The sequence below is a fragment of the Pseudorhodobacter sp. E13 genome, from assembly GCF_003991405.1.
Lineage (GTDB): Bacteria > Pseudomonadota > Alphaproteobacteria > Rhodobacterales > Rhodobacteraceae > Pseudorhodobacter.
In genome coordinates this window covers 1-56,610 of sequence record NZ_RPEN01000150.1, presented here as the reverse complement: position 1 = coordinate 56,610, position 56,610 = coordinate 1, and the positions used below count along the sequence as shown (strand labels likewise).

At 60.4% G+C, this 56,610-nt stretch carries 54 protein-coding genes (1 of these 54 only partly in view); 25 read left to right on the top strand and 29 right to left on the bottom strand.

What is annotated here, in order from left to right; all coding sequences use genetic code 11:
• The 3 genes in view from fahA to zapE are tightly spaced (at most 9 nt apart) and all read left to right on the top strand, a layout consistent with a single transcriptional unit that may run on beyond the window.
• Positions 1-140, top strand: partial view of a fumarylacetoacetase gene (fahA, locus tag EGN72_RS06190; protein WP_127045790.1) — the end only. Its footprint begins 1,123 nt before the window's first position; the window shows 140 of its 1,263 coding nt (coding positions 1,124-1,263); its start codon lies beyond the left edge, outside the window; it ends in the stop codon at positions 138-140.
• A complete protein-coding gene (locus EGN72_RS06185) occupies positions 137-412 on the top strand; it encodes a hypothetical protein (RefSeq protein ID WP_127045789.1) in 276 nt (91 codons plus the stop codon). Before fahA ends, EGN72_RS06185 begins: the two co-directional genes overlap by 4 nt.
• Before the next feature lie 9 nt (positions 413-421).
• Positions 422-1,498, top strand: a complete 1,077-nt coding sequence (zapE, locus tag EGN72_RS06180) for a cell division protein ZapE (protein WP_127045788.1) — start codon at positions 422-424, stop codon at positions 1,496-1,498.
• 33 nt (positions 1,499-1,531) lie between these two features.
• On the opposite strand, the gene serB is transcribed toward zapE, so the two are convergent.
• Positions 1,532-2,410 (bottom strand): phosphoserine phosphatase SerB, encoded by an 879-nt coding sequence (serB, locus tag EGN72_RS06175; RefSeq protein WP_127045787.1) that lies wholly within the window; start codon positions 2,408-2,410, stop codon positions 1,532-1,534.
• A 153-nt stretch (positions 2,411-2,563) separates the two neighbouring features.
• Here serB and EGN72_RS06170 point away from each other — a divergent pair, with 153 nt between their 5' ends.
• The 6 genes from EGN72_RS06170 to xylA all read left to right on the top strand — a co-directional run bounded on the left by EGN72_RS06170 (position 2,564) and on the right by xylA (position 9,758).
• Positions 2,564-3,706, top strand: a complete 1,143-nt coding sequence (locus EGN72_RS06170) for a phosphoserine transaminase (protein WP_127045786.1) — start codon at positions 2,564-2,566, stop codon at positions 3,704-3,706.
• 61 nt (positions 3,707-3,767) lie between these two features.
• Entirely contained in the window at positions 3,768-5,363 is a 1,596-nt protein-coding gene (gene serA / locus EGN72_RS06165; RefSeq protein ID WP_127045785.1) for a phosphoglycerate dehydrogenase, read from the top strand.
• 90 nt (positions 5,364-5,453) lie between these two features.
• Positions 5,454-6,209, top strand: a complete 756-nt coding sequence (locus EGN72_RS06160; protein WP_127045784.1) for a metallophosphoesterase — start codon at positions 5,454-5,456, stop codon at positions 6,207-6,209.
• A 66-nt stretch (positions 6,210-6,275) separates the two neighbouring features.
• On the top strand, positions 6,276-7,316 hold the full coding sequence (locus EGN72_RS06155) for a DUF475 domain-containing protein (RefSeq protein ID WP_127045783.1): 1,041 nt from the start codon (positions 6,276-6,278) through the stop codon (positions 7,314-7,316).
• A 127-nt stretch (positions 7,317-7,443) separates the two neighbouring features.
• On the top strand, positions 7,444-8,448 hold the full coding sequence (locus tag EGN72_RS06150) for a LacI family DNA-binding transcriptional regulator (RefSeq protein WP_158623148.1): 1,005 nt from the start codon (positions 7,444-7,446) through the stop codon (positions 8,446-8,448).
• The gene (gene xylA, locus EGN72_RS06145) at positions 8,448-9,758 is read left to right on the top strand and encodes a xylose isomerase (protein ID WP_127045781.1); all 1,311 of its coding nucleotides are present in this window, start codon (positions 8,448-8,450) and stop codon (positions 9,756-9,758) included. The genes EGN72_RS06150 and xylA overlap by 1 nt, the downstream gene beginning before the upstream one ends.
• A 53-nt stretch (positions 9,759-9,811) precedes the next feature.
• Here xylA and EGN72_RS06140 read toward each other — a convergent pair whose 3' ends face one another.
• The 13 genes from EGN72_RS06140 to EGN72_RS06080 form a co-directional block, all read right to left on the bottom strand.
• Positions 9,812-10,375, bottom strand: a complete 564-nt coding sequence (locus tag EGN72_RS06140; RefSeq protein WP_127045780.1) for a DUF4202 domain-containing protein — start codon at positions 10,373-10,375, stop codon at positions 9,812-9,814.
• A complete protein-coding gene (locus EGN72_RS06135; protein WP_127045779.1) occupies positions 10,372-11,073 on the bottom strand; it encodes a Crp/Fnr family transcriptional regulator in 702 nt (233 codons plus the stop codon). Before EGN72_RS06135 ends, EGN72_RS06140 begins: the two co-directional genes overlap by 4 nt.
• A 149-nt stretch (positions 11,074-11,222) precedes the next feature.
• Complete coding sequence (locus EGN72_RS06130; RefSeq protein WP_127045778.1) at positions 11,223-12,002, bottom strand: 3-keto-5-aminohexanoate cleavage protein; 780 nt, start codon at positions 12,000-12,002, stop codon at positions 11,223-11,225.
• Between the two features lie 277 nt (positions 12,003-12,279).
• Positions 12,280-13,716 carry a mannitol dehydrogenase family protein gene (locus EGN72_RS06125; protein WP_370323204.1) on the bottom strand — a complete coding sequence of 479 codons (1,437 nt, stop codon included), beginning with the start codon at positions 13,714-13,716 and terminating at the stop codon, positions 12,280-12,282.
• Positions 13,717-13,748: 32 nt separating this feature from the next.
• Positions 13,749-14,522: an L-iditol 2-dehydrogenase gene (locus tag EGN72_RS06120; protein ID WP_127045776.1), complete on the bottom strand. Its 774-nt coding sequence runs from the start codon at positions 14,520-14,522 to the stop codon at positions 13,749-13,751.
• Positions 14,519-15,517, bottom strand: coding sequence for an ABC transporter ATP-binding protein (locus tag EGN72_RS06115; protein WP_127045775.1), 999 nt, complete (start codon positions 15,515-15,517; stop codon positions 14,519-14,521). The genes EGN72_RS06120 and EGN72_RS06115 overlap by 4 nt, the downstream gene beginning before the upstream one ends.
• Positions 15,518-15,526: 9 nt before the next feature.
• A complete protein-coding gene (locus EGN72_RS06110; protein ID WP_127045774.1) occupies positions 15,527-16,357 on the bottom strand; it encodes a carbohydrate ABC transporter permease in 831 nt (276 codons plus the stop codon).
• 9 nt (positions 16,358-16,366) lie between these two features.
• On the bottom strand, positions 16,367-17,233 hold the full coding sequence (locus EGN72_RS06105; protein WP_127045773.1) for a carbohydrate ABC transporter permease: 867 nt from the start codon (positions 17,231-17,233) through the stop codon (positions 16,367-16,369).
• A gap of 117 nt (positions 17,234-17,350) precedes the next feature.
• On the bottom strand, positions 17,351-18,649 hold the full coding sequence (locus EGN72_RS06100) for a sugar ABC transporter substrate-binding protein (protein WP_199743708.1): 1,299 nt from the start codon (positions 18,647-18,649) through the stop codon (positions 17,351-17,353).
• Positions 18,650-18,756: 107 nt separating this feature from the next.
• Complete coding sequence (locus tag EGN72_RS06095; RefSeq protein ID WP_127045772.1) at positions 18,757-19,710, bottom strand: sugar-binding transcriptional regulator; 954 nt, start codon at positions 19,708-19,710, stop codon at positions 18,757-18,759.
• A gap of 3 nt (positions 19,711-19,713) precedes the next feature.
• Positions 19,714-20,394, bottom strand: coding sequence for an HAD family hydrolase (locus EGN72_RS06090; protein ID WP_127045771.1), 681 nt, complete (start codon positions 20,392-20,394; stop codon positions 19,714-19,716).
• Positions 20,395-20,433: 39 nt separating this feature from the next.
• Positions 20,434-21,435, bottom strand: coding sequence for an inositol 2-dehydrogenase (iolG, locus tag EGN72_RS06085; protein WP_127045770.1), 1,002 nt, complete (start codon positions 21,433-21,435; stop codon positions 20,434-20,436).
• Between the two features lie 196 nt (positions 21,436-21,631).
• A complete protein-coding gene (locus EGN72_RS06080; RefSeq protein ID WP_127045769.1) occupies positions 21,632-22,588 on the bottom strand; it encodes an L-malyl-CoA/beta-methylmalyl-CoA lyase in 957 nt (318 codons plus the stop codon).
• A gap of 252 nt (positions 22,589-22,840) precedes the next feature.
• On the opposite strand from EGN72_RS06080, the gene dgcN reads away from it, so the two are divergent.
• The 3 genes from dgcN (at position 22,841) to EGN72_RS06065 (ending at position 26,102) form a co-directional block, all read left to right on the top strand.
• A complete protein-coding gene (gene dgcN / locus EGN72_RS06075; protein ID WP_127045768.1) occupies positions 22,841-23,842 on the top strand; it encodes an N-acetyltransferase DgcN in 1,002 nt (333 codons plus the stop codon).
• 88 nt (positions 23,843-23,930) lie between these two features.
• Positions 23,931-24,893, top strand: coding sequence for an N-acetyl-D-Glu racemase DgcA (dgcA, locus tag EGN72_RS06070; RefSeq protein WP_127045767.1), 963 nt, complete (start codon positions 23,931-23,933; stop codon positions 24,891-24,893).
• Between the two features lie 345 nt (positions 24,894-25,238).
• Positions 25,239-26,102 (top strand): D-amino-acid transaminase, encoded by an 864-nt coding sequence (locus tag EGN72_RS06065; protein WP_127045766.1) that lies wholly within the window; start codon positions 25,239-25,241, stop codon positions 26,100-26,102.
• A gap of 107 nt (positions 26,103-26,209) precedes the next feature.
• On the opposite strand, the gene EGN72_RS06060 is transcribed toward EGN72_RS06065, so the two are convergent.
• From EGN72_RS06060 to EGN72_RS06045, 4 genes are all read right to left on the bottom strand, one after another.
• A complete protein-coding gene (locus tag EGN72_RS06060; protein WP_127045765.1) occupies positions 26,210-27,217 on the bottom strand; it encodes a calcium-binding protein in 1,008 nt (335 codons plus the stop codon).
• Positions 27,218-27,470: 253 nt separating this feature from the next.
• On the bottom strand, positions 27,471-29,042 hold the full coding sequence (locus EGN72_RS06055; RefSeq protein ID WP_158623147.1) for a calcium-binding protein: 1,572 nt from the start codon (positions 29,040-29,042) through the stop codon (positions 27,471-27,473).
• Between the two features lie 203 nt (positions 29,043-29,245).
• The gene (locus tag EGN72_RS06050) at positions 29,246-29,551 is read right to left on the bottom strand and encodes a DUF1244 domain-containing protein (protein WP_127045763.1); all 306 of its coding nucleotides are present in this window, start codon (positions 29,549-29,551) and stop codon (positions 29,246-29,248) included.
• 4 nt (positions 29,552-29,555) lie between these two features.
• Positions 29,556-30,314, bottom strand: a complete 759-nt coding sequence (locus EGN72_RS06045; protein ID WP_127045762.1) for an N-formylglutamate amidohydrolase — start codon at positions 30,312-30,314, stop codon at positions 29,556-29,558.
• 195 nt (positions 30,315-30,509) lie between these two features.
• Between EGN72_RS06045 and pyk the strand changes: the two genes are divergently transcribed.
• The 4 genes from pyk (at position 30,510) to rplT (ending at position 32,948) form a co-directional block, all read left to right on the top strand.
• On the top strand, positions 30,510-31,958 hold the full coding sequence (gene pyk, locus EGN72_RS06040) for a pyruvate kinase (RefSeq protein ID WP_127045761.1): 1,449 nt from the start codon (positions 30,510-30,512) through the stop codon (positions 31,956-31,958).
• 34 nt (positions 31,959-31,992) lie between these two features.
• On the top strand, positions 31,993-32,217 hold the full coding sequence (locus EGN72_RS06035; protein ID WP_127045760.1) for a hypothetical protein: 225 nt from the start codon (positions 31,993-31,995) through the stop codon (positions 32,215-32,217).
• A 122-nt stretch (positions 32,218-32,339) separates the two neighbouring features.
• On the top strand, positions 32,340-32,540 hold the full coding sequence (rpmI, locus tag EGN72_RS06030; protein WP_127045759.1) for a 50S ribosomal protein L35: 201 nt from the start codon (positions 32,340-32,342) through the stop codon (positions 32,538-32,540).
• A gap of 12 nt (positions 32,541-32,552) precedes the next feature.
• On the top strand, positions 32,553-32,948 hold the full coding sequence (rplT, locus tag EGN72_RS06025; protein ID WP_127045758.1) for a 50S ribosomal protein L20: 396 nt from the start codon (positions 32,553-32,555) through the stop codon (positions 32,946-32,948).
• A 61-nt stretch (positions 32,949-33,009) separates the two neighbouring features.
• Here rplT and EGN72_RS06020 read toward each other — a convergent pair whose 3' ends face one another.
• Entirely contained in the window at positions 33,010-33,777 is a 768-nt protein-coding gene (locus EGN72_RS06020; protein WP_127045757.1) for an SGNH/GDSL hydrolase family protein, read from the bottom strand.
• A gap of 188 nt (positions 33,778-33,965) precedes the next feature.
• Between EGN72_RS06020 and pheS the strand changes: the two genes are divergently transcribed.
• The 3 genes from pheS to EGN72_RS06005 are packed head-to-tail and all read left to right on the top strand — an operon-like array spanning position 33,966 to position 37,109.
• The gene (gene pheS / locus EGN72_RS06015; RefSeq protein WP_127045756.1) at positions 33,966-35,045 is read left to right on the top strand and encodes a phenylalanine--tRNA ligase subunit alpha; all 1,080 of its coding nucleotides are present in this window, start codon (positions 33,966-33,968) and stop codon (positions 35,043-35,045) included.
• An 18-nt stretch (positions 35,046-35,063) separates the two neighbouring features.
• Positions 35,064-36,164: a chorismate synthase gene (gene aroC, locus EGN72_RS06010; protein ID WP_127045755.1), complete on the top strand. Its 1,101-nt coding sequence runs from the start codon at positions 35,064-35,066 to the stop codon at positions 36,162-36,164.
• The gene (locus EGN72_RS06005) at positions 36,165-37,109 is read left to right on the top strand and encodes an AEC family transporter (RefSeq protein WP_127045754.1); all 945 of its coding nucleotides are present in this window, start codon (positions 36,165-36,167) and stop codon (positions 37,107-37,109) included.
• An 84-nt stretch (positions 37,110-37,193) separates the two neighbouring features.
• Here EGN72_RS06005 and EGN72_RS06000 read toward each other — a convergent pair whose 3' ends face one another.
• The 3 genes from EGN72_RS06000 to EGN72_RS05990 form a co-directional block, all read right to left on the bottom strand.
• A complete protein-coding gene (locus EGN72_RS06000) occupies positions 37,194-38,771 on the bottom strand; it encodes a gamma-glutamyltransferase family protein (RefSeq protein WP_127045753.1) in 1,578 nt (525 codons plus the stop codon).
• Between the two features lie 272 nt (positions 38,772-39,043).
• Positions 39,044-39,475 carry an ATP-binding protein gene (locus tag EGN72_RS05995; RefSeq protein WP_233587045.1) on the bottom strand — a complete coding sequence of 144 codons (432 nt, stop codon included), beginning with the start codon at positions 39,473-39,475 and terminating at the stop codon, positions 39,044-39,046.
• Between the two features lie 4 nt (positions 39,476-39,479).
• Positions 39,480-39,815: an STAS domain-containing protein gene (locus EGN72_RS05990; RefSeq protein WP_127045751.1), complete on the bottom strand. Its 336-nt coding sequence runs from the start codon at positions 39,813-39,815 to the stop codon at positions 39,480-39,482.
• A gap of 87 nt (positions 39,816-39,902) precedes the next feature.
• On the opposite strand from EGN72_RS05990, the gene EGN72_RS05985 reads away from it, so the two are divergent.
• Positions 39,903-41,075 (top strand): acetyl-CoA C-acyltransferase, encoded by a 1,173-nt coding sequence (locus EGN72_RS05985; protein WP_127045750.1) that lies wholly within the window; start codon positions 39,903-39,905, stop codon positions 41,073-41,075.
• Positions 41,076-41,158: 83 nt separating this feature from the next.
• Positions 41,159-41,614: a GAF domain-containing protein gene (locus EGN72_RS05980; RefSeq protein WP_127045749.1), complete on the top strand. Its 456-nt coding sequence runs from the start codon at positions 41,159-41,161 to the stop codon at positions 41,612-41,614.
• 39 nt (positions 41,615-41,653) lie between these two features.
• Here EGN72_RS05980 and EGN72_RS05975 read toward each other — a convergent pair whose 3' ends face one another.
• Positions 41,654-42,040, bottom strand: coding sequence for a GFA family protein (locus tag EGN72_RS05975; protein ID WP_199743707.1), 387 nt, complete (start codon positions 42,038-42,040; stop codon positions 41,654-41,656).
• A gap of 3 nt (positions 42,041-42,043) precedes the next feature.
• Positions 42,044-42,466 carry a VOC family protein gene (locus EGN72_RS05970; protein ID WP_127045747.1) on the bottom strand — a complete coding sequence of 141 codons (423 nt, stop codon included), beginning with the start codon at positions 42,464-42,466 and terminating at the stop codon, positions 42,044-42,046.
• A 120-nt stretch (positions 42,467-42,586) separates the two neighbouring features.
• Here EGN72_RS05970 and EGN72_RS05965 point away from each other — a divergent pair, with 120 nt between their 5' ends.
• Both EGN72_RS05965 and EGN72_RS05960 read left to right on the top strand, forming a co-directional pair.
• Positions 42,587-43,483: a homocysteine S-methyltransferase family protein gene (locus EGN72_RS05965; protein WP_127045746.1), complete on the top strand. Its 897-nt coding sequence runs from the start codon at positions 42,587-42,589 to the stop codon at positions 43,481-43,483.
• Positions 43,484-43,510: 27 nt separating this feature from the next.
• Positions 43,511-44,161 carry a pseudouridine synthase gene (locus EGN72_RS05960; RefSeq protein WP_127045745.1) on the top strand — a complete coding sequence of 217 codons (651 nt, stop codon included), beginning with the start codon at positions 43,511-43,513 and terminating at the stop codon, positions 44,159-44,161.
• Positions 44,162-44,167: 6 nt separating this feature from the next.
• On the opposite strand, the gene EGN72_RS05955 is transcribed toward EGN72_RS05960, so the two are convergent.
• Positions 44,168-44,938, bottom strand: coding sequence for a DeoR/GlpR family DNA-binding transcription regulator (locus tag EGN72_RS05955; RefSeq protein WP_127045744.1), 771 nt, complete (start codon positions 44,936-44,938; stop codon positions 44,168-44,170).
• 254 nt (positions 44,939-45,192) lie between these two features.
• On the opposite strand from EGN72_RS05955, the gene glpD reads away from it, so the two are divergent.
• Positions 45,193-46,782 carry a glycerol-3-phosphate dehydrogenase gene (glpD, locus tag EGN72_RS05950; RefSeq protein WP_127045743.1) on the top strand — a complete coding sequence of 530 codons (1,590 nt, stop codon included), beginning with the start codon at positions 45,193-45,195 and terminating at the stop codon, positions 46,780-46,782.
• Between the two features lie 45 nt (positions 46,783-46,827).
• Positions 46,828-48,315, top strand: coding sequence for a glycerol kinase GlpK (gene glpK / locus EGN72_RS05945; RefSeq protein ID WP_127045742.1), 1,488 nt, complete (start codon positions 46,828-46,830; stop codon positions 48,313-48,315).
• A 101-nt stretch (positions 48,316-48,416) separates the two neighbouring features.
• Here the strand turns inward: glpK and EGN72_RS05940 are convergent, their stop codons facing one another.
• From EGN72_RS05940 to EGN72_RS05925, 4 genes are read right to left on the bottom strand one after another with little or no spacing between them, the layout of a single operon-like run.
• On the bottom strand, positions 48,417-49,592 hold the full coding sequence (locus EGN72_RS05940; RefSeq protein WP_199743709.1) for an HlyD family efflux transporter periplasmic adaptor subunit: 1,176 nt from the start codon (positions 49,590-49,592) through the stop codon (positions 48,417-48,419).
• A complete protein-coding gene (locus tag EGN72_RS05935; protein WP_127045840.1) occupies positions 49,592-51,781 on the bottom strand; it encodes an ATP-binding cassette domain-containing protein in 2,190 nt (729 codons plus the stop codon). Before EGN72_RS05935 ends, EGN72_RS05940 begins: the two co-directional genes overlap by 1 nt.
• A 23-nt stretch (positions 51,782-51,804) precedes the next feature.
• Positions 51,805-53,181: a TolC family protein gene (locus EGN72_RS05930; RefSeq protein ID WP_127045740.1), complete on the bottom strand. Its 1,377-nt coding sequence runs from the start codon at positions 53,179-53,181 to the stop codon at positions 51,805-51,807.
• A 12-nt stretch (positions 53,182-53,193) separates the two neighbouring features.
• Positions 53,194-56,418, bottom strand: coding sequence for an Ig-like domain-containing protein (locus EGN72_RS05925; RefSeq protein WP_158623145.1), 3,225 nt, complete (start codon positions 56,416-56,418; stop codon positions 53,194-53,196).
• Between the last annotated feature and the right edge of the window lie 192 nt (positions 56,419-56,610).

Sequence of the window (56,610 nt, the reverse complement as noted above, 5' to 3'; positions counted from 1 at the left end):
GTGGTGAAACCCGCAGCTTCATCGAAGATGGCGACAGGCTGACCCTTCGCGGCCATGCGCAAGGCGATGGTTATCGTGTTGGCTTTGGCGACTGCACGGGGCGCATTCTGCCCGCGTTGAAAATGCCGGGTTGGGAATGACCGGGGGGCTTGCTGCCATTCTGGCGTTGCAGGCCGTGGTGTTTGTGGTCTGGGCGGTTCAGATGTTTCGCTGCCTGTTGCGTCTGCGCGCCCGCGCGGTTGCCCAAAGCGGCAAGCTGTGGCCGGGGCCGGTTGTCAGCCTGCGCAGCTTCAAGGCTTTTGTGACCGAAGCAGAGTATCAGCGCGACCGCCGCATCCTTGGAGGGTTGACCTTGCTGATGTTTGCGCTGATCGGTGCGGGCGCTCTGGCCTCGGGGCAAGGCCCGCGTTAAAAGCCCGTCATGCGCCAGACATTGACCCAGATCTACGAAGCCAAAACCGCGACAGGGGCCCTGCGGGCAGACCCGGCGCAGCATGCCGTTTTGCCGATACTGGAAGAGTTACGCGTTTGGGCGGAAACCATCGGGCCGCGCAAGACGGGCCTGCTGTCTGGCCTGTTCCGCAAGGAACCGCCTGCGCCCAAGGGGTTGTATCTGTGGGGCGGGGTAGGGCGTGGGAAATCCATGGTGATGGACCTGTTTATCGCCGCAACCGATACCCCCGCGAAACGCCGCGTGCATTTTCATGCCTTCATGCAAGAGATTCACAAAGGCATGCATGAGGCCCGGAAAAAAGGGGTGGATGACGCGCTGGAACCGGTGGCCGAAGCGATCATTCGCGATCTGCGGCTGCTGGCGTTCGATGAAATGCAGATTACCGATATCACCGATGCGATGGTGGTGGGGCGGTTGTTTGAAAAGCTGTTCGCGGCGGGGGTGGTGATTGTGACCACCTCAAACCGCGTGCCGTCAGACCTTTACAAAGACGGGCTGAACCGCGCGTTGTTCCTGCCCTTCATCGACTTGTTGACCGAGCGGATGCATGTGGTGGAACTGGAAAGCCCGAATGATTACCGCCAGCACCGTCTGGAAGGCGCGCAGGTCTATTTCCACCCGGCAGGCAAGTCCCGCGCCGCGATTGATGCGATCTGGGCGGATTTGTCCGGTGGCGGCAGCGAGTTGCTGCGCCTGCCCGTGAACGGGCGCGAGGTGGAACTGCCGCGCTTTGCCAATGGTGTTGGCCGTGCCACCTTTTGGGACCTTTGTGCAAAGCCCTTGGGCCCGGCGGATTATCTGGCCATCGCGCAAGCCGTGCGCGTGCTGATCCTCGAGGACATTCCGCAGCTTTCCGCCAGCAATTACAACGAGGCAAAGCGCTTTGTCACCTTGATCGACGCGCTCTATGAAGCGCGGGTGCGCCTGATCGCCTCGGCGGCGGATGAACCGGAACGGTTGTATATCGAAGGCTCTGGCAGTTTCGAATTTGAACGCACCGCCAGCCGCTTGCGGGAAATGCAAGCGCATGACTGGGGGCAATAGCGCAGCTTTGCGGGCCAGGGCGCAGGTAGGTATTTAGGCCAAGATGAAATCCGCAGCCGCAAAGCCCTGAATGTAGAGCAACGCGGTCAGATCGCCGTGGTTGATGCGGATGTCGCATTGCGCTGCAACGCTGGGCTTTGCGTGCAGCGCCACCCCTGCCCCGGCCAGCCCAAGCATCCCCAGATCATTTGCGCCATCACCCACCGCAATCACATCGGCCGGGGTGATGCCCATCTGCGCCGAAATGTCTTGCAACGCCTGCACTTTGGCCTCCCGGCCCAGAATAGGCTCTGCCACGGTCCCGGTCAGCAGGCCGTTTTCGATATGCAAAATGTTTGCGCGGTTTTCGTCAAAGCCCAATTGCGCGGCCACTCGGCGCGTGAATTCGGTGAATCCGCCTGACACCAAGGCCGCCCGCGCACCATGGGCCTTCATTGTCGCCAGCAGCACTGGCCCGCCCGGCATCAGTGTGATCCGGTTTGTGAAAACATGTTCGATAACGGCTTCTGGCAACCCTTTCAGCAGGCCGACCCGTTCGCGTAACGCCTCGTTGAAATCCAGCTCTCCGTTCATGGCGCGCGCGGTAATTCCGGCCACATGCGCGCCCACACCGGCCTCATCCGCCAATTCGTCGATGCATTCCTGCTGGATCATCGTGCTGTCCATATCGGCCAGCAGCAGCTTTTTGCGGCGGTTCGCCGTGGGTTGCACGATCAGGTCTACACCAAGGCTTTGCAGCCCTTCCCACGACTCCCAGCGGTTTTCGGGCATCGCGGGTATCTCGAACTCTGCCGCGATTGCCGGGTTCAGCCATCTCGCATCGCCCCCACCCCAGGCATTTCGCAAGCTTTCAACCGTGGTGCGGTCAAGCTTGGGCGTGTTCGGGTTGGTCAAAAGCGTGGCTGTGAACATGAAAGTTTCCGATAGTGGACAGGGGTGTCGTTTTTTTGGGCCGTTGCGGCGCTTTACGACAATTTTCCCGCTTGTGCCAGATATTCCGAGGGCGTAGATGCGGCGGTGGGACACCCTTCCCCAACGAAGGGCATTTATCTGTGAGGATACCACATGACTGGCACGACCCCGGCAACCCGGCCCGCGAATCCCCGATTCTCGTCTGGCCCCTGCGCCAAAATCCCCAATTTCTCCCTCGACATGCTGGCTGATGCGCCTTTGGGCCGCTCGCACCGTGCAGCCGTTGGGAAATCCAAGCTGGCTGAAGCGATTGATTTGACGGCCGAAATTCTGGGCCTGCCGGAAGGCTACCGCGTGGGGATCGTCCCCGGGTCTGACACCGGCGCTGTTGAGATGGCGATGTGGTCGCTGTTGGGGGCGCGCCCGGTGGAAATGCTGGCATGGGAAAGCTTTGGCGAAGGCTGGGTGACCGATGCCGTCAAGCAGTTGAAGCTGGACGCCGTGGTGCGCAAAGCGCCCTATGGCGAGATCGTTAATTTTGCCGAAGTCGATTTTGACAAGGACGTTGTGTTCACTTGGAATGGCACCACCTCGGGCGTGCGTCTGCCGAATGGCAACGCGATCCCGGCGGATCGTGCAGGGCTGACCATTTGCGACGCAACCTCTGCCGCCTTCGCGATGGACTTGCCTTGGGACAAGCTGGATGTGGTCACGTTCTCGTGGCAAAAGGTGCTGGGCGGCGAAGGCGCGCATGGCGTTATCGTTCTGTCCCCCCGCGCGGTGGCGCGGTTGGAAACCTATACGCCCACTTGGCCGATGCCCAAGATTTTCCGCATGACCAAGGGCGGCAAGCTGATTGATGGCATCTTCAAGGGGGAAACCATCAACACCCCGTCTATGCTGGCGGTGGAGGATTATCTTGTTTCGTTGAAATGGGCGAAATCCATCGGCGGGCTGAAGGCAATGATCGCACGGGCGGATGCAAATGCCGCTGTGGTGGCAAAGTTTGTGAACGATCATGCATGGATCGAAAACCTGGCGGTTGATCCCGCCACGGCATCCACCACCTCTGTCTGCCTGAAGTTCGTGGATGCGCGCATCACCGATGGCGCTGCCTTTGCCAAAGCCGTTGCAAAGCGGCTGGAAAAGGAAGGCGTGGCGCTGGATATCGGTGCCTATCGCGATGCCCCTGCGGGCCTGCGCATCTGGTGTGGTTCCACCGTGGAAACCGCCGATGTCGCGGCGCTGATGCCGTGGCTGGATTGGGCGTTCAACGCCGAAATCGCAGCCCTTTGAAATTCAAGCGGTGGGCCAGCGCCCACCCGTCCCCCCATTCTTTACATAGGAGCGCCTGATCATGGCCCCCAAAGTCCTCGTATCCGACGAACTGTCTGAAACCGCCGTCCAGATCTTCCGCGACCGCGGCATTGATGTGGATTTCATGCCCAAGCTGGGCAAAGACAAGGAAAAACTGGCCGAAATTATCGGCAACTATGACGGCCTTGCCATCCGTTCGGCCACCAAAGTGACTGCCAAGCTTCTGGAAAGCACCGACCGGCTGAAAGTCATCGCCCGCGCAGGCATCGGTGTCGACAACGTCGATATCCCTGCCGCGTCGAAAAAAGGCGTGATCGTGATGAACACACCTTTCGGCAACTCCATCACGACAGCCGAACATGCGATCGCGATGATGTTCGCCGTCGCGCGCCAATTGCCCGAGGCGAACGCCTCCACCCATGCCGGAAAGTGGGAAAAATCCCGTTTCATGGGGGTCGAACTGTTCAACAAGACCCTCGGCGTGATCGGCGCTGGGAACATCGGCGGAATCGTCTGCGACCGTGCGCTGGGCCTGCATATGAAGGTCGTCGCCTATGATCCCTTCCTGTCGGAAGAGCGCGCCAAGCAAATGGGCGTCACCAAGGTGGAACTGGACGAATTGCTTGCCCGCGCCGATTTCATCACCCTGCATGTGCCGCTGACAGACAAGACGCGCAACATTCTGGACGCGGCAAACCTTGCCAAAACCAAGCCCGGCGTGCGGATCATCAACTGCGCCCGTGGCGGTCTGGTTGATGAAGAGGCGCTGGCCGCCGCGCTGAAATCCGGCCATGTTGCCGGCGCGGCCTTTGACGTCTTCGCGGTAGAACCCGCCACCGATAGCCCGCTGTTCAACCTGCCGAACGTGGTCTGCACCCCGCATCTTGGTGCCTCCACCGCCGAAGCGCAGGAAAACGTGGCGCTGCAAGTGGCTGAACAAATGTCGGACTACCTGCTGACAGGGGCCGTGCAGAACGCGCTGAACATGCCGTCGGTTACGGCAGAAGAAGCTGCTGTCATGGGCCCGTGGGTGAAGCTGGCCGAACATCTCGGCGCTTTCGTCGGTCAGATGACGGATGAACCGATCAAGGCGATCAACGTGCTTTATGATGGCCATGTCGCCGATATGAACCTCGCCGCGCTGAACTGCGCCGCGATTGCAGGCATCATGAAAGCCACAAACCCCGATGTGAACATGGTTTCCGCCCCGGTCGTCGCCAAGGAACGCGGCATCCAGATCGCCACCACAAGCCAGGAAAAATCCGGCGTGTTTGATGCCTTCATCAAGCTGACCGTGGTGACAGACAAGCGCGAACGCTCCATCGCGGGCACTTGCTTCAGCGATGGCAAACCGCGCTTCATCCAGATCAAGGGCATCAACATCGACGCCGAAATCGGCCGCCACATGCTCTACACCACCAACGAAGACGTGCCGGGCATCATCGGCCTGCTGGGCATGACCATGGCCAAGAACGAGGTGAACATCGCAAACTTTACCCTTGGCCGCTCTGGCGCGGGTCAAGAAGCCATCGCGATTCTTTACCTCGATCAGGCGATTGACCCGAAAGTGGTTGAAACTCTCGAAGGAACCGGCATGTTCCAACAAGTGAAGCCTTTGGAATTCGACGTGGCCTAAGCCGCCGTTCTCAATTTCATCTGTTTCTAAATATCCCGGGGGGTCCGGGGGGCAGCGCCCCCCGGCCTTCTCACATAAAAGGGGCGAAAAATGCGAAGCTATGCCATCGGCGATATTCACGGCCACATAGACCTGCTGCGCGCGGCCCATGCGCGTATCGCTGCCGATAAGGCAGCCTGCGGCGATAGCGATGCGCCGATCGTGCACATCGGTGATCTTTGTGATCGTGGTCCCGACAGCCGCGGCGTCATCGACTATCTGGCCAAAGGCATCGCTGCTGGGGAAAACTGGGTCGTGCTGAAAGGCAACCATGACCGCATGTTCACCTTGTTTCTGGATGATCCACAGGCGCAGGACCCCGGCTTGCGGGATGAGTTTTCCTATCTGCACCCCCGCATTGGCGGCAGCACAACGCTGGCCTCTTACGGCGTTGCCAATGCCGGTGATCGCCCCTTGGTCCCTGTCCACGCCGAGGCGGTGGCCGCTGTCCCCGCCGCGCATCGTGATTTTCTGACCAGCCGCCCCTGCTACTTTGCCCGGGGGGAAGCGATGTTCGTGCATGCAGGCGTGCGCCCCGGTATCGCAATCGAAGATCAAAGCGAGGATGATCTGTGCTGGATACGCACAGATTTTCTGGACTACACCGGTGCCTTCCCTTGGTTGCTGGTGCATGGTCACACCGCGCTGGATGCTGCCACCAACTATGGCAACCGGGTCAATATCGACAGTTCTGCTGCCTATGGCGGGCCACTTACCGCTGTTGTGATCGAAGGCCGCAGCGTCAGCGTGTTGACAGATACTGGCAGAGCGCCCTTGTTGCCAACCCCGGACGCCCCTATCAGATAAGCTCCGCGCCGGGCTTGACCCTTGGTCGCGGATAGGTCATCCGGATTATCAATCGGAGGTGCCCCCATGGCTGCAACACTCACCTATTTTCGTTGGGCCTTTGGCTTTACCGCTGCGGGTTTGGTTTTGGCCTTTTGTCTGGGCTGGTCTTTCTCGGGCAGCCTTGGCGGCGCGATGGAGTTCTTGCTGATCGGGGCCGTGCTGGCGGTGCTGGAAATCTCGCTGTCCTTTGACAACGCCATCGTGAACGCCAACAAGTTGCAAACCATGGACCCGGTCTGGCAGCGCCGCTTTCTGACCTGGGGCATCATCATCGCCGTCTTTGGCATGCGGGTCGTGTTTCCGCTTTTGATCGTGGTGGTCGCGGCCAAGATCGGCCCTTGGCAGGCGATCCATCTGGCTGCGACACAGCCCGACGAATATGCCCGCATCATTGGCGCCGCCCATCTTGGTATCGCTGCGTTCGGCGGGGCGTTCCTGATGATGGTCGCGCTGACTTACTTTTTCGATGAAGGCAAGGAAATCCACTGGATCGCGGTGCTGGAACGGCACATGGCCCGCTTTGCCTCGGTGCGCGGGCTGGAGGTGGCGGTGGTTCTGGCCGTGATTCTGAGCTTTGCGCAGCTACTGCCAGCGGCGGTCTTGGGCACGTTCCTCTTTGCCGGAGTCTCTGGGCTGCTGACCTTTCTGGCGGTGGAGGTGATTGGCCATATCCTTGACGCCAGCGAGGAGGCCACCGACCTTGCCGCCAAAGGCGGTTTGGGCGCGTTTCTTTACCTTGAGGTGCTGGATGCCTCTTTCAGTTTCGATGGCGTCATCGGGGCCTTTGCGCTGACGCAAAACCTGTTCCTTATCGCTATCGGTCTGGGCATCGGGGCGATGTATGTGCGCTCTATGACGATCATGCTGGTGGAACGGCAGACGCTGGCCGAATTCCGCTATCTTGAACATGGGGCGTTCTGGTCCATCCTGATCCTTGCGATGATCATGTTCGCCCAGACATTGGTGCATATCCCCGAGGTTGTGACCGGCCTGCTTGGCGCTGGTGTCATCGGGTTGTCGCTGGTTTCTTCCTTGCGCCATCGGCGGTTGTCGGCCCTGCTGTAACCAAATCTGCAACGGTTTTGCGGCACTGGCGGCGCGCGCCGCCAGTGGAATGATGTTATCCATCATTAAAATGATTGACGTGCCTCAAAAAGCCTCTAGGGTGGCCGCACCTTGGAAAGGGGGCGCAATGGGCAACGCAACGGTGCATGATGTGGCGCGCATTGCGCAGGTCGGTCTGGCCACGGTTGACCGTGTTCTGAACAATCGCGGCAATGTCTCGGCCAAGACGGTGGCAAAGGTGCAGGCGGCGGTGGCCCAAACCGGCTATGTCCGCAATCTGGCAGCAGCCAATCTGGCCCGGCAGCGGGTCTATCGCCTTTGCTTCGTGATCCCTGCGGGGGAAACCGGGTTCATCGCCTCTTTGCTGCACGCGATAGAGGCGCAGCGCGCGGCCCTGATCGAAGATCAGGTTCTTGTGCATATCGTCCAGACCCGCGCTTTTGATGTGGCAGGCCAAGTCGCCGCCCTGCGCGGGCTGGACTGTGATGCCGTGGCGATCATGGTCAGTGAGGCACCCGATATTCAGGACGAGGTTGCGCGCCTGCGCTCGGCGGGTGTGCATGTGCTGACCTTTGTCGCCGATCTGCCGCGTTCAGATCGCGAAGCCTATGTCGGGATTGATAACGTGGCCGCAGGGCGCCTCGCCGGGGATTTCATGGGGCGCTTTTTGCATGGCGCAGGCCCGGTGCTGATGGTCGCAGGCTCGCTGGCCGCGCGCGATCACAATGAGCGGATGATGGGCTTTCGCCAAGTCATGCAGGAACGCTTTGCCAGCCTGCCACTGCTTCCCGCGATGGAAGGGGCGGATGACGCCGCAACGGTGGAACGGCTGGTGCTGGAGGCGGCGCAGGCGCAGGCCTTGGGCGGTATTTATGCCATTGGTGCGGGCAATCGCGGCCTTGTGGCGGCCCTGCGCAACATGGCGCAACGGCCCGTGACCATCGTGCATGAGCTGACGCCAACCTCTCGCAACGCCTTGCGCGACGGGCTATTTGATCTGGTTCTGGATCAGGACTGCACCGCCGCCACCGCCACCGCGATCAAGATCATGCGCGACCTGATCGAAGGCCGCGAGATACCGGCAGAGGCCGGGAAAATCCGATTGAACATTCACAGCCGAGAGAACATCTGATGTCTGATTACTTCGCCAATATCGCCCCCGTCACCTACGGCGGGCCAAATACCACCGATCCGATGCAGTTCCGCCATTACAACCCGGCCGAAAAGCTGGGCGACAAAACCATGGCCGAGCATTTGCGCTTTGCCGTCTGCTATTGGCACAACTTCGTCTGGGAAGGAAACGACCCTTTCGGCGGCCAAACCTTTGATCGGCCTTGGTTTCCCGCCGACACGATGGACCTTGCCCGCCAAAAGGCCGATGCGGCCTTTGACATGTTCCGCATTCTGGGCGTGCCCTATTTCTGCTTCCATGACCATGATGTCCGCCCCGAAGGTGGCACGCTGGCAGAAAGCCACAAACGCCTGAATGAAATGGCGGACTATTTCGCCGAGAAGATGGCGCAGGGCGGGCCGAAACTGCTTTGGGGCACGGCCAATATGTTTTCCAACCGGCGCTATATGTCGGGTGCCTCCACCAACCCCGACCCGGATGTTTTCGCCTATTGCGCCTCGACCGTGAAGGCCTGCATGGATGTGACGCACCGCCTTGGCGGCGAAAACTATGTGCTCTGGGGGGGCCGCGAAGGGTATGAAACCTTGCTCAACACCAATCTGGAACGCGAGTTGAACCAGATGGGCCGCTTTCTGAGCATGGTTGTCGATTACAAGCACAAGATCGGCTTCAAAGGGGCCATTCTGATCGAACCAAAGCCGCAAGAGCCGACCAAGCATCAATATGATTTCGATGTGGCCACGGTTTACGGCTTTCTCAAACGCTTCGGGCTGGAGCATGAGGTCAAGGTGAACGTCGAGCAAGGCCATGCCATTCTGGCGGGCCATTCGTTTGAGCATGAGCTGGCGATGGCGCGGACCCTTGGCATTTTCGGGTCCATCGACATGAACCGCAATGATTATCAATCGGGCTGGGATACCGACCAATTCCCCAACTCACCGGTGGAGGCGGCGATGGCCTATTACGAGGTGTTGATGGCAGGCGGCTTTACCACCGGGGGCACGAATTTCGATGCCAAGCTGCGGCGGCAATCACTGGATGCGAGTGATCTGATCGCAGCCCATGTCGGTGGCATGGATATCTGCGCGCGGGGGCTGAGAGCTGCCCATGCCATGATCGCCGATGAGGCGTTGGAAGGTCCGCGCCGTGCCCGCTATGCCGGGTGGGAGAGCGAGGCCGCTGCCGCCATGCTGGCCGAAGGGGCAACGCTGGATGGCATAGCGGCACAGGCCGAGGCGGCAAATCTGCGCCCGGTTCCGGTATCCGGCCAGCAGGAAAAGCTGGAAAACATCGTCAGCCGTTACATCTGACGCGAAAGCCGGTTCAAGGCGCAGGCCGTCCGGGTCTGCGCCCCAATCCGGCCCTAAAGGCGGAAGGCTGCCGCAAGCGGTTCGGGCAGATCAAACTCTCGCAACACCCGCGCGCGGCCGTCCTCAGACATCTTGCGCGCGGTTTTCTCGACAATGCCTTGAATCGCCTCTGCGCTGTGCTTTGTTGCAAATTCGGCGAAATACCAGCGGATGAACACAAAACAGATGATATCTTCCAGCGCCTGCACCTCGGCATCGCGCTTGATGCCTTCCTTACGCAGCAAGACGCCGACGCGGGCCTGATCTTCGGCACTATAGCCTGCTTCGGCCATGATACCGGCCACCCGCAACCCATGTCTGCGGCCCTGTTCGCGCCGCCAAGCGTGATACCCTTCCTTGCCCTCCGGGAATTCGCTGCGTTTCAGCAACCAACGTTCGACATGTTGGCCCCGCGCGGCAATGCGCAGAACGTCAGACGCATCGGGAAACAGCCGCGCACATTCGTCAGACATGCGTTGCCCATAGATCAGGGCTGCCGGGCCATCAGGCTCGACCGTCGGGTCGGCGGCATTCGCCGCGTCAATCAGTTTCAGGGCTGTTTCAAGCGGTGTCGTCACATTTTGCTCCAGGATTGGGCCGGGTCTTCGATGGCGAATTCGCGCAACTCTTCGATATCGGCGATTGAGGCGTGGTTTTGCCGGATCGTCACGCCAAACTCGCGCAGTTTTACAAAAGCGCGGCTTAGGCTTTCGGGTTTCATCCCCAGACGTCCGGCGATCAGCACCTTGTCATAGGGCAGAACAACCTCGCAGGCGCCATTGGGGCAGGGGGCGAGTTCCAGCAGGAATTCCGCCACACGTTGCGCACCGCTTTGCGCCTTTAGGGCTTCGACCTGACCGACTAAGGATTGCAGATGAACGAAGGTGGCCGACAAAACCGAGACGGCAAATTCCGGGTTGTCGCGGATCTGGCGCAGATAAGCCTCGGCATCAATGCGGATCACCTTGGTGGTTGTCACCGCCTCGGCCGATACCGGATAGACATCATTGCGAAAGGCGACAGCTTCGCCAAAGCTGCGGCCCTTGGTGAACACCCCGACGACCGCTTCGGTGCCATTGGGCGCGATGCGGAACAGTTTGACCCAACCTTCCGCGACGATATAGATCGCGCCGGCCCGTTCGCCTTGCAAAAAGATCGTCTCGCCCCGATCAACCTCGCGCACGCGCGCCGAAGTCAGCAGCAAATCGACCGATTCAGCCGGCGCACCGGACAGCAGGATGGAACCCGCGGCAATTGTTCTTAGCTCTGGCGTCATCCTTGGCTACCCCTATGTCCGGTGGCTATAGTTTGCACGTTTGAAGACGATTGCCAATCTGTCGCAGAGGCTTTGACCCGACGCGCGGTCCCGCCAAAGGCTATGCCTGATCGCCGTTGTTTCGAAATGCCCCGCAGCCGCCAGCCAACCTAGCAACCCACTTCACGCAGCGCGGCATCCACTTCGCGCACGCGCGCGGCATTATCGGCGGCCAAACTGCCGTCTTTGTGCCAAAGTGAGTTTTCAAACCCAACCCTCGCTTTGCCCCCCATTTGGCCTGCAAGCGCAAGCCTGTCCGTTTCGGCAGCCCCAAAAGCGCAGAGCATCCAGTCAAATGTCATGCCCTCTGCGCGGTTCATTTCGTGCAGATAGGCCGCCAAGGGCGCGCTGTCGGCTGATCCGTTCGCATAGGTCCCTTGAACCAACTGTATTAAGTGATGGTTGCCGGGAATACGCGCTGCTGCCAATGCCTCGGCAAAGAGGCGCACCTCTGCCGGGCTGTATAGAATGTGCTGAATCCCGATACCCTCAGCGGTGGCCCATGCGTAGAAATCCTGCGCGGCATCCCAATCAGACGGGACGCGCACCATCTCGCGCAAAGCAACCGAAACATGGGCTGGGCGCAGATCGCGCATCATCGCGCGTTGCTCCGCCGCCGAATAGCGGCCCGCAGCTTCGGACGTAACCTGAAGATACATGCCCGGCACCGCCTGTTGTAGTTGCACCAGCAGGGCGCGGTAATGGCCCGCGTCAATGACATGTTGCCCGGTCGCGTCGCGAATATGCACATGGATGCCGTCGGCCCCCGCCTCTTGGCAGGCAATCGCTGTCGCCACCAGTTCGGCATCGGCAATGGGCAGGGCCGGATGGTCTGCCTTGCCGCGCCGCGCGCCATTGGGCGCAACCATCAATCGGGGAAGGGGGGTCATCATCTGGGTCCGGTTTGTGAGTGTCGGTCAAAGGCCATGCTGCCCCAGCCGGCGCAAAAGGGGCAAGCCACAAAACCTGTCATCGCCGCAGGGACCCTTGATGAAGCGGGGGCAAGGCCCTTTTGCGCTGCTTCGATGCCGCGCCACGCTGTCTGCAACGAATGGCACCGAACTGGGCCAAGGCCGCGCGGGGCGGCTTTTGCCACCCGTGAAGAAACGGCGGCGCTAACAGCCGGTTCTGGCTTTGGCCGCCAAAACCGGCAGAGTCTGTGCGACCTTAGCTTTCCAGATAGCGCGTGATGGCCGCTTGAGTGCCATCGCGCCAGATTTCTGCCAAAGCCTCGGCAAAGCCATCGGCAAAGGTTTTGTTCTTTGCCATGTCACCGTAAACGGTGGTCATCTCCAGCCAAGCGGCGGGGCGCGTGCGGGCCTCGGCGGCGCGGGCGGTCATTGCGTCCCAGTTCGGATCGTTCGCGGCAATCGTCTCACCCGCGTCATTGGTTCCAAAGCAATAGCGGCACCACAGGGCGGACAACAGGATCAACCCGCGCGCGTTTCCGCCCGCTTTCAGCACATCCGCGATTGAGGGCACGATGAACTTTGGCTGACGGTTGGTGCCATCATAGCACAGGCGCCGTGTGGTATCGGCCACCTCGGGGTTGGAAAACCGCTTCACGATCAGATCGCGGTAATCGGTCAGCACCATGCCCGGAACGGGCGGGACGATGGGCAGCACCTCATCGCTGAGGATCTTGGTCAGGAACCCTTTGATCAAGGGGTTCGCCATGGCGTCATGCACCAGATCAATCCCCATCAACCCGGCAGGATAAGCGATAATCGCATGACCACCGTTCAGGATGCGGATCTTCATGGTTTCGAAGCGGTCCACCTGATCGGTGAAGGTCACGCCCACTTTTTCCAGCGCAGGGCGACCGGCGGGGAAATTGTCTTCCATCACCCATTGGCGGAAGGGTTCGCAGGTCACGGGGGCATTGTCGTCAATCCCGAAATCGCGGGCCAGCTTGCGCTCGCGGTCACCGGTGGCGGGGGTGATGCGGTCCACCATGGAATTGGGGAAGGCCACGTTTTCTGCAATCCAGGCGGCAAGCTCCAGATCGACCAGTTTGCACAGGCCCACCACAGCATCGCGGGTGACATGGCCGTTATGGGGCACGTTATCGCAGCACATTACGGTAAAGGGCATCTCGCCCGCCTCGCGGCGCAGGCGCAACGCTTCGATGATTGCGCCGAAAACGGTGTTCGGGCTACGCGGATGCGCGGCATCGGCCAATACTTCGGGATGATCGGGGCTGAAGGTGCCGGTGGTCGGGTCGATGAAATAGCCGCCTTCGGTCACGGTCAGTGACACGATCTTGGTCGTTGGGGCGGCCATTTGCGCGATCAGGGCGGCGTTGCCCGGCGCGATCTCGGTGAAATCGACCATAGAGCCGACAACCCGTGCGGCGGAATGGCCTTCATCCAGTTCGATCACCGAATACAGCCAGTCCTGCGCGGCAAGGGCGTCGCGCATACGGCTGTCACCTTCGCGCACGCCAGCGCCGACCAGCGCAAAGTCATGCCCTTCGCCAAGCGCGAACAGATCATCCAGATAGACGGCCTGATGTGCGCGGTGAAAATTCCCGCAACCGATATGCACGATGCCGGGGCGCAGTTGCGACCGGTCATAGCGCGGTGTGGCAACGGTTTCGGGCAATTGCCCAAGATCAGAAGTTTTCAACATTTTCATCAGCTCATCCAATTCCCGCCATCGACATTGTAGGTTTGCGCCACAATGTAATCAGCCTCGGCAGAGGCCAGAAAGATTGCCATTCCCGTCAGATCACTGGCCCGGCCCATCCGCCCAAAGGGAACGGCCGCCGCCACTTGCGCTTGTTTTTCACCGGGGGCGAGCCCCTCGGCCTTGGCGAATAATGCGTCCACGCCTGCCCAATGCGCGCCTTCGACCACGCCGGGGGCAATCGCGTTCACGTTGATGCCATGCTTGATCAGATCAAGCCCGGCAGATTGGGTCAGGCTGATGATCGCGGCTTTGGTCGCGCAATAGACACCCACCAAGGCCTCACCCCGCCGCCCCGCTTGGGACGCCATGTTGATGATCTTGCCGCCGCGGCCCTGCGCTATCATCACCCGTGCCGCCGCTTGCAGCATGAACAGGCTGCCCGCCACATTGATCGAAAACAGCCGATCATAGCTTTCGCGTGTGATATCGACGATGGGGGCCAGATCGAACAATGCCGCGTTGTTGATCAGAATATCCAGCCCGCCCGCCTGTTTTTGAACCGTTGCAACGGCTGCATCAATGCTGTCTTGCCGGGTGACATCAAGCGCAACGGCATAAGCCCCCGCCCCGATCTCAGAGGCCGCAGCTTCGGCGGCCTCCAGATTGATGTCGGCAATCGCCACTTGCGCACCTTCGGACACATAGGCTTCGGCAAACGCTTTGCCGATCCCCCGTGCCGCGCCGGTGATCAGCGCCGATTTCCCAGCAAGTCGTTTCATGCGATGCGCAAGCCGTCAGCGCCAAAGCGGTGCAGATGCGTCTGGTCCGGGGTCATCCAGATGGAATCGCCATGGCCCACGCTCATCTCGCCGCTGACACGCACGGTCATCTGGCCGTAATCGGTCGCAACGTGCAGGAAGGTATCAGACCCGAGATGCTCGGCCACCAGAACCTTGCCCTGCCAATCGCCGCTTTCCTTCGACACGTCCAGATGTTCTGGCCGGATGCCGATGGTGGTGGCACCCTTCGCCTGCGCCGGAGCGCCGGTCAGCAGGTTCATCTTGGGGCTGCCGATAAAGCCTGCAACGAAGGTGTTGCGCGGTGCGCGATACAGTTCCAGCGGGGTGCCGACCTGTTCGATGCGCCCGGCTTGCAGCACCACGATCTTGTCAGCCATGGTCATGGCTTCGACCTGATCATGGGTCACATAAACCATCGTGGTTTTCAGGTTCTGGTGCAGTTCGGTGATTTCCAGACGCATGTTCACGCGCAGCGCCGCATCCAGGTTCGACAGCGGTTCGTCAAACAGGAAGGCCGCAGGTTCACGCACAATCGCACGGCCAATTGCCACACGCTGACGCTGACCACCCGAAAGCTGACCGGGGCGGCGATCAAGATAGCTGGCAAGGTTCAACACCTTTGCGGCGCCTTCAACCTTGGCATCAATCGCCGCTTGGTCCATCCCCGCCATTTTCAGCGGGAAGGCAATGTTCTTGCGCACCGACATATGCGGATACAGCGCATAAGACTGGAACACCATCGCCAGACCACGCTTGGCCGGACCGAGGTTTGTCGCGTCCTGACCATCAATCAGGATTTTCCCCGAGGAGATATCTTCCAACCCGGCGATCAGGCGCAGCAGTGTGGATTTCCCGCAGCCCGACGGGCCGACGAACACCACAAACTCACCTTCGCCGATCTTCAGATCCAGTGGCGGGATCACTTCGGTTTCGCCAAAGCGCTTCGTTACTTTTTGAAGTTCAATCTGTCCCATGTCCGTATCCTATTTCACAGCGCCAAAGGTGAGACCGCGCACCAGTTGCTTCTGGCTGAACCACCCCATGATCAGGATAGGGGCAATCGCCATGGTCGAGGCCGCCGAAAGTTTGGCGTAAAACAGCCCTTCTGGGCTTGAGTAGCTGGCAATAAATGCCGTGAGCGGGGCGGCATTGGCCGCAGTCAGGTTCAGTGTCCAGAACGCTTCGTTCCACGCCAAGATCACGTTCAGCAGAATGGTCGAGGCAATACCGGGCACAGCCATCGGTGTCAGGACATAGAGGATCTCGGATTTCAGCGAGGCCCCGTCCATACGCGCTGCTTCAAGAATTTCGCCGGGGATTTCCTTGAAATAGGTGTAAAGCATCCAGATGATGATCGGCAGGTTGATCAGCATCAGCACGATGACCAGACCAATACGCGTATCCAACCAACCAAGTTTGATAAAGATCAGATACATCGGATACAAAACGCCAACCGCAGGCAGCATCTTGGTCGAAAGCATCCACATCAGGATGTCCTTGGTGCGCCGCGAGGGCACGAAAGCCATCGACCAAGCGGCAGGGATCGCGATGATGATACCCAGAAGGGTGGAACCACCAGCGATGATGATCGAATTCCACAGAAAGCGCATGTAATCCGAACGTTCCTGCACCACCGCATAGTTTTCCAGCGTCCAGTCAAAGAACAGGAACTTGGGCGGAAAGGCGATTGCATCGGCTTCGGTTTTGAAGCTGGTCAAAATCGTCCAGAGGATCGGAAAGAAGATCAGCAGTCCGACAGCCCAGGCGAAAGCCGTATTGATCGTCTTACGCTTCGTAGTGATTGAGCGAGCCATGATGTTCCCTCACGAGTCCAGATTCTTGCCGACAATGCGCATCAGGAAGATGGCGACAATGTTGGCGAGAATGATTGCATAGACACCACCGGCAGAGCCAAGGCCAACGTTCTGGCTTTCCAGCACGCGCTGGAAGATCAGGTAGGTCAAGGTTTTGGAGCCGAATGCCCCAGCCGTGGTTACGTAGATTTCGGCAAAGATCGACAGCAGGAAGATGGTCTGGATCAGGATCACAACGGTGATCGCCCGGCCAAGATGCGGCACGATGATATACCAGAACCGCTTGATCTTTGGTGCGCCGTCGATTTCGGCGGCTTCAAGCTGTTCGCTGTCCAGCGATTGAATGGCCGTCAGCAGGATCAGCGTGGCAAAGGGCAGCCACTGCCAGCTAACGATCAGAATGATACTAAAGAACGGGGCTTCGATCATCCATTCGACAGGCGTCGCCCCGATAAACCGGGCGATATGGGCGAAAAGCCCGTTGACCGAGTCGAGGAACATGTTTTTCCAGACAAGGCCCGACACCGTCGGCATGACAAAGAAGGGCGCGATAACAAGAATGCGCACAATGCCCTGACCCCACATCGGCTGGTCCAGCAGCAAGGCAAGCAAAACGCCCAGAACAACAGTAATCACCAGCGTCCCCACCACGATGATCATGGTGGCCATTACAGCGGGCCAGAAGGCCGACGAGGTTACAAATCGAACGTAATTGTCAAACCCTGCAAATCCCAGATCACCACCACGCAATGGCAGATAGTTCCGGAACGAAAACCAGAGCGTCATGATAAGCGGGACGAGCATCCAGCCTAGAAGCAAGATAACGGCGGGTGCCATCATGATGCGGGCTGCGGTACGTGAAGCTTTGGTGGCCATCGGGCAATCCTCCCTCAACAGTGCAAAGCGCACTTTGTCTGCGGGTATAGGTGATCATGAATTGGGTGAAAGAACCAGAGGGCGGCATCCGCCCTCTGGTGTCGGTAGCGCCTGGGCTTAGTAGCCGGCTGCTTCCATTGCGTCGGTTGCAATAGCCTGAGCTTTTGCAAGCGCTTCTTCGACAGTCTGCTGACCAGCGTAAGCGGCCGAGAACTCTTGGCTTACGTCGGATGCGATGCCTGCAAATTCCGGGATCGCAGCGAACTGAACGCCAACATACGGAACCGGGTCAACAGTCGGCGCGTTCGGGTTTGCCGACAGGATCGAATCCAGCGTCATCTTGGCGAACGGCACTTTCTGATACTCGGGGTTTTCGTAAAGCGAGGTGCGCGCGCCCGGAGGAACGTTTGCCCAGCCTTCTTTGGCCGCTACCAGCTCAATGTAGTCTTTCGAGGTTGCCCATTCGATGAACTGCTTTGCAGCAGCTTCTTTCTGGGTGCCTGCCGGGATGGCCAGAGCCCAAGCCCAGAGCCAGTTGGAACGCTTGCCCAGACCGTTATCGGGTGCCAGTGCAAAGCCAACATGCTCAGCCACAGTGGAGTCTTTGTTGGTCACGAAAGATGCCGCAACCGTTGCGTCGATCCACATGCCGCACTTGCCCTGCTGGAACAGCGACAGGTTTTCGTTGAAGCCATTGGTCGCGTAACCGGTCGGGCCGGACTCGTCCATCATACCTTTGAAGAAGTTGACGGTGTTTGCCCATGCTTCGGTGTCGAACTGGGGCTTCCAGTTTTCATCGAACCAGCGTGCGCCAAACGAGTTGGACATAGCGGTGATGAATGCGCCGCCTTCACCCCAACCAGCCTTGCCACGCAGGCAGATGCCGTTGGTTTCGGTTGCGCGGTCGGTCATCTTTGCCGCTGCTTCGCGGATGAATTCCCAAGTCGGGGCTTCCGGCATTTCCAGACCAGCTTTTTCCATCAGGTCCTTGCGATACATCACCATCGAGCTTTCGCCGTAGAACGGTGCTGCATACAGGGTGCCTTCATAGGACAGGCCGCCTGACATTGCGGGCAGAATGTCAGCCGCATCATATTCAGCGGACAGATCGTTCAGCGGGACCAACCAGCCGTTTTTGCCCCAGATCGGGGTTTCGTACATGCCGATCGTCATGATGTCGAACTGGCCGCCTTTGGCGGTGATGTCCGTGGTCACGCGCTGACGCAGCACGTTTTCTTCCAGAGTGACCCACTCAACCGTGTGGCCGGTCTTTGCGGTGAAGTCGTCCGTGTAGCCCTGCATACGGATCATGTCGCCGTTGTTCACGGTCGCAATGGTGATCGTTTCTGCATAGGCTGCTGCGGAAAATGCGCCAATGGCGCAAGCGCCCATCAGGGCGCGTACTGTCAGTTTCATGTAAACCTCCCAAGGTAGTCTGAGCATCTGCTCATAACGTGGGTAATTATTCACTAAACCGTGTAGTTGCGTCAACTGAAATTTTGAGCGATTTATAGGCCGTTGATTTATAGCGACAAAAGCGCGGTCGCTGTCGGCTCATCGGTGATCAGACCGTTGATAAGCCGCCCTTTGAGCGCCGCGAATATGGCCGGAACCTTGGTGGAACCGGCAGCGATTCCTATTGTAGGGGCTGTGCGATCGGGTTCTACCCGCACCGATCCGACCCGCGAATTGATGCCGCCGCTCAGGTATTGGCCCTCTGCGTCATAGATCCAGCCGGCAATTTCACCCGTTGCCCCGCCGGCCTGCATCTCGGCCAGTTCCTCGGCGCTGACAAAGCCATCCTTCAGCAAAGGCGCGTCTGCGGTCATCTGCCCGATGCCGATAAAGGTTACATCTGCCGTATGCGCCAGTTCAAACACAATGCGCGAGGTGCGAAGCCGCTGGAACAGCGATCTTTCCTCGGTCGTGTCGGACAGCACCGGCACCGGCATCGGGAAATGCCGTGCGCGCACCCGGTCGGACATGCGCACAATGACATCATAGTGGCTGGCAGACCCATCGGGGGCGATATTCCCGATCAGCGACACGATACGATGCTGATCGGCATCCATCGGCACCATCTCATCCACGGCGGCCCGCAAGGCGCGGCCTGTGCCGATGGCGATGATCAGGGGGGCTGCCGATTTCAGATACTTCTCAATCACGCTGGCTGCGGTTGCTGCAATGGCGCGCGTCGGGTCGCTATTTGGCCCAAGGCCGGGCGCAACCCGCACTTCTTGCAGATCAAACCGCCGCGCCAAGTCGGCCTCCAGCGCCAGACAAGAGGAGATTTTGTGTTCCAGCCGCACATGCACCAAGCCTTCGGCCATGGCACGACTGACAAGCCGCTGCGCGCGTTGCCGCGAAACGCCAAGCTCTGCCGCGATCTGATCCTGCGTCTTGCCGCCCACATAATACAGCCAACCCGCGCGGGCGGCTTCGTCATGCAGGTTTTCTTCGCTGTCGGTTCTGCTCATGTCTCAGGCCTTCGTTGGGTTTGCCAAGCGATTGGCCGTTAATGACGCAAAATCAGCGAATGAGTCAAAGTGCAAGTCTGGTATCGCGCCTTCCGGTTCTGCTTGCCATGTGTCGCGCAGGTGGCTGCCACCGACAAACCGCCAGACCGGCATCCCGGCTGCCCGCGCCGCGCGGATACCGTTCAGGCTGTCTTCGATGACCAGACAGCGCGCTGGCGTGGCCCCCATCTTTGCCGCCGCATGAAGGAACAGATCCGGCGCGGGCTTGCCGTTCGGCACCTCGCTGGCCGTAAACAACTTGCTGCCGACAACCTCGCTGAGCCCGGTAATGCCCAGCGATTGCTTGGCCCGCACCGGGCTGGACGAAGTGGCAATGCACCACGGCACCGACAGCGCGCCAAGCACGTCATGCACATGCGTAATGGCCTTCAGGTCGCGTGCAAAGGCTGCCAGCAACCGCGTGCGATAGCTTTCTTCGAACTCCGGCGTCAGGTTCACGCCGAAATCCTGTTTGATCACCTTCATCACGGTGGGATAGCTGCGACCCAGAAAGTGATGCGCGACATAGGCCATATCAATTGATACGCCCATGCCCGCCAATTCGGCCACCAGCATCCGGGCCGAGATGATTTCGCTGTCGATCAAGACGCCGTCACAGTCAAAAATGACCAGATCAAAATCCATCTCGTGTCCCCCCCGGCAGGTCTGGTCGGACCCGTCGCCTTACAAAACCTCGGACACCAGAACCGAGCGCCCTTCGGCAACCGATTTCAACGCCGCTTCGGCCAAGGCCAAGGCCATCAACCCATCATGCCCGGTTGTCGGGGTGGGCGCTCCTTCGGCAACAGAGGCCACGAAAGCGGCGATCTCATTGGCATAGGCCGCGGTATAGCGCGACATGAAGAAATTGAGCAAAGGCGCGCGGTGGAACCCATCCTTGTCGGCAATCTCGATGCGGTTTTCAGCGTGGTTTTCGGCGGAAACCATGCCAAGCGCGCCCAGAACCTCGATGCGTTGGTCGTAACCATAGGCGGCACGGCGGCTGTTGGTGATGATCGCTTGCTTGCCGCTGGCCGTGCGCAAGATCACATTCGCGCTGTCAAAATCGCCCAGCTCGCCAATCTTCTTGTCCACCAGCACCGAGGCAGAGGCATAGACGCTCTCCACCTCTTCGCCCAGCAACCAGCGCGCCATGTCAAAATCATGGATCGTCATATCGCGGAACATCCCGCCAGAGCGTGTGATATAGTCCGCAGGTGGCGCGCCGGGGTCACGGCTGGAGATGGTGACCATTTCCACCTTGCCAATCCGGCCCGTATCAATAGCAGCCTTCACCGCCATGAAGTCGGGGTCAAAGCGGCGGTTGAAGCCAACCATCAGCGTGGCTTTGCTCTCTGTCACCACCTTCAGGCAGGCCGCAACGCGATCAAGGCTCAGATCGACCGGCTTTTCGCAAAACACGGCCTTGCCCGCCCGGCTGAACCGTTCGATCAGGTCGGCATGGGTGTCGGTCGGGGTGCAGATCACCACCGCATCCACATCGGCAGAGGCCTCAATCGCGTCGATGCTGCGCACGTCACAGCCATACATGGCGCGCACCGCCTCGGCTGCGGCGGGCATCGGGTCAGAAATGGCAATCAATGCAGCGCCGGGAACCGATGCCACCGCCGAGGCGTGAACCTTACCAATTCGGCCTGCGCCGAGGATTGCAAATCTGACTGTCATGATCGCCCTTTCTGAACCGGGCCAAAGCCCGGATGCCGCGTGATTTGCGGACAGTCTACTGCGCACGTTTGCAATCTTCCATGCCTTTTGAATAGGGAGGCGCGCGCAAATCTGGCCACCCTGATCGGTTCGGCAAAAGAGAAGGCCCGCGCATGACCGGGGCGCGGGCCTTGTCATTGTCAACGGCAGGGCAGGCTTAGCGGGCAATCATTTCCGATTGCCGCACGATCACTTCTGCCTGTTTGATCGAGGCGATATCGACCAGCCGCCCTTTGTAGACCGTGGCCCCTTCGCCGCGGGCTTTGGCTTCTTCCATTGCAGCCAGAATTTCGCGGGCTTCGGTCACGGCTTCGTCCGATGGGGTGAACACCTCATTCGACAGGGCAACCTGTTTGGGGTGGATCGCCCATTTCCCGACCATGCCCAGAACCGCAGACCGCCGCGCCTGCGCCCGGAAGCCTTCATCATCCGAAAAGTCGCCAAAAGGCCCATCGACCGGCAAGACCCCATGGGTGCGGCAGGCCGCCACAATCGCCGCTTGCGCCCAGTGCCACGGGTCGGACCAATGCTTCGCGCCATCTTGCAACATGTAATAGTTTTGCTGCGTGCCGCCGATGCCGGTGGTCTGCATTCCCATCGAGGCGGCAAAATCCGCCGCACCCAGGCTCATGGCTTGCAGGCGCGGAGAGGAGGCGGCGATTTCTTCGACATGGGCGATACCGGCGGCAGATTCGATGATGACTTCAAAGCTGATCGGCTTCTTGCGGCCTTTTGCCCGCTCAATCGCTGTGACCAGCGCATCAACCGCATAAACATCGGCAGCACAGCCCACCTTGGGGATCATAATCTGATCCAACCGGTCCGACGCTTGTTCCAGCAGGTCGACGACATCGCGATACCAATAGGGCGTATCCAAGCCATTGATCCGCACGGACAGGGTCTTGTTACCCCAATCCACCGCGCCAATCGCCGCAATCACATTGGCGCGCGCGCTGTCCTTGTCTGATGGGGCGACAGAATCCTCCAGATCAAGGTTGATCACATCCGCCGCAGATGCGGCCATCTTTTCAAAGATTGCAGGGCGCGAGCCGGGGCCAAACAACTGGCAGCGGTTGGGGCGCGCGGGGGGCGTTGGCTGGATGCGGAAGCTCATATCAGACCTCTTGGTAAGGAAATTTCGAAAACCTTTGTGCATTAGTTAGATTGTTGCGCGCGCCCTCGCAACCTTGTTTTTGCAGCGCAGCAATTTCGCGGCAGCGCAGCGTGAATTGTGAAGAATATTCGGCCAACTTGCTGCACAGCGCCAAATCCTTCGTGCAAATCGCAAAACATGTCGCATAAAAGTGAGGACATGTCAGAAAATCTGTCACAATCTGACGCTGAACCCGCAGCTATGAGGCCAATGATGATACAGACCCCTTACCTCTTGTTTCTTGGCGACGCGCCGGACCCGCTTGCCGCGAAGGTGGCGCAAGGCATCAAGGATTGGCGCCCGGAATATGCGCTGGGCCAATATCGGATGGAAGGCTGCAAGGCGGATATGAAACTGCCGGATATGACGCTGGGCGAGGCCAAGGCGGCAGGTTGCAAGACGCTGGTGATCGGGGTCGCGAACCGGGGCGGGGTTATCAGCCAAGCGTGGAAAAAGGTGCTGGTGCAGGCGCTGGAGGAAGGGTTTGACCTTGCCTCGGGCCTGCATAACCTGTTGCGGGATGAACCTGATCTGGCCGCGGTTGCCAAGGCGACAGGGCGCAGCCTGCATGATGTGCGCATCCCCTCGGTCAAATATCCCATTGCGAACGGGGTGAAGCGGGCAGGCAAGCGGATGCTGGCCGTGGGCACGGATTGCTCGGTCGGTAAGATGTATACGGCGCTGTGCATGGACAAGGAAATGCGCGCACGGGGGGCGAAGGCCAGCTTCCGCGCCACCGGGCAGACGGGTATCCTGATCACCGGCGATGGCGTGCCATTGGACGCGGTGATCGCGGATTTCATGGCAGGCTCTATCGAATATCTGACCCCGGAGAATGATGCCGATCATTGGGACCTGATCGAAGGGCAGGGCAGCCTGTTCCATGTCAGCTATTCGGGCGTGACGCTGGCCTTGATCCATGGCGGCCAGCCGGATGCGCTGGTGATCTGCCACGAGCCCAAGCGCAGCCATATGCGCGGCTTGCCGGATTACCAATTGCCGAGCATTGAAGCCGTGCGTGATATGGCGCTGGCGCTGGCGCGGGTGGCGAACCCGGCCTGCGTGGTGATTGGCTGTTCGATCAACACGCAGGCGATGAGCGATGACGAAGCGCTTGCCTATTGCGCCGCGGTGGAGGCCCGTTTGGGATTGCCGACGGTGGACCCGTACCGCCATGGTGCGGCGCGTCTGGTGGATGCGATGCTGGCGGTCTGACGCCGGGTGTTCTGGTCAGCGGCGGGGGCTGTCTGCCCCCGCACCCCCGAGGATATTTGTGCCGAAAAGAAAGCATGAGGAGAGTACAATGATAGTGGTGACCCCGGATGTGTTTCGATTGGCGCAGGTGTTCACGATTTCGCGGGGGTCGCGGACGGAGGCGCGGGTTTTGACGGTGCGGGTGACGCGTGGCGGTGTGACGGGCTGGGGGGAATGTGTGCCCTATGCCCGCTATGGCGAGACGTTGGAGTCTGTGACGGCGCAGATTGAAGCGGTGGACCCGGCGATTGATCGGTTGGCCTTGCAGGCGGCTTTGCCTGCCGGGGCGGCGCGGAACGCCTTGGATTGTGCGCTTTGGGACCTTGAGGCCAAGCAGCGGGGCAAGCGGGTCTGGGATTTGGCAGGTTTGTCCCAGCCGGGGCCGGAAATCACGGCCTATACCCTGTCGCTGGATACGCCGGAGAATATGCGGATCGCGGCGGCGAAGAATGCGCATCGCCCGCTGTTGAAGATCAAGCTGGGGACGCCGGATGATATGCCGCGTTTGGAAGCCGTGCGGGCGGGGGCGCCGAAGACAAAGATTATCATTGATGCCAATGAAGGCTGGACGGCAGAGGTTTATGCCGAGCTTGCCCCGCATCTGGTGGCGATGGGTGTGGCCTTGGTGGAACAGCCATTGCCTGCCGGGGCGGATGACATGCTGGCCGAGATGGCGCGGCCCTTGCCGGTTTGTGCCGATGAGGCGGCGCATGATTGTGCCAGCCTGCCGAAGTTGCGCGGCAAATATGATGTCGTGAACATCAAGCTGGACAAGACCGGGGGATTGACCGAGGGCCTCGCCCTGAAGCAGGCGGCGCTGGCGGAGGGATATGGCCTGATGGTGGGATGTATGGTCGGCTCGTCCCTCGCGATGGCCCCGGCAACATTGCTGGCGCAGGGGGTGGCGTTTACCGATCTGGATGGGCCGCTGCTATTGGCCGAGGACCGCGAGCATGCGCTGGTTTTTGACGATGCGGGGGTGCACCCACCCACGGCCGCGCTTTGGGGGTAGGGCGGCAGGCGCCGCATAGCGCCGCTTCCCGGCGTGTTTTGGGAACGGGTCGGGCGATCCCTTTGCGGTTCCTGATGGTTGTAAAGGGCTGCGCCATGCCTTGCCGAAGGGCATGACTGTCTGCACGGTCACGCCTCTCTGACAGGGAGAACCGCGTTCAGGCTGCGATGGTTTGCAGGGAGGGAGCGGCCCTGCCATATATTGCGACGCTTTGTCCGCATCAAAACACGCGCCCTTCGCCGGGTTTTCGAGCGGGTGGCAAACTGGGGGCTTTTCAACGCAAACCCCTTGAAACTGGTGCCGATTTAAGGGCAATCATCGTCAGGTATTTTTCCGGAGGACCCGATGACCCGCACCGTTTATGTTAATGGTCAGTATTTGCCCGAAGCCGAAGCCACGGTTTCCATCTTTGACCGTGGGTTTCTGATGGCCGATGGTGTCTATGAGGTGACGAGCGTTCTGGACGGCAAGCTGATCGATTTCGCGGGCCACTCTGTCCGCTTGGCCCGCAGCCTGAAAGAGCTGGATATGCGCGCGCCTTGCTCGGACGATGAATTGCTGGAGATTCACCGCGAATTGGTGCGGTTGAACGATGTGACCGATGGGATGATTTATCTTCAAGTCACGCGCGGCAACCCCGGTGATCGCGATTTTGCTTTCCCGGATCCGGAACTGACCAAGCCGACGCTGGTTCTGTTCACCCAGTCCAAGCCCGGCATGGCCGATAGCCCGCTGGCGAAAACCGGGATCAAGGTGATCTCCATCGAGGATATCCGCTGGGGTCGCCGCGATATCAAGACGGTGCAGCTTTTGTATCCGTCGATGGGCAAGATGATGGCCAAGAAGGCGGGCGCGGATGATGCCTGGATGGTCGAGGACGGCCATGTGACCGAGGGCACCTCGAACAACGCTTATATCGTCAAGAACGGTCGCATCATCACCCGCAACCTGTCGCATGAGATTTTGCACGGCATTACGCGGGCTGCCGTGCTGCGTTTTGCGGCAGAGGCGCAGATGGAAGTGGAAGAGCGGCCCTTCACGATTGAGGAAGCGAAAGCGGCGGATGAGGCGTTTTTCACCTCGGCTTCGGCTTTTGTGATGCCGGTGGTCGAGATTGATGGCACCCGTCTGGGCGATGGGGCGCCCGGCCCGGTTTCAAAGCGGCTGCGCGAGATTTATCTGGACGAAAGCCGCAAAACGGCGGTCTGAACGCGAAAGGGCTGCGCGGAATCGCGCGCGGAATGATCGGGAAGTCGTTGATACAAAACGACTTCCCTGTTTGTTTTTACCAAATCTTAACCTGTGCGCACAGCGGTTCAGGCCACGGCGGCGGGCAAGCGGATGGCCGAAATGCCCAGCCCATTGCCGCTTTGCGTTTGCATTTGGATGGCACCAAGCCCGACTTGGGTAGAGGCAATACCGTTCAGCACCGCGACCACATCGCTGTCGACAAGGATCTCGGTCGCTGGGCCAACGGCAGCATCGCGCACGCCCAGAACCGGGGTGCCTTGGGTTGCGTCGTCGATCACGATCAGAATTTCTTCGCCAGCGACCGTATCGTAATCGGTGATTTGCACAGGGGCGTTTCCATCTGCCCAGCTTACGGCAAAACGGTCTTCGTCGGCCCCGCCTGACAGGGTATCGCCATTGTCACCCAAAAGCGCATCCTCGCCCGCGCCGCCATAAAGCGCATCGGGGGCAGCGGCACCGCCTTCGGAAGCAAAATCGCTGAGGAAACGGTTAATATCGGCATCCGTCACTTCGGGGAAGACGGTTCGCGCTTGCACGATGAATTCGGCGCGGATTTCATCAAGACCTCTGGACAGGCTTAGACTTGGGTTGGGCGAAATCCCTTCAAGAACATCGTCGCCCGCGCCGCCGTAAAGCTGGTCAGCGCCGGTGGACCCGATCAGGAAGTCATCATCTGCGCCACCTTCCAGCGTGTCGTCGCCTTCGCCACCGCTGAGAAGGTCTTCGCCGGCCCCGCCTTGCAGACTGTCATCGACCGCAGCACCCACCAGCAAATCATCGCCGCTGCCGCCGATCAATGTGTCATCATCCAGCCCGCCGCTGATCAGATCGTCGCCGGGGCCACCGTTCAGGGCGTCATCGCCGCGATAGCCGAAAACCAGATCATCGCCGGCCCCACCGTTCAAGCTGTTGTCACTGGCATTGCCGCGCAGGATGTCATTGCCATCTGTGCCATTGGCACTGCTGCCGTTTTCGGGTGCGGCTGCCGGGGCTTCATCGGAATCGTCATCCCCGCCCCCAGAAAACACCGCGCCAAGCGCCAAGGGGATGAACAGCAACAACAAGAGTTCCATAAGGCACCTCCAAGAACCACGGGACAAACCGATCAAAAATCGGCCGTTCTTATTGGGATTTACGAATTAAGGCCCAGAGTCAAAAGAAATAATCGGGATATGTGATATTGCCGCCGGGGCTGGCACAATCTGCGCGCAGCCCCTTTGTTGTATCAGATTTCGCGACAGTTGCCGAGGGTGTAAAAGGCTATGCGACTTTGGCCCAAAGCCCCCTTTGACCGAAGCCTGTTCGAGCCAGAGGGGGCGGAAAGGATCATGCCGCCGTTGGAATAGACAGGCGGACATCGCGCGCCAAGTTGAGGGCTGCGGGTTGCACCCCTTGCAGAACGGCAACCACATCACTGCCGTAAAGCAATTCTGTGCCCGCATCGACGCTGCGCAGGCCAAGCGCTTGCACGCCGCTGCCTTCGGTATAGCCGAAATCCGACAGGTCAATGATATCGACGCCCGGTGTGAAATCGGTGATGGTTGCGGGGCCCAAAAAGGCATCGAGCTGGAATTCGTCATTGCCCGTGCCACCCGTCATCACATCGCCATCGGCGCCGGCCAGCGTGTCATCGCCAAAGCCGCCGAACAGGGTATCGGGGGCGTTTTCATCATCAATGCCGGACCCGGTGAGTGAGTCATTCCCCGTGCCGCCATACATCAGATCGCCGAAAAGGCCGCCGTCCAACGTGTCATTGCCTTCGCCACCTTCCATGGTCACACCAGCGCTGGAATCGACATTGGCAGAAAGCAGGTCATCGCCACCACGGCCAATCAGATAATCGGCTGTGCCTGTTGCGAAAATCTGGTCGTCACCTTCGGTTCCGGTCAGCCGCTGGCCCAGAACGGTATCGGAAATCAGGTTGATCTGCCCTGCGTTCGCATTGGTCACGCCTTGCAGCACCACATGCGTTACCCCGCCAATCTGCACCAGCGTGCCGGTGCCATCCTCGGTAGGAACCAGTTGCAGGTCAGGACTGGATGTCAGCCTGTCAAGCCGGATTTCCAACCGGTCGCTGGGCAAGAAATCGGTGATTACTGCCGGGTCGACGATGGTTTGCCCCGCCGCACCGCCCGTTGCATTGATGCGGAATGCGTCATCGCCTGCGCCACCTGTCAGGGTATCGGCACCCCCCAGAACAAAGCTGGCCTCGCCGCGCAATGTATCATCGCCATTGCCCCCATCAAGCAGATCGCCCTGCGGATCGTCGGGATCACCGGCGTTTTGCGGGCGCGCGGTCAAAATGTCATTGCCGCCGCCACCGTAAAGCGAATCTGCCCCCGTGCCAGCGACCAGCACATCGGCATTATTGCCGCCGTAAAGCGCATCGTCGCCCGTGCCGCCATCCAGCGTGTCACTGCCTGCGCCGCCGTAAAGCGCGTCATCGCCACGCGACCCGATCAGCGTATCAGCGCCCCCGTCACCAACCAGCGTGTCTGATCCTATTTCGCCGAACAACGCGTCATTGCCAGACCCGCCATACAAAACATCATCGCCAAAGGCGCCGAACAGTTCGTCATCATCCGCGTTGCCCCAGATCGTGTCGGCACCGCCATCGCCTTGCAGGCTGTCATCGCCATCCCCGCCAGAGATTTGGTCAACCCCGTCCAAGCCGCTGACGCTGTCATTCCCGCCAAGGCCAAAGATGATGTCGTCATCATTGGTGCCCCGGATCGCATCGGCGCTTTCGGAGCCTTCGATCGTATCAGGATCTGGCGGGGGTTCAGGGGTAGGAGGCGGTTCTGATGTGGCGTTTTCGTCATCATCATTGCTGGACCCATCCAGCAGCAGCCCCCCGATCAGCAATAGCGGCAACGCAAGCAAAGCCAGTAAGTCCATCGGACTCATCCCCCCTTAACCACACATGTTCAGGGCAAGCCACCGTGGGCAGCACAGCCTTGCCTTGAATAGTCCAAACACCCAAGAAGGATTTGCGCATTGCGGCAGAATTAAGTCAATGGATTCGCTGTTTTACAGGCGATTGGGCCAGTTTTGGAAACGGTCATGCACCCATTGGCCCGATTGTTCAAGGGCGAGCGGCCTTAGCCCACGTTATCCTTGAACGCCTTGGCAAAGGCTGCCTGTTTTTCAGCATCCGCCGGGGTCTGATTTGTGGCGCGCCACTCATCATAGGGCATGCCATAGATGATTTCGCGTGCGGCTTCTTTATCCATCTCGATCCCGCGTTCATTCGCGGCCTCTTGATACCAGCGCGACAGGCAGTTCCGGCAAAAACCGGCAAGGTTCATCATGTCGATGTTCTGCACCTCGGGGCGCTTTTCCATCAGATGCTCGATCAGGCGACGAAAGGCGGCGGCTTCGAGTTCGGTGCGGGTGGCGTCATCCATGGGCTTATCCTTTTTCCACGTCATTCAGGGCGGCCACCAGCAAAGGGGCCAAACGCTGCGCCCAAGCGGTTTGGGCGGCTTCATCCGATATCAGGTCATTGCGCAATTCGATCAAGGTGTTGTGCCGCCCCATGTGCAAAGCGTGACGATCAATCGCATCGCCGGGCAAATGGCCGAGATAGGGCTCATTATCCCCGACGCACAGATCGGGTTCCCGTTCCAGCCGGGCCAAAAGCGCGCGGCTTAACCTGTCGTCCTGCGGGGCATGCAGAATACCGATGTGCCACGGGCGCGGGGTGCGGCCCTTCAGGCAGGGGGTAAAGGAATGCACGGCGACAATTACCGTATCAGGGCGGCGCGCGGCCAGTTCGGCATAGGCGTTGTGATAGGGATCATACAGCGCGGCCTTGCGCTGGGCGATCTGGTCAACGGTGATATGGCGGTTTTCCGGGATCAGGGTGCCATCATAGAGCTTCATCACCAAGGTCGGATCATCCGCGCCGCGGTTCGGGTCAATCACAAGGCGGCTGAAGTTTGACAAGATCGCGGGCGCGTCCAATGCCGCAGCCAGCGCCTTCGTCACCCCCGCAGCGCCCGGATCAAAGGCGATATGGCGGGCCATATCTGCTGCGGCCACGCCTAGGCTGCCACCGCCGATATCGCGCGGCACCCGGTTGGTTGCGTGATCGCAGGTGATCAGGAAACGCGAAGGGCGCTCCGCCCCGAAAATGTGAAATGCCGGCTCTGGCTTTTCCGCTGTCATTTGTCCCCATCTTGCCGCTTCATCTGGTCTGATATGCCAAGGCTTATGCAAAGCCGCTTGGCAAAGGAACCCAAATCGTGCAAATACGGAAGGCGTTAGCGCTATCAACTCCACCATTGCCGATAGCTGCGCTTTTCGTCATAACGCCGTTGCCCCACACCCGCGTGCAACCCAAACCATAGGAACGAGGCCAACATGAGACGCCTTCGCAACGTTAAAATCGTGGCCACGCTCGGCCCAGCCTCGTCTGACTACAAAACCATTCGGGCCTTGTTTGAGGCAGGCGCGGACGTGTTCCGCCTGAATATGAGCCATGGCACGCAGGACGAGCAGCGCGCCCGCTATGACATCATTCGCAAGGTCGAGGCCGATACGGGCCGCCCGATTTGTGTGCTGGCCGACCTTCAGGGGCCTAAGCTGCGCGTCGGCGTCTTTGCCAATGACGGCGGCGAGGATCTGGTGGAAGGCGCAGCCTTCCGCATGGACCTTGACAAGACGCCGGGCGACGCAAACCGCGTGAACCTGCCCCACCCCGAGATTTTCGCGGCCTTGGAGGTCGGGTCGACCTTGTTGGTCAATGACGGCAAGATTCGGTTGAAAGTTGAAAAATGCGGCAAAGACTTTGCCGATTGCGTTGTCGTGGTTGGTGGAACGATTTCCAACCGCAAAGGCGTGAACGTGCCGGATGTGCTGCTGCCGCTGGCCGCCTTGTCGGACAAAGACCGCGCCGATCTGGAATTTGCGTGCCAGATGGGCGTGGATTGGCTTGCCCTGTCCTTTGTGCAGCGCGCCGAAGATGTGCTGGAAGCGCGTGATCTTGCCAAGGGCCGCGCGGCGATTCTGTCCAAGATCGAAAAGCCTGCCGCTGTGAAATCCTACGATTCCATTCTGGCGGTGTCGGATGGCATCATGGTGGCGCGTGGCGATCTGGGCGTGGAATTGCCCGTCCATGCCGTGCCGCCGATCCAGAAGCGTCTGGTGCGCGGCGCGCGTGCGGCGGCCAAGCCGGTGATCGTGGCCACACAAATGCTGGAATCCATGATCGAATCCCCGGTGCCGACACGGGCCGAGGTATCGGACGTGGCAACCGCGATCTATGAAGGGGCCGATGCGGTGATGCTTTCGGCGGAATCCGCAGCGGGGCAATACCCGGTTGAAGCGGTAACAACGATGAACAACGTGGCGATCAGCGTCGAATCCGACAAGATCTACCGCGAAGTGATCGAGGCCAGCCGCCGGGGCACCAAGAACACCGTTGCCGATGCGATCGTCTCTGCCGCGCGTGAGATTGCCGAGACGACCGACATCAAGGCGATCTGCTGCTTTACCCAATCGGGCACCACGGCCAGCCTTGTGGCGCGCGAGCGTCCGCGCACCCCGATCATCGCCCTGACCCCCTTGGTGCGCACGGCACGCCGTCTGACGCTGACATGGGGCGCGCATTGCACCATCACCGAGCCGCAAGGCCGGTTCAAAGGGGCGGTGCTGGCCGCCGTTCGCGCTGCACGCGGGGATGGCTTTGCCAAGGAAGAGGAGCAAATCGTCGTCACGGCGGGTGTGCCCTTCAACGTGCCGGGCACAACCAACATCCTGCGGGTGGCCCCCTGTGATGAACGGTTGATTTCCGTATCCGAAGCTGAATAATACCTGAAATATTCAGGTATTATTGGAGCGTAGCATGGACCCCGATCTGTTGTTGGTTATTGGCCTTGTGATCGGGATTCTGGCCTTGCCCTCCTTGCTGTCTGCATTTTCGGAAAGTCGCGCCCCACGAGCGGGCGCGATTTTGATTCTGATCGCCGGGGTTCTGATTGTCGTCGCGGTGCAGAACAAAGGCGGCGGGTATACCGTCGCTGAAATCCCCGATGTGTTTTACAAGGTGATCGGCCGCTATCTCCGCTAGCCGGGTCGAATAAGCCTTGCGCTTGGGCCAAACCCGTCCTATACGCCGCGCTCTACAACCGCACGACCGGCCGAAAGTGGCATGCCGAGTCGCGCGATAACCACTCGAACGAGGAGATGGAAATGTCCAAGATGAAGACCAAATCTGCGGCCAAGAAGCGCTTTCGCTTCACCGCATCCGGTAAGGTGAAAGCTGGCCCCGCCGGCAAACGCCACGGCATGATCAAACGCACGACGAAATTCATTCGCGAAGCAACCGGGACCATGATCCTGTGCGACAGCGATGCGAAGATCGTCAAGAAATACATGCCCTATAACCGGTAAGGAGAGCCAAGGATGTCCCGCGTAAAATCTGGCGTCGTTACCCACGCCCGTCACCGCAAGGTAATTAAAGCTGCCAAGGGCTACTATGCCGCGCGCAGCACCAACTTCCGCACTGCAACGCAGGCGGTTGATAAAGCCAACCAATACGCCACCCGCGACCGCAAGACCCGCAAGCGCAATTTCCGCGCGCTGTGGATCCAGCGGATCAACGCGGCTGTGCGTTTGTTTGATGCCAGCTTCACCTATTCCCGTTTCATCAATGGTTTGATGCTGTCGGGTATCGAAGTGGACCGCAAGGTTCTGGCCGATCTGGCCGTGCATGAGCCGGAGGCGTTCAACGCCATCGCCGCATCGGCCAAAGCCGCTTTCGACAAGTCGGAAGAAGCCAAGGCAAAAGCAGCCGCCTGATCGCTGCTGATACGAACTTCAAAGGCCCCGCAGTGATGCGGGGCTTTTTGCGTTTCAGGGGTTAGGATTTGGGTGTCGCCGGGGGGGCAACCCGCTTGATCACCCGCCGGACAACACGTTTACGCACAACTTGCGTGCCTTGTGTCTGCACGGGCTGCTTGATCCGCTCGACAATTCGCTTGGCAATCGCACGGCTGCCCTTGGGTGAGGGGTGGATGCGGTCCAGCTGGTGATAGCTCGGGTCTTTGAACGGCACGAGGTCGGCCATGGCAATGAAATCCACGCCGCTGTTCAGGTCGGCCATCTTGGTCAGTCGGCGGTCCAGCTCATTCCCGGCGGGGCCACAGGATTTGATCGGCGTGGCCATGCCGGGGTTGCGCAGATAGCCGACATAAAGCACCCGCGCACCCGATGCCCGGATATTGGCCACAAAGGCCGGAATCGCCCCATGCCGCCCGTCCGGGGTGATCAGGCGGTCAAGCTGGGTGGTAGAGGCCCCGCAGCCGCCGCCAAACAGCAAATCATTGCCGCCCCCGTTCAGCACCACCCATTCCCACGGGCCGGGGCGGTATTGCGCGTCCAGCCGCAGCCCCGCAGCACCCGAAATCGGCAAGTAGTAAAAGTATTTCGCCCCAGAGACGGACCGGTCGATCACCTCTTCGCCCAGCAGCGCCTCTATCCCATTGGCAACGGTATTGCCGCCAACGGCATTCGACGCCATCATCGAATCCCCCATCAGAAGAATGCGTGCATTGGGGGATTTGCCGATGCTTTCGCCGCAGCCGATAACAAGCAAACAGGACAGCAGGAAGGGCAGGGCTTTGAACATTTACAACACCAGCTTCCGCGATAGATTCGCGCGATGACGCCCCCGCCATATCGGACATCATACCCGGTTTGCTGCCGTTGAAAAACACCCAATGCGCAGCGCAGTGGCAATTCTGTGCCTGATAGGCCACTTGCATTTTTACCCCCTCCCCGATAGCAGCAAGGCACCAAATTCCGAAAGGCAGACCGATGACCGCGCTTGATGATCTCAAAGGTAAATACCTGACCGCCGTTGCCGCCGCCGCCGATGAGGCCGCGCTGGAGGAGGTGCGTCTGGCCGCCTTGGGCAAGAAGGGTGAGATCAGCCTGAAGATGCGCGAATTGGGCAAGATGAGCCCGGAGGAGCGCAGCACGTTCGGTGCCGCCCTGAACGCCCTGAAGGATGAGATTGACGCCGCCCTGCGCGCCAAGAAAGCCGCGATGGCCGATGCCGCACTGGATGCCCGTCTGCGCACCGAATGGCTGGATGTGACGCTGCCGGGCCGTCCGCGCCCTGCGGGCACCATTCACCCCGTCAGCCAAGTGACCGAAGAACTGACCGCCATTTTCGCCGATATGGGCTTTGCCGTGGCCGAAGGGCCGCAGGTGGAATCGGATTGGTATAACTTTGACGCGCTGAACATCCCGCCGGAACACCCCGCGCGGCAAGAGCATGACACGTTTTTCATGAACCGCGCGGAGGGTGATGACCGCCCGCCCCATGTGCTGCGCACCCATACCAGCCCCGTGCAGATCCGCGCGATGATGGAACAGGGCGCGCCCATTCGCATCATCTGCCCCGGTCGGGTTTACCGTATGGATATGGACCAGACCCATTCGCCGATGTTCCATCAGGTCGAAGGTTTGGTCATCGGCAAAGATATCTCTATGGCCAACCTGAAATGGGTGCTGGAGGAGTTTTTCAGCGCTTTCTTTGGCAAGCCCGTGAAAACCCGGTTCCGCGCCTCGCATTTCCCCTTCACCGAGCCTTCGGCGGAAGTGGATATTCAGTGCAGCTGGATCGACGGGCAGTTGCGCATCGGTGAAGGCGATGGCTGGATGGAGGTTCTTGGGTCTGGCATGGTGCATAGCCATGTGCTGCGTTCGGCCGGCGTTGACCCCGACGAATGGCAAGGCTTTGCCTTTGGCATGGGGATCGACCGGATGGCGATGCTGAAATATGGCATCCCCGATCTGCGTGCCTTCTTTGAATCTGATTTGCGCTGGCTGCGCCATTACGGCTTTTCCGCCCTGAACGTGCCGGAACTGGCAGGCGGCGTCGCGGGCTGACCGCGCATTGGAGGCGATATGAGTTTCAACACCTTCGGCCATATGTTTCGCGTCACGACCTGGGGTGAAAGCCACGGGCCTGCACTGGGGGCCACGGTCGATGGCTGCCCGCCGGGCGTGCCACTGACCGAAGCCGATATTCAGCCATGGCTGGACAAGCGCCGCCCCGGCCAAAACAAATTCATGACCCAGCGGGTCGAACCGGATCAGGTGCGGATTCTGTCGGGGGTTTATGAGGGCAAGACCACTGGCACGCCGATCCAGTTGATGATCGAAAACACCGATCAACGCTCCAAGGATTATGGCGATATCGTTCAGAAGTTTCGGCCCGGTCATGCCGATATTTCCTATCATCAGAAATACGGGCTGCGCGATCCGCGTGGCGGTGGCCGGTCCTCGGCCCGCGAAACGGCGGCGCGGGTGGCGGCAGGTGGCGTGGCGCGGGCGGCGCTGGCGCAACTGCTGCCCGGCCTTTCGATCACCGGATATATGGTGCAGATGGGCCCCCATGCGATTGATCGCAACCGGTTTGATTGGGACCAGATTTCGGAAAACCCGTTCTGGGTGCCGGATGCGGTGGCGGCAACGCATTGGGCCGATTATCTGGATGATTTGCGGAAAAACCACAACTCTGTCGGCGCTGTGATCGAAGTGACCGCGCGCGGTATGGTGCCGGGGCTGGGCGCGCCAATCTATGCCAAGCTGGATACTGACCTTGCGGCGGCGATGATGTCGATCAACGCGGTCAAAGGCGTGGAAATTGGCGAGGGCATGGCCGCCGCCAGCCTGACCGGGGTGGAAAACGCCGACGAAATTCGCATGGGGCCGAACGGGCCAGAGTTTCTGACCAACCATGCGGGCGGTATTCTGGGCGGCATTTCCACCGGTCAGGACGTGGTGGTGCGCTTTTCGGTCAAGCCGACCTCTTCGATCCTGACACCGCGCCAGACCGTGACGATGACGGGCGAGGAGGTGGACCTGATCACCAAAGGCCGCCACGATCCTTGCGTCGGCATCCGCGCTGTTCCGGTGGGCGAGGCGATGATGGCCTGTGTGCTGCTGGACCATCTGCTGCTGGATCGCGGCCAGACCGGTGCTGTGCGCGGGCAGATCGGCTGAATGGAGACGGTCATCGCCATCACCCTGCCGATTTTTCTGGTGGTGGGGTTGGGCTTTGGCACGGTGAAAGCGGGGCTGTTCTCGGCCGCTGATATGCGGATTTTCGGGCGGTTCGTGATTTCGATCGCCCTTCCGGCGCTGCTGTTCAACGCGATTGCCAAACGGGATGTGGCGGAGGTGTTCGACCCCGCCTTCATGGGGCTCTATGCGCTGGCATCGCTGCTGGTGATGGCGGTGGGGTTTTTGTGGTTTCGCCGCGCGCAGGGCATGCCGCTGGACCGGGCCGGGATTTGCATCATGGGGGCGGCTTGTTCTAATTCCGGCTATATGTCTTACCCGATTTTGCTGCTGGCTTTTCCCGCGCTGGCCCCCAAGGTGCTGGCGATGTGTCTGATGGTGGAAAACCTGCTGATGATTCCGCTGATGCTGGCGATGATCGCGATTGGCCGGGGCAAAGGGGCCGGGCCTGGTGCGATGATTCTGGGGATCGCGCGTGATCTGATGCGGCGGCCTTTGATTCTGGCGTTGATCGCGGGGCTTGTCTGGTCGCTGCTGAAGCTGCCGATTCCGATGGTGGTGGACCGCGGATTGATGATGATTTCAACCGCCTCGGTTGCGCTGGCGCTGTTCGTGATTGGTGGGTCGCTGGCAGGGATTGCGCTGCGCGGGAATATGGCGCTGGCCGGGCAGATCATTTTTGGCAAGCTGGTGCTGCATCCGGTGATGGCGCTGTTGGTGCTGACGCTGGTGGCTGCACTGGGCGGGCCTGTGCTGGAGGCTGATTTGCGGGCCTGTTTGCTGATTGCCTGCGCGGTGCCAATGTTGGGGGTCTATCCGATTTTCGCGCAAGAGGTCGGCATGGAGGGTCTCGCCTCACTTGCCATGTTGGGCACAACGGCGATGAGTTTTTTCACCCTGAGTCTGGCGCTGGCGCTGTTGCTGTGACGTTTGCCGATTTGGCGAAGGCCGGGGGATTTCACATCCCCCGGACCCCCTGTGAGGTATTTGCTCCAAGATGAAGCGGACAGATCAATAGCCCAAAGCGCAGCCGTCCTTGCGCGGGTCAGAGGCGCCTTCGAGCCGGCCATCGCTGTGCAATTTGATTGCCTGTGAGCCGCCGAGGGGCACAACCGGGATTTTCACATCATGGCCGCGGGCGGCAAGATCGGTGCGGACGGCATCGGAATAGCCGCGCTCTACCTCCATCCCTTCGGCACCGGAGAAGCAGCGCGGCGCGTCCATGGCGGATTGTGGGTCCATGCCGAAATCAACCATGTTCGAAACGAAGCGGGCATGGCCGCAGGGTTGATAGGCCCCGCCCATCACACCAAAGGGCATGGTGACGCGGCCTTGTTCCGCGATCATGCCGGGAATGATGGTGTGCATCGGACGCTTGCCGCCTGCGGCCTCATTCGGGTGGCCTGCTTGCAGGGTGAAGCCTGCGCCTCGGTTCTGGAAGTTGATCCCGAATTTGTCTGAGGCAAGGCAGGCCCCGAAGCTGTGATAGACCGAATAGATCAGCGACACCGCCATGCGGTCTTTGTCGACCACGGTGATATAGATCGTGTCTTTGTGGACGGATTCGGTCAGCGGGGCGGCGCTGGCCATGGCGCGTTTGGGGTCGATCAACGCGGCGAGTTGTGCCGCAGTTTCCGGGCGGAGCATATGGTCCAGCCGGGTTGTGTGATCGGGGTCGGCGATGAAACGGTTGCGGGCGTCATAGGCGAGTTTGGTCGCCTCTGCCTCGATATGGGCGCGGTCGGCACCGAAGGGGTCCATTGCTGCGATGTCGAAATGCGACAGGATATTGAGCAGCAGAATCGCGGTGGCGCCTTGGCCGTTTGGCGGATGTTCATGCAGGTCGATGGTTTTATAGGGGCCAGAGACGGGTTTGACATAGTCGCATTTGGTGGCGGCAAAATCGTCAAGCGTGTGGGTGCCCCCCAGCGCATTCAGCGAGGCGACCATGTCTTGCGCCACCTCCCCCTCATAAAATCCGGCGCGTCCTTGGGCGGCGATGCGGCGCAGCACTTCGGCCTGACCGGGCGCGCGGAACATTTGCCCAAGCGTCAGAGCCTTGCCATTCAACAGCAGGGTTTCGCGGGCGCGGCCTTGCAGCAGATGCTCGGCCTCGGCCCAGTCTTTTGCCACGCGCGGTGCAACCGGCACGCCTTCGTCAGCATAGCGGATCGCGGGGGCGAGGGTTTCGGCCATGCTCATCCGGCCCCAATCGGCAGAGAGGGTGCAAAACGCATCGACAGCCCCGGGAACCGTGACCGCCTCGGCGGCATAGAGCGGCATCGCGGTCAGGCCACGGGCGCGCAGGGCAGCGGCATCCAGCCCCATCGGCGCGCGACCAGAGCCGTTGAGCGCGTGAATTTGCTCTGACCCGGCGGGTTTGAACAGAACGAAGCAGTCACCGCCCAAGCCCGTCATCTGCGGTTCACAAAACCCAAGCAGAACCGCCCCGGCGATGGCGGCATCCACCGCATTGCCGCCCGCCTTCAACACCTCAATTGCGGCCCCCGCCGCCAAAGGATGAGACGTGGCGCACATGCCATTCGCCGCGTAAACGGCCGACCGGCCCGGTTTCTGGAAATCGCGCATCACATCTCTCCCCCGCGTTGCTACCCGCAAAACCTAGGGCCTGTGGGTCACAGTTCCAAGTGCGGAAATGAACAGGAAGATGTGCCTCGGCGCCGCGATCTGGGTGGGGGCAATATGCGCGGCGCCGAGGGAAGCTTTATGCAGCTACAAGTGCCATATGGGCGGAGCAAGGCGGCGCGTTTAGGGGGAAAAAACGGCATATAGGTGTCAGTTTTTTCGATTTGCCCACAAAGCCTTGACGGAACGGGCTTTGTTTCCAGATGGGCGACATTCTACACATTGTCTTCGCGCGGCAGACAAAATCGCACCTGATTGCCCGCCCCGATTCGGCGATAAGACAGGTCGCGGACCAGTGTTCTGATCAGATACCACCCAAAGCCGCCTTCTGGCAGGTCTTTGTCCGGGTCGATATCGGGCAGACGGCCTTCCGGAAGCTCCTCCCTTGGAAAGGCTTTGCCCTGATCTTCCACCTCAACAAGCACCCCCACGGGCCCAGAGCGGAGCGTGACAGTGATATCGCCAGCTTCACCTGCATAGCCATGTTCCACAATATTATTGAGCACCTCTGCCAGCACGATTTCCGCGCCACCTCTGGCACCCTCGCTCAACTCATGGATCATCGGGGATCGCAACAAGGCAGCAAGCCCTTCGCGCACGGCGAAAGGGTCGCTGGCGATGGTTGTCCGCAGTATCCGTGCTTCCACTGGGTCAGCCAACTTTCTGCAACCCATCCGTCAGCGTCGGGTGGATGATGAAAACCGTATCCATCCGCGTCAGCCGGAACACTTTTGCCACTGTCGGCGTCAGCCCGGCCAGTTCCAGCTTCCGCTCCGGTCCCAGCAGTTTCAACACGGCGACAACCGCGCCAAGCCCCGAACTGTCCAGAAACAACACGCGCGACAGGTCCAGCACCACCCGCCCCGAAGGTGCCTCCGTCACCTCGCGCATGCGTTCCTTGAACTGAATCGCCCCTGCGGCGTCGATCCGGTCCTCACACACGGTCACAACCAACAATCCGCCATGATCTTTCGTCTGTAGCTGCATCGTGCAAGCCCCTTCCCAATTTCAATGGTTGCAGGCTATGACCCAGAGGTTAGCATCTGGTAACTGCACGCGAATTGGGGGGCATTCATGCAAAAAGTTGTCATATCGGGCGCGGCGCGCACGGCGATGGGTGGGTTTCAAGGCGCGTTTTCCGGGGTGCCTGCCGCCACGCTGGGGGGCGCTGCGATTCGCGCGGCTTTGGGCGGGGTTGATCCGGCACTGGTGCAAGAGCTGTTGATGGGCTGCGTTCTGCCCGCAGGCCAAGGTCAGGCCCCGGCCCGTCAGGCAGGGTTTGCGGCGGGCCTGTCCGATGCTGTTCCGGCAACCACACTCAACAAGATGTGCGGCTCGGGCATGAAAGCCGCGATGATCGCGCATGACCAGATCGCGCTGGGCCAAACCGCCGTGATGGTGGCAGGCGGCATGGAAAGCATGACCGAGGCACCGTATCTTTTGCCCAAGATGCGCTCCGGCGCGCGGCTTGGCCATGTTGGTGCCATTGACCATATGTTTCTGGATGGGCTGGAGGATGCCTATGACAAAGGCCGACTGATGGGCACTTTCGCCGAAGACTGCGCCCAAGCGTTCCAATTCACCCGCGCCGATCAGGATGCCTATGCGCTGGCCTCGCTGACCCGCGCCTTGGACGCCACGCAAAGCGGGGCCTTGGCGGCCGAGATTACACCCGTCACCGTGTCGGGCCGCAAAGGCGAAACCACCGTGACCACCGATGAACAACCCGCGCAGGCCCGCCCGGAAAAGATCCCCACGCTGAAACCTGCCTTCCGTAAGGACGGCACGGTGACGGCGGCCAATTCCTCGTCCATCTCGGATGGGGCGGCGGCCTTGCTGATGGCCTCTGAAACTGCCGCCAAAGCCCAAAACCTGCCCATTCGCGCCTATGTCATGGGGCATGCCAGCCACGCCCATGCCCCTGCCGATTTCCCCACCGCGCCGGTTCCCGCTGCCCGCAAATTGCTGGATCACCTTGGCTGGACCGTGGCGGATGTTGACCTGTGGGAGGTGAACGAGGCTTTCGCCGTTGTCCCCATGGCCTTCATGCACGAACTTCAAATCCCGCATGACAAGGTGAATGTGAACGGCGGTGCCTGCGCCTTGGGCCACCCTATCGGCGCTTCGGGCGCGCGGATCATTGTCACCCTGCTCCACGCCCTAGAGGCGCGCAACCTCAAACGCGGCATCGCCGCCATCTGCATCGGCGGCGGCGAAGGCACGGCCATCGCGATTGAGCTGCCCTGACTCTTCCCGCTTTCTTTTCGGCCCAAATATCCCGGGGGTGCGGGGGCTGGCCCCCGCTCCCTTCGCAAACCACAAGGACGATCATGCCCGACTACGCCCAACTGTCCCAAACGCTCCACGCGCTGTGCCAAGGTGAAACCGACAGTGTCGCCCTCATGGCCACCATCGCTTGCGAACTCCATCACGCGCATGACCTGTCGGATTGGACAGGGTTTTACCGCGTGACTGCGCCGGAAACGCTGAAAATTGGGCCCTATCAAGGCGGGCATGGCTGTCTGGTCATCCCTTTCTCGCGCGGGGTCTGTGGTGCGGCAGCGCGGACAGGGCAGCCGCAACTGGTGCCAGATGTTGATGCCTTTCCCGGCCATATCGCCTGCGCGTCCTCTACCCGGTCGGAACTGGTGCTGCCGGTCTGGAACGGGGCGGGCAAGCTGTTGGGGGTGCTGGATCTTGACAGCAACACACCTGCCGCCTTCACCGAAACCGATGTGACAGAACTCACCCGGCTGATGGCCGATCTCTTTCGCAACGCCGAATAAAGCGGTTCAGGCTAAGCCCGAAACGCCCCAATCCGTTCGCTATTGGGCGTTTTGCGGCAAGCCATCGCTGATATCGTAGTAATCCCCCTTGTCGGCGCAAAAGATATGCAGCGACAAGCGCACCCCGGTCGGCGCATCAAACGCCCCCATCGCAATCGCGATCCAGTCGCGGTGCGGTGGGTCAAAAAACAACGATGACCCGCAAGTGCCACAAAACCCGCGCCGCACTTTGGCGCTGGAGTGATACCACCGCAGCCCATCCTCTCGCAGCAGCCGCAAATCGCCCTTGGCAACCTCGGTCGAGGCAAAATAATGCCCAGATATCCTGCGGCAGACAGAGCAATGGCACGCATTTGGTGCACCCAGATCGCCTGTCACCTCAAATTCCACCTCGCCACATTGGCAGCGGCCTTTATGCATGGTCATCCCCTAAATCCGAACGCTTGGCACAAAAGCATAACCATGCGGCGACAGAATGACAGCTTCGCGCAAGCCATGGCCTGCTTTATCTGTCGTCGGTTGCAGCACCACACCCCCAAGCGCCTCGGCCTGTGCGCAGGCGCGATCTGGGTCGGTTTCATGCAAACGCAGCTCGATCCCGGCCCCGCGCGGGCCTGCTTCGGGCAAAAGCCCGTGCAGCGGATGGGCAGCGAAACTGCCGTCGGAATGCACCTGAATCGGTTGCCCCTGATAGGTCACAATCGCGAAATCGGCGGATTGCCGAAAGGCCTGCATCCCGAAAACCCCGGTCAAAAACGCCACCTCTGCGGCGACATCCCGCACCAACAGATTGACCGTAAGCCCCGACAGGGAATGGCCAAAGCTGGCGGCGGGCACTGTGTTATAATCCATTTCGGCCCCTCCGTTTCGGGGTATTTGGCGGGCCGCTTGTGCCCCTGTCAAACGACATATCTTGATCTTTGCCATCAAGGCGCGGAATGTCCGCGCAAAGGCAAAGCAAAGGATGGCATCGTGGCAGATATTACGCTTCTCGACGGCGGGATGGGGCAGGAACTGGTGGCCCGGTCAGGCCGCGCGCCAACCCCTCTTTGGGCCACTCAGGTGATGCTGGACCAGCCCGAACTGGTGCAACAGATCCACGCGGATTACTTTGCGGCAGGGGCCACGGTGGCAACCACCAACACCTATGCCATCCATCACGACCGCTTGGTCAAGCAGGGCATGGACTATCTGTTCCATGATCTGCACGCAGCGGCGCTGCGGCTGGCGAAGGCCGCGCGCGCCGCGCATGGGTCGGGGCGGATCGCAGGGTCACTGGGGCCGCTGGGGGCAAGTTACCGTGCCGATGTGGCCGAACCCGCAGATCAAGCCGCTTCCAAATACGCCGAGATCGCGGCGCTGCTGGCCCCAGAGGTGGATTTCTTCCTGATCGAAACCTCTGCCTCGGTGCTGCAATCCACCGGCGCGCTGCAAGGGGCGGTGACGGCGGGCAAACCGGTGTGGCTGTCGATCACGGTGGATGATGCCGATGGCACGCGCCTGCGCTCGGGCGAGGCGGTGGCCGATCTGGCCCCGGTGATCGCAGAATTTGACCCGGCGGCGGTGCTGGTGAACTGTTCCGTGCCAGAGGCGATGGCCGCAGCCTTGACAGAGGTTGCCACTTTCGGGCGTCCCTTTGGGGCCTATGCCAATGGCTTTACCCATATCGCGCCGGATTTCCTGAAAGACAGCCCAACGGTTGCCGCCTTGTCGTCGCGCCATGACCTGACGCCCGAACGCTATGCCCGTTTCGCGATGGATTGGGTGGGGCAGGGGGCCACGATCATCGGCGGTTGCTGCGAGGTGGGGCCAGTCCATATCGCCGCCTTGGCCCAAAGCCTTCGGGCGGCAGGGCACCGGATTGTCTGACCCCGCAGCTTGGGGTAGGTGCAAAGCATGAGCGATTTCATCTACACCCCCCCAAGCACCCCGCTTTCGGTGATCTATTCCGACGATCATATCGTCGTCGCGGACAAGCCTTCCGGCCTGCTGTCCGTGCCGGGACGCGGAGAGGAGCGCAGCGATTGCCTGATAAACCGCCTGCGCGAGGTGTTTCCCGATATCTTGCTGGTGCATCGGCTGGACCTTGATACATCGGGGGTGATGATCTTTGGCCGCAGCAAGGCAGCGCAGGGCTTTCTGGGCCAGCAGTTTGAAAAGCGGCTGACCAAGAAAATCTATCTTGCCCGCCTGTGGGGCGAGGTGGCCGAGGACAGCGGGCGCGTTGACTTGCCGCTGATTGTGGATTGGCCGAACCGCCCGCGCCAGCATGTGAATTTTGACACGGGCAAGCCTTCGGTCACGGATTGGCGCGTGCTGCGGCGCGGGGATGGGGAAACCCGGATGCGGTTGACCCCCCTGACCGGGCGCAGCCATCAGTTGCGGGTTCATATGCTGGAAATCGGCCACCCGATCCTTGGCGATCCGCTTTATGCAAGCGGGGCGGCGGCGGCCTTTCCGCGTTTGATGCTGCACGCCGACAGCCTGAAAATCCGCCACCCCGACAGCGGCGCGGTGATGACCTTTTCGGCAGACTGCCCGTTCTGAGCCGGTTCAATCACTGTCCGGTGCCACGACAATGGCCGTATCCGAAGTGGCGCAAAGCGCGGTCAGCTTGGCGGGCAGCGGCTTGTCGGTGAAAAACGTATCAATCCGGGTCAGCGACACAATCCGCGCCGGGGCGCTGCGGCTGAACTTGGAATGATCCGCCACCAGAAAGCTGCGGCGGGCCTGCGCGATGATGGTCTGGCTGACGATCACTTCTTGAAAGTCGAAATCCAGCAGATCACCGTCCTGATCCAAGGCAGAGCAGCCAATCACCGCGAAATCGAACTTGAACTGCCGGATCGTGTCCGAGGCCAGATGCCCCACCAACCCCGCATCAGACCGCCGCAGCATGCCCCCCGTCACGATCACATCGCAGTCCGGGTTGCCCGCAAGGATACCGGCGACATTCATGTTATTCGTCACCACCAACAGCTTGCGATGGTGCAACAGCGCGCGCGCGACCGCTTCGGTGCTGGTGCCGATGTTCAGAAACACCGACGCCCCATCCGGGACTTGCGCGGCACAGGCGCGGGCGATGGCCGTTTTGGCGGTTTCATTCAGGATGCGCCGATCCTCATAGCCGATATTGATGGTGCCCGATGGCATGATCGCGCCGCCATGCACCCGTGTCAGCTTGCCGCCCTCGGCCAGTTCGGTCAGGTCGCGGCGGATGGTCTGCACCGTGACGCCAAATCGTTCGGCCAGCGCCTCGACCGTCACCCGGCCCTCTTTTTGCGCGATGCCCAGAATCTCGGGGTGGCGGAAGTTCTGGGACATGATTCGGCGGCTCCGGTTTTCGCTTATGTTCGTTTTTATCAAGGGATGGGGAAAATGTATCCTGTAATGTTCGTTTCGGTGAGGCTTGTTGTCGTCAGACTCCTAAAAATTATTGGTTTTTAACGCATTTTCAGTAGGTTGATCGTGGTAAACTATTCTGGCAGCAATCGAACATTAGCGAAAATAAACCTTGCGAAAACGCGCCTTGGGTGGTTCGCTAAAGGGGAATTCTGCCAGATGGACGGGAAAGCCCTATGTCGCCCCATGCCCAAGATACCGCTGTCACCGACCTGTTCATCATTGGCGGCGGCATCAATGGATGCGGTATCGCGCGCGATGCGGCGGGGCGCGGGCTGCGCGTGACACTGGCCGAGATGAACGACCTTGCCTCGGCCACTTCCAGCGCCTCGACCAAGCTGTTTCACGGTGGCTTGCGCTATCTGGAATATTGGGAAGTGCGCTTGGTGCGCGAGGCGCTGATTGAGCGCGAAACCTTGCTGCGTGCCATGCCGCATATCAGTTGGCCCATGCGCTTTGTGCTGCCCTATCACAAGGATATGCGGTTCGAAGGGGATACGCCGACCTCCAAGCTGTTGGGTCTGGTGATGCCTTGGATGAAGGGGCGGCGGCCTGCTTGGCTGATCCGGCTGGGGTTGTTCATGTATGATCATCTGGGCGGGCGCAAGATTTTGCCCGGCACCGTGACGCTGAACCTGCCCGGCACGCCCGAAGGCGCGCCGATCGAAGACAGGTTTCAGCGCGCCTATGAATATTCCGATTGCTGGATCGAGGATTCGCGATTGGTCGTGCTGAACGCCCGCGATGCCGAGGCGCGCGGGGCCGAAATCATGGTGCGGACCAAGGTTCTGTCGGCCCTGCGGGTGGAAGGCCTGTGGGAGATCACGCTGGAGCGGGACGGCCAGACCGAGACTCGGCGGGCCAAGATGCTGGTCAATGCCGCCGGGCCTTGGGTGGGCGATGTGATCCAGCAAAAGCTGCGGATCAACACGACCGAAGGCGTGCGGCTGGTGCGCGGCAGCCATATCGTGACCAAGCGGCTTTACGATCACGACAAATGCTATTTCTTTCAAGGCACGGACGGGCGGATCATCTTTGCCATCCCCTATGAGACGGATTTCACCCTGATCGGCACCACCGATGCCGAACATGACAGCCCGGATGCGCCCCCGGTTTGCACCCCGGCCGAGCGTGACTATCTGATCGCCTTTGCCAATAAATACTTCAAACGCGATATCAGCGCCGCCGATGTGGTCTGGACCTATTCGGGCGTGCGGCCTCTGTATGATGACGGGGCCAGCAGTGCCACCGCCGCGACCCGCGACTATACGCTGAAAGTGGATGCCGCAGGCGGTGCCCCGATCCTGAACATCTTTGGCGGCAAGATCACCACCTATCGCCGTTTGGCCGAAAGCGCGATGGACAAGATCGGGGCTTATTTTCCTGGTCTGCCGCCAAAATGGACAGCAGGCGTGCCGCTGCCGGGGGGGGATTTCCCGACCGATGGGGTGGCGGCGTTGATTGCCGGGCTGCAACGCGATTACCCGTTCCTGACGCCGTTTTGGGCACGCCGCTTGGTGCGGGCCTATGGCACCGAGGCGCGGCAGATATTGGGGAATGCCACATCCGCCACCGATCTGGGGCAGGATTTTGGTGCCACCCTGACCGCGCGCGAGGTAAGCTGGCTGATGACCCGCGAATATGCGCGCTGCGCCGAAGATGTGGTTTGGCGGCGCAACAAGCTGGGTCTGCGGATGGATAGGGCCCAAATCGCCACGCTGGACGCATGGATGCAAAGCGCCGGAGCCTCCGGCGGGGATATTTAAGAATAGATGAAACGATAAGGCGGATAAGCCAAGGGGAGGATGACGATGACCTATATTCTGGCGATTGATCAGGGAACCACCTCCAGCCGGGCCATCGTGTTCGATGCGGCGATGCAGCGGGTGGCGGTTGCGCAAGAGGAGTTTCCCCAGCATTTCCCGCAATCGGGCTGGGTAGAGCATGACGCGGGCGATTTGTGGTCGACGACAGCAGGCACATGCCGTGCGGCGATTGAAAAGGCGGGGCTGGGGCCGGAAGATATTGCGGCAATCGGCATCACCAATCAGCGTGAGACGACGCTGGTTTGGGACCGCAAGACGGGCCAGCCGATCCATCGGGCGATTGTCTGGCAAGACCGCCGCACCGCCGCCTATTGCCGGGAGTTGCGCGAGGCGGGGCAGGATGTGCTGATTACCGAACGCACCGGGTTGCTGGCGGACCCGTATTTTTCCGGCACCAAGCTGAAGTGGATTCTGGATCATGTGGACGGTGCGCGGGTGCGGGCACGGCGTGGCGAACTGGCCTTTGGCACGGTGGACAGCTATCTGATCTGGAAACTGACGGGCGGGGCCGCGCATGTGACCGATGCGACCAATGCCGCGCGCACCATGCTCTATGATATTCACAAAGGGCGGTGGAGCCGCACGATCTGTGAGCTTTTCGACATCCCGATGGAGATGCTGCCCGAGGTGAAGGATTGTGCCGCCGATTTCGGCATGACACGCCCGGACCTGTTCGGGCGTCCGATCCCTATTCTTGGGGTTGCGGGCGACCAGCAGGCGGCGACCGTGGGGCAGGCCTGTTTCAAGCCGGGGATGATGAAATCCACCTATGGCACTGGCTGTTTTGCGTTGTTGAACACCGGCGACAAGGCCGTGACCTCCAAGAACCGGTTGCTGACGACGATTGCCTATCAATTGGACGGCACGCCGACCTATGCGCTGGAAGGGTCAATCTTTGTGGCGGGGGCTGTGGTGCAATGGCTGCGCGACGGGTTGAAGATTATCCGTGAGGCGGGCGAGACGCAGCCCTTGGCTGAACGCGCAGACCCGGGGCAGAGCGTGGTTCTGGTGCCGGCTTTCGTCGGGTTGGGGGCGCCCTATTGGAACGCGGAATGCCGGGGCGCGGTGTTTGGCCTGACACGGGGCACAGGGCCAGAGGAAATGGCGCGTGCGGCGCTGGAATCCGTGGGCTATCAGACCCGCGATCTGTTGGAGGCGATGCAGGCCGATTGGGCCGCCACCGGGGCAGAGCCAACCTTGCGCGTGGATGGCGGCATGACGGCGAGCGATTGGACCATGCAGTTTCTGGCCGATATCATTGGCGCAAAGGTCGACCGCCCGGTGATGGTGGAAACCACGGCCTTGGGTGCCGCATGGCTGGCGGGGCAGCGGGCCGGGATTTACCCCGATCAGGCAGGATTCGCGGCAAACTGGGCCTTGGAGCGCACGTTTGAGCCCCAGATGTCGGCCGAGGAGCGCCGCATCAAATATGAGGCGTGGAAGCGGGCCGTGGCGGCTGTGTTGACATTCTGAGCCTGTGGCAAATGCAGCCGCCCGCGGCCACCCGCTTGCGGAAGGCCAAGCGCGATAGGTATTTTTGCCAAGATGAAGGGGCGTGCCCGGTCGCGCGGTGCCTAGCGTTCGCGCAGGGCTTCGCGTGATTTATACAGCGGTTTGGTAAGGTAGGTCAGGATGGTTTTGCCACCCGTCTGCAATTCCACCTCGGCCTGCATACCGGGGCGGATTTCCATTTTGGCCTGACGTTCGGTCAGATGTTTCAGGTCCACCCGCAGCGTTACCTTGTAATGCGCGGCGGCATCCGGGTCGCGGGCGCGTTCATCCTTGAACGTATCCGCCGAAACCAGCACCACCTCTCCCTGCAAAGAGCCGTAGATCGTGTAATCATAGGCCGAAAGCTTGATCGTCGCTTCCTGCCCTTGCCGGACAGAGGCGATATTGGCGGGCTTTACCTTGGCCTCGATGAACATTTCTTCATCCAGCGGGACGATTTGCAAAATCTCTTCGCCGGGGCGGACAACGCCGCCAATGGTGGTGACCGAAAGCTTGTTGACCACGCCGCGCATCGGGGCGGAAAGCACGGTGCGGTCCAGCTGATCGACAGCGCCTTTCAGCATTTGCCGCAAAGACGTAAGCTCTTTCAGCGCGTCGGAATATTCCTTGGCGCGTTCCAGTTCCATCTGCGTTGTGGTTTCGGAATAGCGGTTTTCGGCATCGCGAAAGCTTTTGCGGGCCTTGGTCACTTCGATCAGCGGTGCGATTTCCTGCGCATACATGTTTTCCAGCAGGTCGAGTTCTTTTTGGGCCTGAATAAGCACCTGTTTCGCACCATCGCGCCGGGCGATGAAATCGCTTTGCCGCGCGGCCAGCAACGCGCCTTCGGAGGCAACGATATCGGGCAGGCGCTGGGCCAGTTCATCCGGCACGTCAAATTCCAGCATGCCGGCCATTTCCGCCTCCAGCCGCCGCCGCCGGATTTCAAAGCTGGCGATCTGGTCGCGCAATTCATCGACCTTGGATTGGTATTGCGTGCCGTAAAGCCGGGCAAGTGTTTGGCCCGGTTCCACGATATCGCCTTCGGCCACGTTCAGTTCGGCCAGAATCCCGCCTTCAAGGTTCTGGATGATCTGCGGGCGCGAGGAGGAGACAACCTCGCCCGGGGCGCGCACGATTTCATCGACCCAAGCAAAAGCCGCCCAGATCACGAAGACCACGACCGCGGCAAAAATGATCCAGATCATCCGTCCGGGGCGCTGGCTTTTTTCCTCTAGCCCGTGGTCGAAGGTGGTCATCATTTGGCACCGCCTTGGGCTTTGTTCAGATGCGCCAACACCGCCTCACGCGGGCCATCGACGGCCAGCTTGCCGTTTTGCATGATCAGTGTGCGGGTGGTCAGTTGCAGGATCGGGATGCGGTGGGTGGCGATGATGGCGGTGCGCCCTTCCAGCCAAGTGGTCAGGCGGCTGACCAGCGTTGCCTCCAGCGTCTGGTCCAGCGCGGCGGTGGGTTCATCCAGCAGCACGATCTGTGGGTTTTGCAGCCAGATGCGCGCCCAGCCGATGGACTGGCGCTGACCAACCGACAGGCCTTCGCCCAACTCGCGGATTTCCAGATCAAGGCCGCGCGGATGGTTGCGGATGAAGGGGCCGAGGCCTGCGAATTCCAGCGCCTCGAACAGGCGATCATCGTCGCGTTCAAGCTGGTTCATGTTCAGGTTGTCACGGATCGTGCCCGAGAACAGCCGCACCTCTTGCCCCAAATAGCCAATGCCGCGCCGCAGGTCGCGCGGATGAATCTGGCCCATATCGACATTGTCCAGAAGGATGCGCCCCGAGGTCGGCTCATACAGGCCCGCAAGAACGCGCAGCAGGGTGGATTTGCCAGAGCCATTGGTGCCCAGCACCGCGACATGCTGACCCGCCGGGATCTTGCAGCCTTGAATTTCCACCGTGGCGGCCGAGGCTTCGTCATATTTGAAGGTTAGGTTGCGCAACTCATACACGCCCGTCAGGCGCTCGCGGCGCAGGTATTTGCGGCCTTGTTCTTCGACCTGATCGGCCCCGGCAATGGCGTCCAGCCCTTGCAGCGCGGCCTTGGTGTTGGACCAGCGCGCAAGGGTGGCGGAAAGCTGGGCCAAGGGGCCAAGGGTGCGCCCGGTCAGAATACCGATGGCGATGATCGTGCCCATCGTGAAATCACCGGAAAACACAAGGTAAGCCCCGGCGACCACGGCCAGAATATAGGTGGCCTGTTGCACCCCTTGGGCCCAATAGGTCAGCGCCGAAGACAGGTGCCGCTGTTCCGACGATTTCACGGCAGACAGCGTTACAAGTTCCTGCCACAGCCTTTTGACGCGATCTTCGCCGCGCTGGGTGGCCACGGTTTCCTGTTCATAAACCGCCTCATACAGCAGCCGCGAGGCGCGCATGGAGGCCCCTTGGGTCGATTGCGTCAGGGCGATCATCTTTTTCTGGAACAAAAAGCCCGGCGCGACCATCAGAATACCGCCGACCACCAGAATCCAAACCAGATTGCCCCCGATAGAGGCAACCAGCAGCAGGAAGATAAGGATGAACGGAATATCCGCCATCGTGCCAATGGTGGAGGCGGTGAAAAACTCTCGCACCGAGGAAAATTCCCGCATGGCGCTGAATATCTGGCTGGGCGCACGGGTGCCGGCTGCTTGCTTCATGCCAAGCAGACGGTGCATCAGGCGCGATTGCACGGTCAGTTCAATCCGCCGACCCGTCACATCCATCAGGCCAGAGCGGGCCATTTTCAGCACGCCTTCGAGGATCACCGCCAGTAGCGCGCCAAGCGCCAGAACCCACAGCGTGGGTTCCGATTTATGCGGGATCACGCGGTCATAAACCTGCAAGGAAAACAGCGCGACCGCCACGGCCAAAAGGTTGGCCACCATCGACCCGGCGGCAACTTCCAGCAATTGGCGGCGGTAATGCGGGAATTCGCCCCAGAACCAATGCGCGGCGGCGGCCTTGTCCGAATGGCGGGATTCAAGGTCCGCCATCGTGGTGCGGGCGCGCAACAGCTTTCCTGTGAACACCTTGTAGAAATCGGCAAGCGGCACATCGGCGCGGTTGTCGGGGCAGGTGGTGTCATAAATCTCGACCGTGGTGTCAGACTGGCCCAGCACCAGCACCACCTGATCCGAGGCCATCAGGGCCAGCGCGGGCCAGGCGCCTTCGCCAGATTTCGGGGCCTTTTCGACCTTGGCTGTCAGCCCGACACCGCGCAGCGCTGCGGCGATTTCATCCAGCCCCAGCGCACCACTGCCCGCCGCGATCTGGATATGTTCCAAAAGGTCAGCCGCCGAAATCTCGGACCCAAGCAATCCGGCATAGACCGAGGCCAATTGCGCGCGGGTCATCGCGCGGCTGGTGTGGCGGGGGCGGTGCGGGCGTTGTGAAGGTGCGGGCCGTGCAGAAGCAGCGACCGAAGCAGTGCTTCGGTCGGCATTCATGTCAAAGGCGACCACACGGTCGTTCACATCCTGGCCCCGTCCACCAATACTCCGCGTATTTTCGCGATCTGTAAGCTGCGCATTGCGATATCGTAGGTCAGCGCAACATGCTCTCGTTCCAAGCCTGTGTAAGTTTCATACATTCCGACCAGTTCCATCAAGGGTCTTCGGCCGAATTTGTATTGTTTTGTAAACATTTCGAGGTTGTTCGCCGTTTGGGCCAAGACGGCGGCATCCTGCGCCTCGCGGGATTTCAGCGTGGCTATCTCGCGTTCCAGCGCCACGATCTGGCGCTGGGCGTCATCGCGGGTGCTTTCAACCTTTTGCGCGGCGGCCTGTTTACTGGCCTCAACGGCGCGCAGGCTGGCCCCGGTGCCAAAACCGATGCCGTTATCGGTTTCGAGGTTCAAGCCGCCCGTCACCCCGCCTTTGCCCAAGGTGCCGCTTGCGCTCAGGCTGGGCAAAAAGCCAGCGCGGGCCATTTCCGCTTCGGCAACGGCGCGGCGGGCTTCGCCTTCGGCTTTCAGCACGGCAAGCGGTTCGGACGGTCCCGCAGGCGCATTGATCGAGGACAGCCCCGACACACCTTTCAACGGCACCTGCGTCATCGCGTTCAACTCGGCCAGCGCGGTTGTGGCCGCTTCCTGATCTGCGGCGGCGAGCCTTTGCATTTCTGCGATCTTTTGCTGGATCACACGCTCCTCGGACCGATCCGACAAGCCGCCCTCAACGCGCAATCCCATGATCCGGCCATATTCCTGCAAGGTGCCAACACCTTTGTTTGCAGCGGCGGCGCGGGCCATCGACTGTTGAGCGGTGATGTAATAGGCCAAGCCTTCATAAACGCGGGTGTTCATTTCCTGCGACAGGCCAACGGCAGCGATTTCCACATCGGCGGCTGCAAAGGCGCGCTCTGCCTTGCGCTTGCCGTTGTCGAACAGCATCTGCTCGACCAGAATGGATGCTGCAAGCGTGCCCAGCGAGGTCAGGCTGATCGAAGGACCGATGGAGGGCAGCCAGTTTTTAGATTTCGCTTCGGCCTTCAGGCGGGCCACGCGCAGCTCTGCCGCGGCAGAGCCCTTGTTGGCGGCAAGAACCGCGCTGGCGATCTGTGCATAGGGACCTTTGGCAGGCAGGACAGAGCGGCGGGCAATCAGCCCATCAATGACAAAGGACCGCTGTTCGCCGCGATCTGACTTGTCTGCTGCCGCAAGGCCGATTTCGCTGGCATTCGCCCCAATCGCTGCGGGTTGTGACGGTGAACTGCCTGCAAACATGGATACACCGGGCAATCCGTCGCCCATACATCCTGACAGCACCAAAATACTCGTGACTGCGGCAAGCCGCGCGGCGGGGCTTTTGCCCCCGCCGCGTTGTGCCTTTCGGGTTCTGTCTGGCATGTGCTTGCCCTATCAGAACGTGGGTTGGATGTCGTCGTCCAGATAGATCGAAGCCCCATCATCGCCCAGCGTGTAAAGCGTGAAGCCAGCCGGGGCAGAGCCTTGATCCGCTGCTTTCTGTGCATCCTGCAAGGTGATGCTGTCATCGGCACCCCCTTTGATCACCAGCGTGTTTTCAGGACCGGTGATTGCGATCAGGTCTTCGGCGCTGATGGTCATGCTGGTTTTTGCAACCGTCAGATCCAGCGTGGTGAAGTCAAAGTCGCGCAGTCCTGCATTACCCAGATCAATTGTCGAGGTGCCGGTGTTGTTGGTCAGGAACAGGGTCGAAGAGTCGTTCCCGGCATCATCGGCATGGCTGACAACCAGATAATCGCCTTCAGGAATGGGGCTGCTTTCAAAGTCTGCCCATTTCGAACCCGTGGTCGGCCCATCAAGCTGAATCTCGGTATGGCTGCCGTTTGCGCCAACACGGTGGAAGGTGAAATCAGAGTTGATCGCCTCGTCCAGCTTGACCCCGACCAGATCGGTGCCCGCCGTGTTCTTGCTGAAGGTCGTGATATCCGGCGAGTCCGGCGCAACTGTATCAATCGTAACCGTTTCCGAGAAGCTGGCGGTGTTGCCAGCAAGGTCTGTCGCCTTGAAGTCGATCTTCATGCTGGTGCCATCGCCGCGCGGCAATTGATCGGCGGTAAAGCTTGCCGTCCAGGTGCCGCTGCTGCCAACTTCGATCGTTTGCGTCGCACCCGTGGGCAATGACACCACAACGGTAGAGCCAACTTCGCCGGTTCCGTTCAGATTAAGGCCGTTTGCAACTTCAACTGCGTTCAGAACGCCATCGTCGCCAATCATGCCTCCGCTCCGGGTGAACGGGGTCACGACACGGTCGATGTCGATCATTTCGGTGTAAGGAGTCGAAATATTGCCCAGTTTGTCGGTCGCGGTGACAGTCAGCTTGACCATCTGATCGCCGCCGGGGATGCTGGCGGCAGGGATCGTATAGGTCCAGGTGGTGCCAGTCACGGTTGCTTCAAACGGGCCCGCATTGCCAAAGCTCAGCTTGACCGAAGATCCTGCCTCCACCGTGCCGGTAACGGTCAGCCCGTTTGCGGCCTCGTCGTTGTTCAGCACCTTGTCGGATTTGATGCTGTTGTAGCTGTTGGTCCCTGCGGTGAATGGGTTCACCTCTGTATCGACGGTCAGGATATGAGGGTTGGCTGTCGCGGTGTTCCCGGCCTTGTCGGTGGCCTTCACAGACACAACTGTATTCGCGCCAGTGTCATAAGTGCCGCGCGCAATTTCGGCACTGGAGAAAGTTGCGTTCCACGATCCGTCCGTTTCCGAGGCATAGACGGTGTGGGTCGTGCCTTGGAAGGTCACTTCCACTTTCGCGCCACGTTCTGCCAAGCCGGTCAGTTTTACGCCGGCATCGGCTTCGGTGCTCATGATGATATTATCGCCGCCCGCCTGGTTCGGGTTTACCGAAACCGTTGTGCTGCGGTCCACGGTGATATCGCGGACATCGGTGTCGCTGTTGCCATAGGCATCAATCGCGGTAACGGTCGCAGTTGTGGTCCCGGTGGCTTGCACCGCCGAGGTGGGGAATTTCACCGACCAGTTGCCATCGGCTGCCAAGGTATCCACCGGCAGGGTGACGCCGTTCCATTGCACGGACACCGATTTGGACCCGGCCTCCGCAGTGCCTGTCAGGGTAACGCCTGCATTCGCCTCATCGGCGTTGATGATGTTGTCGGCGGTCAGGTTCCCCGCAGCGAAGTTGACGGTCGTTGTCGTGTCAACCTTCATCGTATGGGTCGCGCTGCTTGGGTTGCCCGCAGCATCCACGGTGGTCGCGGTAAAGGTGCGGTCGCCGTCATTGCCTGCAAACGTGCCGGACGGATAGCGCGCCGTCCAGGTGCCGCTGGCATTGGTTTCCACGGTCTGCGTGGTGGTTCCCATTTTCACCGTTACCATCGCGCCAGGTGTCGATACGCCCGTCACCAGCACTTCACCGTTGGATTCAATAGCGTTGATGGCGTTGTCATCGGTAACCGAGTTGAAGGTCAGCGGATGCGGAACCGTATCCACCGCGATTTTGTCGGTGATGGTGGTTTTGTTGCCCATCGGGTCGGTTGCAACGATGGTCACAGGAATCTCGTGATACTCGCCGCCTGCAATCTGGGCCTGCGTGAACGTCACCGACCAGGTGCCATCTGTGCCCACGGTTGTCGACTGGCTGCCGCCCTCTACGGTGACAACGATCTTCGCGCCGACTTCGCCTTCGCCTTTCACAGTCACGCCATTCGCATATTCGAGAAGGTTCTCAACATCGTTCGTGCTGACAAAGCCTTCGGTCGGCGTCACTTCTGGCGGGGTCAGGTCAATCACAAAACCGGGGCCATCCAGCACGGTTTTGCCGCCATCCTTGTCGGTGACGGTAACAACAGCTTCGAACGTGCCATCGCCGGGGAAGTCATCGCCGTCGAATTCGGTTTCCCAAGTGCCATCGGGCAGGATGGTCGTGGATTGCGTCTTATCGCCGACGACAACCTTGACCGTTTCGCCCGGCTCACCGGTGCCGGTAACGGCAACCGTTTTATCTTCGGTATTGGTCGTGATGTCTTTACTGCTGTTGGCTTCGTTCACCGCCGGAGGGACGCGGCTTGGGCCAGTGCTGCCACCGCCGCCGCCGCCACCACCGCCGCCGCCCAGAGAGCCCAGAACGCCCAGACCGCCGGCAACCGCCGCTGCGGTGCCAAGGCCGCTGCCGCCCAGACCAGCCAGCAGCGCAGGCGCGAACGGGCCCATGCCGACGGTATCATCCGAATAGCCGTCTGCGGCCATCAGGGTGTTGTCATCGGTAAAGCGGATATCATCGACGTTGGAATATTTATTCCAGGTATCGACGGGGCCGTAATTGGCATACATCGTGCCATCGCCGCCATCCGTCAGGAAAACCTCGGTCACTTCACCGTTGGAGCTGAGGTAAAGGCGATTATCTTCGCCTGCCGCTGATTCAAAATATCCGCTCAGCGTGATCTGGCGACCGTCGGAGAGCTTCAGAACAAGATCCTTGCCCTGACGTTCATATCCCAACACGCTGGACTGAGACAGATTCAGCGATACGGTTTCACCCGAACCAACCTGAAGAAATTCACTGCCGCCTTCGCCTGCTACAGCGCCGCGCACAACTTTGCCCGCAGAAGTGCGGACAGCGAAATCAATCGCCTTAACCATGATACTACTCCGCCTCATATCCGGGATTTATGATTGCCCCGGTTTTGTTTTGGGCATTTTTGCCCTATTGCTGCCTTAATACCTAGTGTTCTGAGTCTGACGCTTGTTACCGATTTCCGCGAATTTCATCGAGTTTGTCCAGCGCGCGGCGTTCGCGGGTAAGGATGTCTTGCGCCGACTTTGTCCAGACGA

What these genes read in the sequence shown, in the direction of transcription:
- EGN72_RS06080 (WP_127045769.1), bottom strand. Translation starts at nt 22,588, where the DNA reads ATGAGCTTCCGCATCCAGCCAACGCCCCCCGCGCGCCCCAACCGCTGC.
- serB (WP_127045787.1), bottom strand. Translation starts at nt 2,410, where the DNA reads ATGTTCACAGCCACGCTTTTGACCAACCCGAACACGCCCAAGCTTGAC.
- EGN72_RS06000 (WP_127045753.1), bottom strand. Translation starts at nt 38,771, where the DNA reads ATGCGCGATTTCCAGAAACCGGGCCGGTCGGCCGTTTACGCGGCGAAT.
- EGN72_RS06120 (WP_127045776.1), bottom strand. Translation starts at nt 14,522, where the DNA reads ATGAAACGACTTGCTGGGAAATCGGCGCTGATCACCGGCGCGGCACGG.
- EGN72_RS06115 (WP_127045775.1), bottom strand. Translation starts at nt 15,517, where the DNA reads ATGGGACAGATTGAACTTCAAAAAGTAACGAAGCGCTTTGGCGAAACC.
- EGN72_RS06105 (WP_127045773.1), bottom strand. Translation starts at nt 17,233, where the DNA reads ATGGCCACCAAAGCTTCACGTACCGCAGCCCGCATCATGATGGCACCC.
- dgcA (WP_127045767.1), top strand. Translation starts at nt 23,931, where the DNA reads ATGATAGTGGTGACCCCGGATGTGTTTCGATTGGCGCAGGTGTTCACG.
- EGN72_RS06130 (WP_127045778.1), bottom strand. Translation starts at nt 12,002, where the DNA reads ATGACCCCCCTTCCCCGATTGATGGTTGCGCCCAATGGCGCGCGGCGC.
- pheS (WP_127045756.1), top strand. Translation starts at nt 33,966, where the DNA reads ATGACCGCGCTTGATGATCTCAAAGGTAAATACCTGACCGCCGTTGCC.
- EGN72_RS06095 (WP_127045772.1), bottom strand. Translation starts at nt 19,710, where the DNA reads ATGAGCAGAACCGACAGCGAAGAAAACCTGCATGACGAAGCCGCCCGC.
- glpD (WP_127045743.1), top strand. Translation starts at nt 45,193, where the DNA reads ATGTCGCCCCATGCCCAAGATACCGCTGTCACCGACCTGTTCATCATT.
- EGN72_RS05925 (WP_158623145.1), bottom strand. Translation starts at nt 56,418, where the DNA reads ATGGTTAAGGCGATTGATTTCGCTGTCCGCACTTCTGCGGGCAAAGTT.
- xylA (WP_127045781.1), top strand. Translation starts at nt 8,448, where the DNA reads ATGTCTGATTACTTCGCCAATATCGCCCCCGTCACCTACGGCGGGCCA.
- EGN72_RS06110 (WP_127045774.1), bottom strand. Translation starts at nt 16,357, where the DNA reads ATGGCTCGCTCAATCACTACGAAGCGTAAGACGATCAATACGGCTTTC.
- rpmI (WP_127045759.1), top strand. Translation starts at nt 32,340, where the DNA reads ATGTCCAAGATGAAGACCAAATCTGCGGCCAAGAAGCGCTTTCGCTTC.
- EGN72_RS06020 (WP_127045757.1), bottom strand. Translation starts at nt 33,777, where the DNA reads ATGTTCAAAGCCCTGCCCTTCCTGCTGTCCTGTTTGCTTGTTATCGGC.
- glpK (WP_127045742.1), top strand. Translation starts at nt 46,828, where the DNA reads ATGACCTATATTCTGGCGATTGATCAGGGAACCACCTCCAGCCGGGCC.
- EGN72_RS06185 (WP_127045789.1), top strand. Translation starts at nt 137, where the DNA reads ATGACCGGGGGGCTTGCTGCCATTCTGGCGTTGCAGGCCGTGGTGTTT.
- aroC (WP_127045755.1), top strand. Translation starts at nt 35,064, where the DNA reads ATGAGTTTCAACACCTTCGGCCATATGTTTCGCGTCACGACCTGGGGT.
- zapE (WP_127045788.1), top strand. Translation starts at nt 422, where the DNA reads ATGCGCCAGACATTGACCCAGATCTACGAAGCCAAAACCGCGACAGGG.
- EGN72_RS06005 (WP_127045754.1), top strand. Translation starts at nt 36,165, where the DNA reads ATGGAGACGGTCATCGCCATCACCCTGCCGATTTTTCTGGTGGTGGGG.
- EGN72_RS05930 (WP_127045740.1), bottom strand. Translation starts at nt 53,181, where the DNA reads ATGCCAGACAGAACCCGAAAGGCACAACGCGGCGGGGGCAAAAGCCCC.
- EGN72_RS05985 (WP_127045750.1), top strand. Translation starts at nt 39,903, where the DNA reads ATGCAAAAAGTTGTCATATCGGGCGCGGCGCGCACGGCGATGGGTGGG.
- EGN72_RS05960 (WP_127045745.1), top strand. Translation starts at nt 43,511, where the DNA reads ATGAGCGATTTCATCTACACCCCCCCAAGCACCCCGCTTTCGGTGATC.
- serA (WP_127045785.1), top strand. Translation starts at nt 3,768, where the DNA reads ATGGCCCCCAAAGTCCTCGTATCCGACGAACTGTCTGAAACCGCCGTC.
- EGN72_RS05935 (WP_127045840.1), bottom strand. Translation starts at nt 51,781, where the DNA reads ATGAATGCCGACCGAAGCACTGCTTCGGTCGCTGCTTCTGCACGGCCC.
- iolG (WP_127045770.1), bottom strand. Translation starts at nt 21,435, where the DNA reads ATGACAGTCAGATTTGCAATCCTCGGCGCAGGCCGAATTGGTAAGGTT.
- EGN72_RS06060 (WP_127045765.1), bottom strand. Translation starts at nt 27,217, where the DNA reads ATGGAACTCTTGTTGTTGCTGTTCATCCCCTTGGCGCTTGGCGCGGTG.
- EGN72_RS05975 (WP_199743707.1), bottom strand. Translation starts at nt 42,040, where the DNA reads ATGACCATGCATAAAGGCCGCTGCCAATGTGGCGAGGTGGAATTTGAG.
- EGN72_RS05990 (WP_127045751.1), bottom strand. Translation starts at nt 39,815, where the DNA reads ATGCAGCTACAGACGAAAGATCATGGCGGATTGTTGGTTGTGACCGTG.
- EGN72_RS06135 (WP_127045779.1), bottom strand. Translation starts at nt 11,073, where the DNA reads ATGACGCCAGAGCTAAGAACAATTGCCGCGGGTTCCATCCTGCTGTCC.
- EGN72_RS05980 (WP_127045749.1), top strand. Translation starts at nt 41,159, where the DNA reads ATGCCCGACTACGCCCAACTGTCCCAAACGCTCCACGCGCTGTGCCAA.
- rplT (WP_127045758.1), top strand. Translation starts at nt 32,553, where the DNA reads ATGTCCCGCGTAAAATCTGGCGTCGTTACCCACGCCCGTCACCGCAAG.
- EGN72_RS06100 (WP_199743708.1), bottom strand. Translation starts at nt 18,649, where the DNA reads ATGAAACTGACAGTACGCGCCCTGATGGGCGCTTGCGCCATTGGCGCA.
- EGN72_RS06170 (WP_127045786.1), top strand. Translation starts at nt 2,564, where the DNA reads ATGACTGGCACGACCCCGGCAACCCGGCCCGCGAATCCCCGATTCTCG.
- pyk (WP_127045761.1), top strand. Translation starts at nt 30,510, where the DNA reads ATGAGACGCCTTCGCAACGTTAAAATCGTGGCCACGCTCGGCCCAGCC.
- EGN72_RS06035 (WP_127045760.1), top strand. Translation starts at nt 31,993, where the DNA reads ATGGACCCCGATCTGTTGTTGGTTATTGGCCTTGTGATCGGGATTCTG.
- EGN72_RS06050 (WP_127045763.1), bottom strand. Translation starts at nt 29,551, where the DNA reads ATGGATGACGCCACCCGCACCGAACTCGAAGCCGCCGCCTTTCGTCGC.
- EGN72_RS06045 (WP_127045762.1), bottom strand. Translation starts at nt 30,314, where the DNA reads ATGACAGCGGAAAAGCCAGAGCCGGCATTTCACATTTTCGGGGCGGAG.
- EGN72_RS06065 (WP_127045766.1), top strand. Translation starts at nt 25,239, where the DNA reads ATGACCCGCACCGTTTATGTTAATGGTCAGTATTTGCCCGAAGCCGAA.
- EGN72_RS06160 (WP_127045784.1), top strand. Translation starts at nt 5,454, where the DNA reads ATGCGAAGCTATGCCATCGGCGATATTCACGGCCACATAGACCTGCTG.
- EGN72_RS05955 (WP_127045744.1), bottom strand. Translation starts at nt 44,938, where the DNA reads ATGTCCCAGAACTTCCGCCACCCCGAGATTCTGGGCATCGCGCAAAAA.
- EGN72_RS06150 (WP_158623148.1), top strand. Translation starts at nt 7,444, where the DNA reads ATGGGCAACGCAACGGTGCATGATGTGGCGCGCATTGCGCAGGTCGGT.
- EGN72_RS06055 (WP_158623147.1), bottom strand. Translation starts at nt 29,042, where the DNA reads ATGGACTTACTGGCTTTGCTTGCGTTGCCGCTATTGCTGATCGGGGGG.
- EGN72_RS06155 (WP_127045783.1), top strand. Translation starts at nt 6,276, where the DNA reads ATGGCTGCAACACTCACCTATTTTCGTTGGGCCTTTGGCTTTACCGCT.
- dgcN (WP_127045768.1), top strand. Translation starts at nt 22,841, where the DNA reads ATGATACAGACCCCTTACCTCTTGTTTCTTGGCGACGCGCCGGACCCG.
- EGN72_RS05970 (WP_127045747.1), bottom strand. Translation starts at nt 42,466, where the DNA reads ATGGATTATAACACAGTGCCCGCCGCCAGCTTTGGCCATTCCCTGTCG.
- EGN72_RS06090 (WP_127045771.1), bottom strand. Translation starts at nt 20,394, where the DNA reads ATGGATTTTGATCTGGTCATTTTTGACTGTGACGGCGTCTTGATCGAC.
- EGN72_RS05940 (WP_199743709.1), bottom strand. Translation starts at nt 49,592, where the DNA reads ATGACCACCTTCGACCACGGGCTAGAGGAAAAAAGCCAGCGCCCCGGA.